The sequence below is a fragment of the Shewanella sp. MF08487 genome, from assembly GCF_050848685.1.
GTDB lineage: Bacteria > Pseudomonadota > Gammaproteobacteria > Enterobacterales > Shewanellaceae > Shewanella > Shewanella glacialipiscicola.
On record NZ_JBOZPB010000020.1, the window covers coordinates 1 to 57,671 of the forward strand.

The 57,671-nt window shown below is 44.7% G+C and carries 54 protein-coding genes, 1 rRNA gene and 1 other RNA gene (1 of these 56 running past the window's edge); 33 read left to right on the forward strand and 23 right to left on the reverse strand.

The features are described from left to right. A 5S ribosomal RNA gene (gene rrf / locus ACRN9H_RS13745) occupies positions 1-114 on the forward strand; the annotation flags it as partial. A 292-nt stretch (positions 115-406) separates the two neighbouring features. After that, entirely contained in the window at positions 407-1,681 is a 1,275-nt protein-coding gene (locus ACRN9H_RS13750; protein WP_432314483.1) for a CinA family nicotinamide mononucleotide deamidase-related protein, read from the forward strand. A gap of 111 nt (positions 1,682-1,792) precedes the next feature. Here the strand turns inward: ACRN9H_RS13750 and ACRN9H_RS13755 are convergent, their stop codons facing one another. Further along, positions 1,793-2,335 (reverse strand): DUF1439 domain-containing protein, encoded by a 543-nt coding sequence (locus ACRN9H_RS13755; protein WP_220774908.1) that lies wholly within the window; start codon positions 2,333-2,335, stop codon positions 1,793-1,795. Next, on the reverse strand, positions 2,335-5,004 hold the full coding sequence (gene ppc, locus ACRN9H_RS13760) for a phosphoenolpyruvate carboxylase (protein ID WP_432314485.1): 2,670 nt from the start codon (positions 5,002-5,004) through the stop codon (positions 2,335-2,337). Before ppc ends, ACRN9H_RS13755 begins: the two co-directional genes overlap by 1 nt. 615 nt (positions 5,005-5,619) lie before the next feature. Between ppc and argC the strand changes: the two genes are divergently transcribed. The 5 genes from argC to argH all read left to right on the forward strand — a co-directional run bounded on the left by argC (position 5,620) and on the right by argH (position 11,108). Further along, positions 5,620-6,600: an N-acetyl-gamma-glutamyl-phosphate reductase gene (gene argC / locus ACRN9H_RS13765; protein ID WP_432314487.1), complete on the forward strand. Its 981-nt coding sequence runs from the start codon at positions 5,620-5,622 to the stop codon at positions 6,598-6,600. A gap of 31 nt (positions 6,601-6,631) precedes the next feature. Further along, the gene (argB, locus tag ACRN9H_RS13770; protein ID WP_432314489.1) at positions 6,632-7,414 is read left to right on the forward strand and encodes an acetylglutamate kinase; all 783 of its coding nucleotides are present in this window, start codon (positions 6,632-6,634) and stop codon (positions 7,412-7,414) included. Positions 7,415-7,426: 12 nt separating this feature from the next. Then, complete coding sequence (locus tag ACRN9H_RS13775; RefSeq protein ID WP_432314491.1) at positions 7,427-8,332, forward strand: ornithine carbamoyltransferase; 906 nt, start codon at positions 7,427-7,429, stop codon at positions 8,330-8,332. A gap of 60 nt (positions 8,333-8,392) precedes the next feature. Continuing rightward, positions 8,393-9,631, forward strand: a complete 1,239-nt coding sequence (locus tag ACRN9H_RS13780; RefSeq protein WP_006083550.1) for an argininosuccinate synthase — start codon at positions 8,393-8,395, stop codon at positions 9,629-9,631. Positions 9,632-9,740: 109 nt separating this feature from the next. After that, a complete protein-coding gene (argH, locus tag ACRN9H_RS13785) occupies positions 9,741-11,108 on the forward strand; it encodes an argininosuccinate lyase (protein ID WP_432314493.1) in 1,368 nt (455 codons plus the stop codon). A gap of 111 nt (positions 11,109-11,219) precedes the next feature. Here argH and ACRN9H_RS13790 read toward each other — a convergent pair whose 3' ends face one another. Continuing rightward, entirely contained in the window at positions 11,220-13,745 is a 2,526-nt protein-coding gene (locus ACRN9H_RS13790; protein WP_432314495.1) for a penicillin-binding protein 1A, read from the reverse strand. Between the two features lie 188 nt (positions 13,746-13,933). Between ACRN9H_RS13790 and ACRN9H_RS13795 the strand changes: the two genes are divergently transcribed. The 9 genes from ACRN9H_RS13795 to ACRN9H_RS13835 all read left to right on the forward strand — a co-directional run bounded on the left by ACRN9H_RS13795 (position 13,934) and on the right by ACRN9H_RS13835 (position 22,968). Next, positions 13,934-15,013 (forward strand): pilus assembly protein PilM, encoded by a 1,080-nt coding sequence (locus ACRN9H_RS13795; protein WP_432314497.1) that lies wholly within the window; start codon positions 13,934-13,936, stop codon positions 15,011-15,013. Beyond that, positions 15,001-15,585: a PilN domain-containing protein gene (locus tag ACRN9H_RS13800; protein WP_432314499.1), complete on the forward strand. Its 585-nt coding sequence runs from the start codon at positions 15,001-15,003 to the stop codon at positions 15,583-15,585. The genes ACRN9H_RS13795 and ACRN9H_RS13800 overlap by 13 nt, the downstream gene beginning before the upstream one ends. After that, positions 15,582-16,205 (forward strand): type 4a pilus biogenesis protein PilO, encoded by a 624-nt coding sequence (locus ACRN9H_RS13805; RefSeq protein WP_432314501.1) that lies wholly within the window; start codon positions 15,582-15,584, stop codon positions 16,203-16,205. The genes ACRN9H_RS13800 and ACRN9H_RS13805 overlap by 4 nt, the downstream gene beginning before the upstream one ends. After that, the gene (locus ACRN9H_RS13810) at positions 16,205-16,732 is read left to right on the forward strand and encodes a pilus assembly protein PilP (protein WP_432314502.1); all 528 of its coding nucleotides are present in this window, start codon (positions 16,205-16,207) and stop codon (positions 16,730-16,732) included. The genes ACRN9H_RS13805 and ACRN9H_RS13810 overlap by 1 nt, the downstream gene beginning before the upstream one ends. Positions 16,733-16,753: 21 nt before the next feature. Further along, complete coding sequence (locus ACRN9H_RS13815) at positions 16,754-18,805, forward strand: type IV pilus secretin PilQ (protein WP_432314504.1); 2,052 nt, start codon at positions 16,754-16,756, stop codon at positions 18,803-18,805. Between the two features lie 216 nt (positions 18,806-19,021). Beyond that, positions 19,022-19,537 (forward strand): shikimate kinase AroK, encoded by a 516-nt coding sequence (gene aroK / locus ACRN9H_RS13820; RefSeq protein ID WP_076500830.1) that lies wholly within the window; start codon positions 19,022-19,024, stop codon positions 19,535-19,537. 8 nt (positions 19,538-19,545) lie between these two features. Beyond that, positions 19,546-20,622 (forward strand): 3-dehydroquinate synthase, encoded by a 1,077-nt coding sequence (aroB, locus tag ACRN9H_RS13825; protein ID WP_220773311.1) that lies wholly within the window; start codon positions 19,546-19,548, stop codon positions 20,620-20,622. Between the two features lie 18 nt (positions 20,623-20,640). Continuing rightward, positions 20,641-22,080: an AAA family ATPase gene (locus tag ACRN9H_RS13830; protein ID WP_220773298.1), complete on the forward strand. Its 1,440-nt coding sequence runs from the start codon at positions 20,641-20,643 to the stop codon at positions 22,078-22,080. Positions 22,081-22,128: 48 nt separating this feature from the next. Further along, on the forward strand, positions 22,129-22,968 hold the full coding sequence (locus ACRN9H_RS13835) for a Dam family site-specific DNA-(adenine-N6)-methyltransferase (RefSeq protein WP_220773299.1): 840 nt from the start codon (positions 22,129-22,131) through the stop codon (positions 22,966-22,968). A 17-nt stretch (positions 22,969-22,985) separates the two neighbouring features. Here the strand turns inward: ACRN9H_RS13835 and ACRN9H_RS13840 are convergent, their stop codons facing one another. After that, positions 22,986-23,171: a DUF2970 domain-containing protein gene (locus ACRN9H_RS13840; RefSeq protein WP_220773300.1), complete on the reverse strand. Its 186-nt coding sequence runs from the start codon at positions 23,169-23,171 to the stop codon at positions 22,986-22,988. Next, complete coding sequence (locus ACRN9H_RS13845; RefSeq protein ID WP_220773301.1) at positions 23,171-23,536, reverse strand: hypothetical protein; 366 nt, start codon at positions 23,534-23,536, stop codon at positions 23,171-23,173. The genes ACRN9H_RS13840 and ACRN9H_RS13845 overlap by 1 nt, the downstream gene beginning before the upstream one ends. A gap of 270 nt (positions 23,537-23,806) precedes the next feature. Here ACRN9H_RS13845 and rpe point away from each other — a divergent pair, with 270 nt between their 5' ends. The 3 genes from rpe (at position 23,807) to trpS (ending at position 26,235) form a co-directional block, all read left to right on the forward strand. After that, the gene (gene rpe / locus ACRN9H_RS13850; RefSeq protein ID WP_432314506.1) at positions 23,807-24,481 is read left to right on the forward strand and encodes a ribulose-phosphate 3-epimerase; all 675 of its coding nucleotides are present in this window, start codon (positions 23,807-23,809) and stop codon (positions 24,479-24,481) included. A gap of 2 nt (positions 24,482-24,483) precedes the next feature. After that, positions 24,484-25,164: a phosphoglycolate phosphatase gene (locus tag ACRN9H_RS13855; protein WP_432314508.1), complete on the forward strand. Its 681-nt coding sequence runs from the start codon at positions 24,484-24,486 to the stop codon at positions 25,162-25,164. 72 nt (positions 25,165-25,236) lie between these two features. Beyond that, positions 25,237-26,235: a tryptophan--tRNA ligase gene (gene trpS / locus ACRN9H_RS13860; protein ID WP_432314509.1), complete on the forward strand. Its 999-nt coding sequence runs from the start codon at positions 25,237-25,239 to the stop codon at positions 26,233-26,235. A gap of 56 nt (positions 26,236-26,291) precedes the next feature. On the opposite strand, the gene ACRN9H_RS13865 is transcribed toward trpS, so the two are convergent. Further along, positions 26,292-27,164 (reverse strand): LysR substrate-binding domain-containing protein, encoded by an 873-nt coding sequence (locus ACRN9H_RS13865; protein WP_432314511.1) that lies wholly within the window; start codon positions 27,162-27,164, stop codon positions 26,292-26,294. Positions 27,165-27,284: 120 nt separating this feature from the next. On the opposite strand from ACRN9H_RS13865, the gene ACRN9H_RS13870 reads away from it, so the two are divergent. Beyond that, on the forward strand, positions 27,285-28,190 hold the full coding sequence (locus ACRN9H_RS13870) for a DMT family transporter (protein ID WP_432314513.1): 906 nt from the start codon (positions 27,285-27,287) through the stop codon (positions 28,188-28,190). A gap of 76 nt (positions 28,191-28,266) precedes the next feature. Here the strand turns inward: ACRN9H_RS13870 and dolP are convergent, their stop codons facing one another. From dolP to ACRN9H_RS13890, 4 genes are all read right to left on the reverse strand, one after another. Continuing rightward, positions 28,267-28,833, reverse strand: a complete 567-nt coding sequence (gene dolP, locus ACRN9H_RS13875; protein WP_432314515.1) for a division/outer membrane stress-associated lipid-binding lipoprotein — start codon at positions 28,831-28,833, stop codon at positions 28,267-28,269. Continuing rightward, on the reverse strand, positions 28,830-29,423 hold the full coding sequence (locus ACRN9H_RS13880) for a phosphoheptose isomerase (protein ID WP_220773307.1): 594 nt from the start codon (positions 29,421-29,423) through the stop codon (positions 28,830-28,832). Before ACRN9H_RS13880 ends, dolP begins: the two co-directional genes overlap by 4 nt. 109 nt (positions 29,424-29,532) lie before the next feature. Further along, a complete protein-coding gene (locus ACRN9H_RS13885) occupies positions 29,533-29,859 on the reverse strand; it encodes a YraN family protein (protein WP_432314517.1) in 327 nt (108 codons plus the stop codon). Beyond that, positions 29,856-31,763 carry a penicillin-binding protein activator gene (locus ACRN9H_RS13890; protein WP_432314519.1) on the reverse strand — a complete coding sequence of 636 codons (1,908 nt, stop codon included), beginning with the start codon at positions 31,761-31,763 and terminating at the stop codon, positions 29,856-29,858. Before ACRN9H_RS13890 ends, ACRN9H_RS13885 begins: the two co-directional genes overlap by 4 nt. 87 nt (positions 31,764-31,850) lie before the next feature. On the opposite strand from ACRN9H_RS13890, the gene rsmI reads away from it, so the two are divergent. Both rsmI and rnpB read left to right on the forward strand, forming a co-directional pair. Then, complete coding sequence (gene rsmI / locus ACRN9H_RS13895; protein ID WP_220773310.1) at positions 31,851-32,693, forward strand: 16S rRNA (cytidine(1402)-2'-O)-methyltransferase; 843 nt, start codon at positions 31,851-31,853, stop codon at positions 32,691-32,693. A 65-nt stretch (positions 32,694-32,758) separates the two neighbouring features. Then, positions 32,759-33,110: RNase P RNA component class A (gene rnpB, locus ACRN9H_RS13900), an RNA gene on the forward strand. A gap of 228 nt (positions 33,111-33,338) precedes the next feature. On the opposite strand, the gene ACRN9H_RS13905 is transcribed toward rnpB, so the two are convergent. From ACRN9H_RS13905 to ACRN9H_RS13925, 5 genes are all read right to left on the reverse strand, one after another. After that, positions 33,339-33,587 carry a hypothetical protein gene (locus tag ACRN9H_RS13905; RefSeq protein ID WP_432314521.1) on the reverse strand — a complete coding sequence of 83 codons (249 nt, stop codon included), beginning with the start codon at positions 33,585-33,587 and terminating at the stop codon, positions 33,339-33,341. 2 nt (positions 33,588-33,589) lie between these two features. Next, a complete protein-coding gene (locus ACRN9H_RS13910) occupies positions 33,590-34,090 on the reverse strand; it encodes a hypothetical protein (protein ID WP_432314522.1) in 501 nt (166 codons plus the stop codon). 9 nt (positions 34,091-34,099) lie between these two features. Then, complete coding sequence (locus ACRN9H_RS13915) at positions 34,100-34,423, reverse strand: DUF883 domain-containing protein (protein ID WP_432314524.1); 324 nt, start codon at positions 34,421-34,423, stop codon at positions 34,100-34,102. Positions 34,424-34,911: 488 nt separating this feature from the next. Next, entirely contained in the window at positions 34,912-36,549 is a 1,638-nt protein-coding gene (locus ACRN9H_RS13920; RefSeq protein ID WP_432314526.1) for a hypothetical protein, read from the reverse strand. Positions 36,550-36,730: 181 nt separating this feature from the next. Further along, on the reverse strand, positions 36,731-37,951 hold the full coding sequence (locus ACRN9H_RS13925; RefSeq protein WP_432314528.1) for a threonine/serine ThrE exporter family protein: 1,221 nt from the start codon (positions 37,949-37,951) through the stop codon (positions 36,731-36,733). Between the two features lie 157 nt (positions 37,952-38,108). Here ACRN9H_RS13925 and ACRN9H_RS13930 point away from each other — a divergent pair, with 157 nt between their 5' ends. From ACRN9H_RS13930 to gntR, 3 genes are all read left to right on the forward strand, one after another. Beyond that, positions 38,109-38,519 (forward strand): MAPEG family protein, encoded by a 411-nt coding sequence (locus tag ACRN9H_RS13930; protein WP_432314530.1) that lies wholly within the window; start codon positions 38,109-38,111, stop codon positions 38,517-38,519. Between the two features lie 214 nt (positions 38,520-38,733). After that, positions 38,734-41,172: a YgiQ family radical SAM protein gene (locus ACRN9H_RS13935; RefSeq protein ID WP_432314532.1), complete on the forward strand. Its 2,439-nt coding sequence runs from the start codon at positions 38,734-38,736 to the stop codon at positions 41,170-41,172. Between the two features lie 402 nt (positions 41,173-41,574). Further along, the gene (gene gntR, locus ACRN9H_RS13940) at positions 41,575-42,573 is read left to right on the forward strand and encodes a gluconate operon transcriptional repressor GntR (RefSeq protein WP_432314534.1); all 999 of its coding nucleotides are present in this window, start codon (positions 41,575-41,577) and stop codon (positions 42,571-42,573) included. A 60-nt stretch (positions 42,574-42,633) separates the two neighbouring features. Here gntR and gntU read toward each other — a convergent pair whose 3' ends face one another. Continuing rightward, entirely contained in the window at positions 42,634-43,977 is a 1,344-nt protein-coding gene (gntU, locus tag ACRN9H_RS13945) for a gluconate transporter (protein ID WP_006083518.1), read from the reverse strand. Positions 43,978-44,062: 85 nt separating this feature from the next. Between gntU and ACRN9H_RS13950 the strand changes: the two genes are divergently transcribed. Then, positions 44,063-44,623, forward strand: coding sequence for a gluconokinase (locus tag ACRN9H_RS13950; RefSeq protein ID WP_432314536.1), 561 nt, complete (start codon positions 44,063-44,065; stop codon positions 44,621-44,623). A 179-nt stretch (positions 44,624-44,802) separates the two neighbouring features. Here the strand turns inward: ACRN9H_RS13950 and potE are convergent, their stop codons facing one another. The 3 genes from potE to speFL all read right to left on the reverse strand — a co-directional run bounded on the left by potE (position 44,803) and on the right by speFL (position 48,807). Then, a complete protein-coding gene (gene potE, locus ACRN9H_RS13955; RefSeq protein ID WP_432314538.1) occupies positions 44,803-46,122 on the reverse strand; it encodes a putrescine-ornithine antiporter in 1,320 nt (439 codons plus the stop codon). Positions 46,123-46,208: 86 nt separating this feature from the next. Next, entirely contained in the window at positions 46,209-48,371 is a 2,163-nt protein-coding gene (gene speF, locus ACRN9H_RS13960; protein ID WP_432314540.1) for an ornithine decarboxylase SpeF, read from the reverse strand. Positions 48,372-48,690: 319 nt separating this feature from the next. Beyond that, entirely contained in the window at positions 48,691-48,807 is a 117-nt protein-coding gene (speFL, locus tag ACRN9H_RS13965; protein ID WP_100199882.1) for a leader peptide SpeFL, read from the reverse strand. Positions 48,808-49,276: 469 nt separating this feature from the next. Here speFL and ACRN9H_RS13970 point away from each other — a divergent pair, with 469 nt between their 5' ends. The 6 genes from ACRN9H_RS13970 to ACRN9H_RS13995 all read left to right on the forward strand — a co-directional run bounded on the left by ACRN9H_RS13970 (position 49,277) and on the right by ACRN9H_RS13995 (position 54,341). Further along, positions 49,277-49,816 carry a YbhB/YbcL family Raf kinase inhibitor-like protein gene (locus ACRN9H_RS13970; protein WP_432314542.1) on the forward strand — a complete coding sequence of 180 codons (540 nt, stop codon included), beginning with the start codon at positions 49,277-49,279 and terminating at the stop codon, positions 49,814-49,816. Between the two features lie 24 nt (positions 49,817-49,840). After that, positions 49,841-50,599, forward strand: coding sequence for a helix-turn-helix transcriptional regulator (locus ACRN9H_RS13975; protein WP_432314544.1), 759 nt, complete (start codon positions 49,841-49,843; stop codon positions 50,597-50,599). A 50-nt stretch (positions 50,600-50,649) separates the two neighbouring features. After that, the gene (locus ACRN9H_RS13980) at positions 50,650-51,000 is read left to right on the forward strand and encodes a YkvA family protein (RefSeq protein ID WP_432314600.1); all 351 of its coding nucleotides are present in this window, start codon (positions 50,650-50,652) and stop codon (positions 50,998-51,000) included. Between the two features lie 193 nt (positions 51,001-51,193). Continuing rightward, positions 51,194-52,591 carry a hypothetical protein gene (locus ACRN9H_RS13985; protein WP_432314546.1) on the forward strand — a complete coding sequence of 466 codons (1,398 nt, stop codon included), beginning with the start codon at positions 51,194-51,196 and terminating at the stop codon, positions 52,589-52,591. Between the two features lie 2 nt (positions 52,592-52,593). Further along, the gene (locus tag ACRN9H_RS13990; protein WP_432314548.1) at positions 52,594-53,631 is read left to right on the forward strand and encodes an acyltransferase family protein; all 1,038 of its coding nucleotides are present in this window, start codon (positions 52,594-52,596) and stop codon (positions 53,629-53,631) included. 104 nt (positions 53,632-53,735) lie between these two features. After that, positions 53,736-54,341 carry a hypothetical protein gene (locus ACRN9H_RS13995; protein WP_432314550.1) on the forward strand — a complete coding sequence of 202 codons (606 nt, stop codon included), beginning with the start codon at positions 53,736-53,738 and terminating at the stop codon, positions 54,339-54,341. Between the two features lie 112 nt (positions 54,342-54,453). On the opposite strand, the gene ACRN9H_RS14000 is transcribed toward ACRN9H_RS13995, so the two are convergent. The 4 genes from ACRN9H_RS14000 to ACRN9H_RS14015 form a co-directional block, all read right to left on the reverse strand. Then, a complete protein-coding gene (locus ACRN9H_RS14000; protein ID WP_432314552.1) occupies positions 54,454-55,038 on the reverse strand; it encodes a YSC84-related protein in 585 nt (194 codons plus the stop codon). A gap of 177 nt (positions 55,039-55,215) precedes the next feature. After that, positions 55,216-56,100 carry a hypothetical protein gene (locus tag ACRN9H_RS14005; protein ID WP_432314553.1) on the reverse strand — a complete coding sequence of 295 codons (885 nt, stop codon included), beginning with the start codon at positions 56,098-56,100 and terminating at the stop codon, positions 55,216-55,218. Between the two features lie 360 nt (positions 56,101-56,460). Beyond that, positions 56,461-56,859, reverse strand: a complete 399-nt coding sequence (locus tag ACRN9H_RS14010) for a nitrous oxide-stimulated promoter family protein (RefSeq protein ID WP_220772136.1) — start codon at positions 56,857-56,859, stop codon at positions 56,461-56,463. Positions 56,860-56,997: 138 nt separating this feature from the next. After that, positions 56,998-57,357 (reverse strand): DsrE/DsrF/TusD sulfur relay family protein, encoded by a 360-nt coding sequence (locus ACRN9H_RS14015; protein WP_432314555.1) that lies wholly within the window; start codon positions 57,355-57,357, stop codon positions 56,998-57,000. 273 nt (positions 57,358-57,630) lie between these two features. On the opposite strand from ACRN9H_RS14015, the gene ACRN9H_RS14020 reads away from it, so the two are divergent. Further along, on the forward strand, positions 57,631-57,671 hold the 5' portion of the coding sequence (locus ACRN9H_RS14020; RefSeq protein WP_432314557.1) for a hypothetical protein. It continues 808 nt past the right edge of the window; 41 of the gene's 849 nt are visible here — the first part of the coding sequence; the start codon lies at positions 57,631-57,633; its stop codon lies beyond the right edge, outside the window.

Here is a 57,671-nt window from a genome sequence, read left to right on the forward strand (position 1 = left end):
TGGTGACAATAGCCTTGTGGAACCACCTGATCCCATCCCGAACTCAGAAGTGAAACGCAAACGCGCCGATGGTAGTGTGGGGTCTCCCCATGTGAGAGTAGGTCATCGCCAAGCGCCTAATTATCTCGATGAGATGTAACGAAGCCAGCTGAATAAGCTGGCTTTTTTGCGTCTGCAATTTGGCAGAAATAGTGGATTTATCCGCCAATATCGATGCTTTATCCTTCCCTCTTCCTCCCCCATAATGCTCATCATGCATATCGTCTAGCTTTTATGTTTGGCTTACCTCGAATTATGCCCCGATTTCTCTACAGCGATCTGAACTTTGGATCAAGCTTGGCTATTGCTATTAGTTAAGCGGTTACTTACCTTATGGTTAATTTGTTGCTATAAACAAGGATCTAAAATGAAGTTAGAGATGATTTGTACTGGGGAAGAAGTGTTAGCGGGTCAAATCGTTGATACCAACGCCGCCTGGTTCGCCAGTACTATGATGGAGTATGGGGTAGAGATGCAGCGTCGGGTCACGGTTGGCGATCGTCTCGAGGATTTGATTGCGGTATTCCAAGAGCGTAGTTTACATGCCGATGTGATTTTGGTTAATGGTGGTTTAGGACCTACGAGTGATGATATGTCTGCTTTAGCTATGGCTAAGGCTAAAGGCGAGTCTTTGGTTGAGAATGCAGAGTGGCGTGAACGTTTAGAAGAGTGGTTTACGCGCAATAACCGCGAAATGCCACTCAGTAATCTGAAACAAGCCATGTTGCCAGCATCTGCTGTAATGGTTGATAATCCTGTGGGAACTGCCTGTGGTTTTAGGGTTAAGCTTAACCGCGCGTGGTTATTCTTTACGCCCGGCGTGCCTTTTGAGCTTAAGCATATGGTGACTGAGCAGTTTGTGCCTTTTGTCCGTGAAGAGTTTAATCTTGATTCCAAGGTCGGCTTAAAGAAACTCTTGACCATAGGACAAGGCGAGTCGGCGTTGGCGGATAAGCTAGAGCCCTTAGAGCTGCCAGAAGGTATTACGATTGGTTACCGCTCTTCTATGCCGCATATTGAAATTAAGATTTTTGCCCGTGGCGAGGAAGCTATTGCGGTATTACCTCGTATTGCTGGGCATATCAAGATGGTGTTGGGTACTGCTGTTGTTGCCGAAGATAAGGCCACGCTTGCAGAAGAGATTCATTATAAGTTACTGAACTCTGGGTTAACGTTAAGCATTGCAGAATCGTGCACGGGTGGAATGTTGACGAGCCAGTTAGTGGATTTTGCCGGTAGTTCATCTTACCTACACCATGGATTAGTGACTTACAGTAACGAATCCAAGGTGCGTGTATTAGGTGTTCATCCATCAACGTTAGATGATCACGGTGCGGTTTCCATTGCGACAGTAGAAGAAATGGCTAAGGGTGCAAGGCAAATCCTAGACAGTGATTATGCACTGGCCACTAGTGGAATAGCAGGACCAGACGGCGGGACTGATGAGAAACCCGTCGGGACGGTAGCGATAGCTTTAGCTACCCGTAACGGGGTGTATAGTCAGATGATAAAATTGCCCAGACGTTCGCGAGATCTGGTACGTAGCCTTAGTGCGGCAGTCGCTTACGACATGTTGAGGCGTGAACTTCTTGGTGAAGTCGTTATTGTTGATTACCCTTCGATAGGGCGATTCAGCAAGTAACTTTTTAAAGGCTTAAAGAGTTACTGGTTTACATCAGTTTAAACGTATTAACAAATAATGCTCCCGAGGGAGCATTTTTATTGAGACTCGATTGCTTAGTTTAAACGCGCCTTACTTAAATTTAAGCACTAACTTACCCGGAGCAACTTGAAGGCTTTCAGCCATTTTGGCCATCAGTGCTTGATTGCTATCTTGCGTATCAAGTACATAAACCGGCTGATTTTCTAAGAACTGTCTTAGATAGCCCATCACCTGCGGTGTTGCTGAGCTCATCGCTCTTTCAATGTCCTTTGGCGTTGACTCCACTTTGACTAATTCGAGCTGGCGTAGATAGATGCTGTGCGTTGCACTGTCATACCAAGGCTTAGCCTCGAAAGTCGTGGTGAGTTTTGCGTTCAATGGAAATATCGGATTATTGATCGATACTTTTGTTGAAGCACTTACGCTCATTGTGTCAGGCTTCTGACCCAGTTTGACGCTGATATCATTAATACGCACATCAATGCCAACGAGTTGATTGCCTTGTTTTACCTCAAAATGGATCTCTTTACTGAGATACTGTTCCATTTCTTGCTCGGTGATACTGTACTGAGAGACGCAGCCGCCAAGCAGTACAGTCAGTCCTAAGCAAATCGTGCGGGAAAGTTTTTTCATTAACCAGTGTTTCTCATACCCGCCGCCACACCAGCAATAGTTAGCATTAGCGCTAATTGCACATGTTCGGATGCGGGTGTTTCAGTTGTTTCCTTACGTGTTCGTGCTAAAAGCTCGGTTTGTAAGAAGTTTAAGGGATCGATATACGGATTTCGCAGTTTAACTGACTCGCGATTCCATGGTGTATGCGCCATTAAACTATCTGATTTTGTCAGTTCGAGCACGACTTTAATGCCAAGATCTAACCGTTGGCGCAAGGTTTCACCTAAGTGATGCAACTCTTTCGGTACTAAACAGGTTTCATAGTAGCGCGCTAAGTTAGGTTCTGCTTTGGCGTAGACCATTTCGAGCATTGAAATTCGCGTGCTGAAGAAGGGCCATTCTTGTTCCATTTCTTGCAGTAACCCCATTTCTCCGCGTTCACTGGCGGCTTGCAACGCTTCACCAGCGCCGAGCCATGCCGGTAGCATTAATCGGTTTTGTGACCATGCAAATATCCATGGTATAGCGCGCAGGCTTTCAATGCCGCCATCAACACGACGTTTGGCTGGGCGACTACCCAATGGTAGTTTTCCTAACTCCACTTCTGGTGTTGCCGCGCGGAAATAAGCGACGAAATCAGGTTCGTCGCGCACTATACCACGGTAAGCACTCACGGATTCTTCTGCTAGGCGTTCCAAACAGTCGCGCCATTGTTGCTTTGGCTCAGGTGGGGGTAGCAGTGTCGCCTCTAATACGGCAGAGGTATATAAGGCCAGACTTTGCACCGCGACTTTTGGTAAACCAAATTTAAAGCGGATCATTTCGCCCTGTTCCGTTACGCGAATACGCCCATCAACGGATCCCGGTGGTTGCGATAGAATCGCTTTGTGCGCAGGACCGCCTCCGCGACCAATACTGCCACCACGACCATGGAACAAAGTAAGCTTAACGCCCGCTTGTTTACAGACTGCGACCAATTGCTCTTGAGCGCGATACTGTGCCCAGGCTGCGGCCATAACGCCGGCATCTTTGGCTGAGTCAGAGTAACCGATCATCACCTCTTGCGTGCCCTTGGTATAACCACGATACCAATCGATATTGAGTAAATCGGTGATGCATTTAGCGGCATTATTTAAGTCGCTTAAAGTTTCAAATAGTGGCACTACGCGCATCGGGTGCGAGCAGCCCGTTTCTTTAAGTAGCAGTAAAACCGTTAATACGTCTGAGGGTTTCCCCGCCATTGAAATAACATAAGAACCGAGAGCCTTAGCAGGGTGCTTAGCAATTAAGCGGCAGGTATTAAGTACTTCGGCCACGTCATCCGAAGGTTGCCAATTACTTGGCAGCAGTGGACGACGATTACTGAGTTCACGTAATAAGAATGCTTGTTTTTCGGCTTCGTCCCAATGATTAAAGTCACCCATACCGAGATAGCGAGTTAACTCGGCGAGAACATCGCTGTGGCGGCTGGCATCTTGACGAATATCGAGTCTGAGCATGTGAATGCCAAAACAGGCGAGGCGACGGAGGATATCGAGCAATAAGCCATTGGCAATTAGGCGCATACCGCAGTCGGTCAAACTCTTGTAGAGCATTTCTAGCGGCGCTTTAAGATCACTCTCTTGCCAGATCAGGCTGGATTTATCGACCTCCGGATTATGGCCTTCAATACGTGCATTTAAATAATCTATGGTATTGCGCAGTTTTTGGCGTAAATCGCGCAGTACGTAACGATAGGGTTCGCAGCAGTTGTTGGCGTAAGCGGTGAGCTCTGCGTTGGCTTTTTCCATTGATAACTCGCCCACTAATAGGATTATATCTTTTAAGAATAATCTGGCGGCTGCATGGCGGTTGCGGTCGAGTACCTCTTGGGTGACTTTTGCGGTGACAAACGGATTACCGTCGCGATCGCCGCCCATCCAACTTGAAAAACGTACCGGTGCGATATCAATCGGTAATTGCTGACCGGTACGCTGTTGTACTTGATCGTTGAGCTGCCTTAAAAAGTCGGGTACCGCTTGCCAGAGTGACTCTTCAATCGTAGATAATCCCCAACGGGCCTCATCTACTGGTGTTGGGCGTTCGCGGCGGATCTCATTGGTATGCCAGATTTGAGCAATCAATTGTCGTAAGCGTAAATTAACTTGCTGACGCTCTCTATCCAATAATTGGTCGTTCTCTTGCTCTGCGAGGCAGTCGACTATTGCTGCATATTTTTGGATTAGAGTGCGACGGGAAATCTCAGTTGGGTGTGCTGTTAATACCAGATCAATATCCAGTGTTTTAAGGCAATCAAGCATTTTACTTTGGTCAACGCTGCCATTGAGCATACGACCTAGTAGTTGCTCTACGGGATCGGGTACGCAAACGAGTTCGTCACAATTGCGACTAATAGTATGAAATTGCTCTGATAAGTTAGCTAAATTGAGGAACTGATTAAAGGCTTTTGCAAATGGAACGAGTTCTTCATCGGGTAATGCTGTGAGTAACTCAAGCATTTGTTCTCTGGCAGCTTGATCTCCTCGGCGTGAATCTTTGGCAAGTTTCCGGATCTGCTCGACCTTCTCGAGAAAGGAGTCTCCTAGGTGGGTACGCATCGTATCACCGAGAATTTGTCCTAACATACTCACGTTTGATTTTAATGACGCATACATATCGGTCATATTGCCAGCCTTAGTTACAACCATAGTTACTCCGAATAAAAAAACATTGAAATTCCGCATTACATTTAGCCCGTTAGCACAATACCTATCACTTAGGCCCGCGGTCAACAGGAGAACTTATAACTTATACGACTGATTTATCTGATATGCAACTAATCGGTACAATTGTTGAATAATATTCAATATAAATGCGAAGTAACGCAATATTTTGTGATAATTAGCGTAAGTGAATATGAAGTGCATTATTTGTAACTTTATTACATTCTTTCTTTTTGTTAAGGGAATGGGTTTTAATTGAAATTTATTTGCTATGGATAACTTTATTATTAACGAGTTAAGCTAATTGACGCGCTAATGTCAGGTGAGATAATTCGCGGTAAATCATAAAATAAATTAAAAATATATATTCACATATATTGCATAATTAGATATCCGTGGTAGTCTAGCCAGCAGTAGAGATGAGTCATCTTCTGTGACCTGTAGAGTAAATATCATGATTCAGAGTAAATACCAGACAGTGAATAAAATAACGACCTATAGCAATTTCCTGCGACGATAATCTTGTCATCATAGATATGCGCTGCTGCGTGTAGGCTACTTACCTATTGTTTAATATCCTTTGATTTGGTTAAAAAACACATGAAAAATATCGCCATTATTGGTGCCAGTGGTTACACAGGCGCACAGCTCACCGCGTTAATCCATGCAGAATCCGCGCTGACGATTCAGGGTTTGTACGTGTCTGAAAACAGTTTAGACAAAGGTAAGCCTTTAGCAGATTTGTATCCTAGCTATAGCCATATTGCATTAACGCTGTCGCCATTGTCCGATGAAGCTAAGGCAAAAATCGTTGCCGAAGCCGATGCCGTGGTGCTAGCGACAGAGCATTCAGTGAGCCTGCATTTAGCGGCTTGGTTTTATAGCCAAGGGTTAGCGGTATTCGATTTAAGCGGTGCCTATCGTTTCAGTGATGTGGCGCAATATCCTAAGTGGTATGGCTTTGAGCATGAATATCCTGAAGTTTTAGCCAAAGCCGTGTATGGCCTTGCCGAATGGAATGCTAAAGACATCGCTGCGACTAAGATGATTGCCGTGCCAGGTTGTTACCCGACCGCATCATTGACAGCGTTAAAACCGCTAGCGAGTTTACTGACATCGGCTTATCCGGTAATCAATGCCGTGAGCGGCGTAACAGGTGCAGGCCGTAAAGCGCAGTTACACACCAGTTTTTGCGAAGTGAGCCTGACACCCTACGGCGTATTAGGCCACAGACATCAACCCGAGATCGCCACTCAGCTTGGCCAAGAAGTGATATTTACCCCGCATCTTGGCAACTTTAAGCGTGGCATTTTAGCGACTATTACCGTACAGCTAAAACCAGGCACTACAACTGCCGATGTGGCAGCGGCCTATAGCGTGTATGACAAGGCCCCATTGGTCACTGTGAAGCACAATCAGTTCCCGAAAGTGGACGATGTGGTGCTGACACCTAATTGCCACTTAGGTTGGAAGTTTGATGAGAATAGTGGTTACTTAGTGGTAGCCAGTGCAATCGATAATTTGATGAAAGGTGCTGCCAGCCAAGCGCTGCAATGCATAAAGATTCATTTTAACCTTTAATTGTTCATCCTTATTTAAGAGAGTCGTCAAGATGTCTACAAACAACTCAGTATTAGTGCTTAAAGTGGGCGGCGCGCTGCTGCAGTGTGAAATGGGGATGGCGCGGTTAATGGATACGGCTGCGGCTATGTTAGCCAATGGTCAGCAAGTGTTGATGGTGCATGGCGGCGGCTGTTTAGTGGATGAACAGTTAGCGGCAAACGGCATGGAAACCGTCAAGTTAGAAGGTTTACGTGTGACTCCGCCTGAGCAAATGCCGATTATTGCCGGCGCACTTGCGGGTACTTCGAACAAGATCCTCCAAGGCGCAGCGACTAAAGCTGGGATTGTGAGTGTGGGCATGAGCCTCGCCGATGGCAATACTGTATCGGCAAAGATTAAAGATGAACGTTTAGGCCTCGTGGGCGAAGTCACGCCAAATGATGGCACTTATCTTAAGTTTATCCTTGCGCAGGGTTGGATGCCGATTTGTAGTTCCATTGCGATGATGGACGATGGCCAAATGCTTAACGTCAATGCTGATCAAGCTGCGACGGCCTTAGCCAAATTAGTAGGCGGTAAGTTAGTGCTGCTGTCGGATGTGTCTGGCGTGCTCGATGGTAAAGGTCAGCTCATCCGCACTTTAAACGGCAAGCAAATTGCTGATCTTGTTAAGCAAGGTGTGATCGAAAAGGGAATGAAGGTCAAAGTTGAAGCTGCACTCGAAGTAGCACAATGGATGGGGCAAGCAGTACAAGTTGCCTCGTGGCGTGATGCAAGCCAATTAATCGCATTAGCAAAAGGTGAAGCCGTAGGAACACAAATTCAACCATAAGTGGAGTAGGTTATGAAGCATTTACTATCGATAAAAGAGTTAACCCAGCAGCAGTTACTCGATCTGATTGCCTTGGCAAAAACGATCAAAGCCAATCCGGCTGAGTATCGCCACGCGCTGGATGGCAAGAGTGTGGTGATGTTATTTGAAAAGCCCTCACTCAGAACACGCGTTAGCTTTGATATCGGTATTAATAAGCTTGGTGGCCACTGTTTATATTTAGACCAGCAAAATGGCGAGTTAGGTCAACGGGAATCGGTAGCTGATTTTGCTGCTAACCTGTCTTGCTGGGCCGATGCGATTGTGGCGAGAACCTATTCACACACCACTATCGAACAATTAGCCGAGTTTGGCACTGTGCCTGTGATTAATGCTTTGTCAGATCTTTATCATCCTTGCCAAGCCTTAGCTGATTTTTTAACGCTGGCAGAGCAATTTGAGGATGTCAGCAAAGCCAAATTAGCTTATGTTGGTGATGGTAATAATGTTACCCATTCGCTGATGTACTGTGCGGCTATTCTCGGTGCCACCATGACAGTGATCTGCCCTGCGGGTCACTTTCCTGATGGCTACGTAGTGGCAGAAGTGCAAGAGCTTGCTAAGCGATATGGCGGTAAGCTGGTACTGACTTCAGATATCGATGCGATTGAAGGTCACGACGCTATTTATACTGATACTTGGATTTCAATGGGCGATCCAACGCCTTTGTCGGATATCAAAGCGAAGTTTGCACCATACCAAGTAAACAAAGCCTTGATGGCGAAAGCGGGCGCTAACTTCTTTATGCATTGTTTGCCCGCCCACCGTGGTGTAGAAGTAACAGATGAAGTGATGGACGGTGCAGGCTCCTTAATTCTGCAACAAGCCGAAAATCGGATGCATGCCCAAAATGCGGTACTGGTAACCTTATTTAGTTAAATTAACCCTGTTTAGCAGCCTGTTTTCTCCTAGGTGAGAAACGAGTCATAGGAATTTAAGATGTCTATCGAGATAAAAAATACTGGCGTGAAAAAAGTGGTTTTAGCCTATTCAGGTGGTCTAGATACCTCGGCCATTATTCCTTGGTTAAAAGAAAACTACGATAACTGTGAAATCATCGCATTCTGCGCCGACGTTGGCCAAGGCGAAGAAGAGCTGGTTGGCTTGACTGAAAAAGCCTTAGCTTCGGGTGCGTCTGAGTGTCATATCGTCGACCTGAAAGAAGAATTCGTTAAAGAATATATCTACCCAACGATTGCGAGCGGGGCGATTTACGAAGGCACTTATTTACTCGGTACGTCAATGGCGCGTCCTATCATTGCCAAAGCGCAGGTTGAAGTGGCCCGTAAAGTGGGCGCCGATGCTCTGTGCCACGGTTGTACCGGTAAAGGGAACGATCAAGTACGTTTCGAAGGTTGTTTCGCCGCATTAGCCCCTGATTTAAAAGTGATTGCACCATGGCGTGAATGGACTATGCAAAGCCGTGAAGATCTACTGGCCTATTTAGCCGAACGTGACATTAAGACGTCAGCGTCAGCGACTAAAATCTATAGCCGTGATGCCAACGCTTTCCATATTTCCCATGAAGGTGGTGAGTTAGAAGATCCATGGAACGAGCCAAGCAAAGGCGTATGGACTCTGACAGCCGATCCTGAAGATGCACCGAACAAGCCTGAATATGTGTCGCTAGAAGTAGAACATGGCCGTATCACGAAAGTGAATGGAGAAGCCCTAACGCCTTATGCTGCGCTGATGACATTAAACGCGATTGCTGCGCCACACGGTGTGGGTCGTATCGACATCACAGAAAACCGTTTAGTCGGCATGAAGTCTCGTGGCTGTTACGAAACACCCGGCGGCACTGTGATGTTCGCAGCACTGCGTGCGATTGAAGAACTTGTACTCGACAAAACCAGCCGTAACTGGCGTGAGCAAGTTGCCGCACAAATGGCGCATTTAGTGTATGACGGTCGTTGGTTCACGCCACTTTGTAAGTCACTGCTGGCAGCATCTGAGTCACTGGCAGAATCAGTTAACGGTGAAGTAGTGGTTAAACTCTACAAAGGCCAAGCAACGGCAGTGAAGAAACGTTCACCTAATAGCTTGTACTCCGAAGCGTTTGCCACCTTTGGTGAAGATCAAGTGTACGATCAAAAACATGCAGAAGGCTTTATCCGCCTGTACTCATTAGCGAGCCGCATCCGCGCCCTCAACGCTAATGACGTTAAGTCTAAGTAATAGGTCGTTTAAAAGGGCGCCTAGCGCCCTTTTTTGTTTCTAGGTTTTGATCAAGTTTTTTGATTCAGATGAGTCGATTTCAAATCAGCAGTGAGTAAGGGGAGTTAGCATGGCTTTATGGGGTGGAAGATTTCAGGGCGAAACGAGCGCGCTATTCAAATTATTCAACGATTCGCTACCCGTGGATTATCGCCTGTTCGAACAGGATGTGGTCGGCTCTATCGCTTGGGCTGATGCGATTGCTAGCGTGGGTATTATCACAGCCACTGAATGCAGCGACTTGAAAAAAGCACTCAATGACTTGCTGGTGGAAGTGAATGGCGATCCAGCGATTATTCTCGCGTCGGGCGCTGAAGATATTCACAGTTTCGTCGAGTCGGCCTTGATTGCCAAAGTAGGCGATCTCGGTAAGAAATTGCACACCGGCCGGAGCCGTAACGATCAAGTCGCCACCGATTTAAAGCTTTGGTGTCAATCCGAAGGGGCTGCATTACTCGCGCGCCTTCAAAGCTTACATGCTGAATTGCTGGCGTTGGCTGAACGTGAGTTTGATGCGGTAATGCCTGGTTACACTCACTTGCAGCGCGCCCAGCCTGTGACATTTGGTCACTGGTGTTTAGCTTATGTGGAAATGACTGAGCGTGATATCAGCCGTTTAGCCGATGCGTTAACCCGCGCTAACACCTGTCCATTAGGTTCGGGTGCCCTTGCTGGCACTGCTTATAAAATGGATAGATATGCGTTAGCAACGGCGCTAAACTTTGCCTCGCCGACGCTCAATAGTTTAGACAGTGTGTCAGATAGAGATCACGTAGTAGAGCTTTGTTCTACAGCATCGATCAGCATGATGCATTTAAGCCGTATGGCCGAAGATTTGATTTTCTTTAACTCGGGCGAAGCCAACTTTATCTCTCTGAGTGATGAAGTGACCTCGGGTTCATCCCTGATGCCACAGAAGAAAAATCCTGATGCATTAGAGCTTATCCGTGGTAAAACGGGTCGGGTTTATGGCAGTTTAGTGGGTATTCTCACCACCATGAAAGCACTGCCTTTGGCGTATAACAAAGATATGCAGGAAGATAAAGAAGGCCTGTTTGATGTGGTCGATAGCTGGGCAATTTGCCTCGATATGGCGGCGTTAGTGTTGTCAGGTTTGAAGGTCAATCGCCCTAATGCGCTGTTAGCTGCACAGCAAGGTTATGCAAATTCTACTGAGCTTGCGGATTATCTCGTGTCTAAAGGTATGCCTTTCCGTGAAGCGCACCATGTTGTGGGTGAAGTCGTGGTTGCTGCGATAGCGAAGCAAATTCCGCTCGAGGATTTCTCTTTGGCCAAGTTAAAAACCTTTGCCGCCATCATTGAAGATGACGTTTATCCTAACCTCACCATTGAAGCTTGTTTAGCAAAACGCGACGTGCTCGGTGGTACTGCACTGTCGCAAATTCAGCAGGCTATTGCTGCCAAGAAAGTGCGTTAAAATAAACCATTAAAAATAAAGTAAACTTAATAAAAAACGCGACCAATGGTCGCGTTTTTTATGAGTTTTTATCAATGTTGTTTAAACCATCAAATTTAAACCAATAGTTATTTATTGAAATAAATCATCGGCAGGGGCATCAATGAACAGGCTATTTTCATCCTGCGTTTCACTGGTATATTCTTTAGGTTCTGTGCCCGAGATAAAGTATTCAAATGCACTGGTATAGTCAGTTTTACGGGTCAATTTACCCGTGGCTAAATCAATACGAACTGAAACAATACCCTCAGGTGGAGCGGAGATAATTTCAGGTGTGCCTTTTAACACACTATTCATAAACTCGTTCCAACCAGGACCTGCTGTTTTAGCGCCAGCCTCAGCACCGGTGATTTGATCTGGTTCGCCGTTGGCATTCCATGCGGTTCGGCCAAGTTGACGACCGTGATCGTCAAAGCCGACCCAGAAAGTACTGGTGATAATAGGGCTAAAACCACTAAACCAAGTATCGCGAGATTCGTTGGTTGTACCAGTTTTACCTGCAATATCATGGCGTTTAATCAGTTTTGCCGCGCGCCAAGCTGTGCCTTGCCAACCGGTTCCGTGGCTCCAATCACCGCCGCCCCAGATTACACTTTTAAGTGCTTCGGTGATTAGAAAGGCTGTTTGTTCTGAAATAATCTGCGGTGCGTAGCGACCTGTTTGCCCAAAACACTGGGCGATTGGTTCGCTAGGCAGTGTACTTGTTTCGCCAAATGTCATTGGATTGCTTGATACCAGCGCCTGATTAACGTTTTGACTAGGTTTACAGGCTAAGGTTGGATTGGCTTTTTCAATCACATTGGCGTAGGCATCTTCAACTCGGTCAATGTAGAAAGGCTCGATTAAAAAACCACCATTGGCAAATACGTTAAATGCGGTTGCCACTTGCAATGGTGTGACAGAAGATGAACCTAACGCGATGGATTCATTGCGAGGTAAATCGTTCGGGTCAAAACCAAATTTAATTAACTCTGCAATAGTGGCGTCGAGTCCGACATGGCGCATGGCTCGCACCGACATCACGTTAATCGATTGGGCTAAGCCGACACGTAAACGGGTTGGGCCGCCGTAGATGTCAGGCGAGTTTTTAGGACGCCATGCCGTGCCTTGGCTGATATCGGGTTGATTAATCGGGGCGTTATTGATCAGCGTCGCTAAGGTAAAGCCTTTTTCTAATGCAGCAGCATAGATAAACGGTTTGATGTTTGAACCTAATTGACGTTTTGCTTGCGTCACACGATTGTACTGACTTTGGCTAAAGCTATATCCGCCGACTAAGGAGCGAATCGCCCCATTTTGTGGATCAAGTGACACAGTTGCACTCGCAACTTCAGGCACCTGTGATAGCTGTGAATATTGGCCGTTATCACGGATCCAAATACGCTCACCCACTTTGAGTATATCTGCGGCAGATTTAGGTACGCTACCTTGACGCTTATCGGTAATAAATTTACGTGCCCACTTCAAGCCATCCCAAGTAAGCACTTTTGTCTCGCCGTTGGCAGTGATTACGTTGGCTTGTTGGCCTGTAATGCTGATGACTGCTGCTGGGTTTAATTCTTGTACTGAAGCGACCTTAGCAAGTTCGTTTTTTATTTCAATTAGATCAAGTTTTTCATTAGTCCACAATACCGCGGCAGGCCCGCGATAACCATGGCGCTCGTCATAGGCGTATACGTTATTACGTAGCGCTTGCTGAGCTTTCAGTTGTATATCCGATGAAATGGTGGTGTAGACGTTATAGCCATTAGTATAGGCTTCTTCTTCACCGTACTTTTGTACCATATAATCGCGTGCCATCTCAGAAATATAGGGAGCATAGAGATCGATTTCAGCACCATGGTATTTGGCTATTAGAGGTTCTTGTAATGCAGCTTGATATTCTGTTTGGCTGATATATCCCACTTCATTCATTCGCATCAGTACCAGATTACGACGGGCTAATGCACGCGAGGGTGACGTGATTGGATTGAGTGTTGAAGGTGCTTTAGGTAAGCCTGCGATCATGCTCATTTCTGATAATGTGAGATCTTTTACATCTTTGCCAAAATATACTTGAGCAGCGGCTCCTACACCATAAGCGCGTTGGCCTAAGTAAATGCGGTTGACGTAGAGCTCTAAAATCTCATCTTTAGTGAGCAATTCTTCGATATGGTAGGAGATAAAGATCTCCTTCACTTTACGAATAATTGTTTTATCGCGGGTTAAAAAGAAGTTACGCGCAACCTGCATAGTAATGGTACTTGCACCTTGCTTTTTCTCACCAGTGGTTAACATGACTAATGCGGCGCGAAGTACACCGACTGGATCGATGCCACCATGCTCATAAAAACGCGCATCTTCAGTCGCAATAAAGGCTTGTAGCAGTGGTTTTGGGACTTCATCCAATTTTAATGGAATACGACGTTTTTCACCAAATTGAGAAATCAGCTTACCGTCACTGCTGTATATGCGTAGTGGTGTTTGTAACTGTACATTCTTAAGCGTTGAAACATCAGGAAGATCTGGCAAAACATAAAAGTATGCTGCCACAATGGCGCCTATTCCCAGAAGGGCTAGACTGAATAGTGCTATTACAATACGTTTTAACCACTTCACCAAAATTTGATCCTAATGTTCCGTTAAGTGCGACAGTATATAAGGCACTCACGTCTTGGTGAAGTAAAAACGTTCGACTTATGAAATAGCATTTGTAAAATGACGAAACATTCTATACAAGTACGTATAACAAGTTGATTTTGTGCTAATCTCTTTAACTGAAATATAAATTACAAGTGACAATGGATATGCTTTCAAATTTATGGAAGCGTCAGGCTCCGCAGATGGTAGGAATTGATATTGGTTCCCATGAAGTTAAAGCCATTTTGCTCAGTAAGACTGCTGATGGATACAAAATATTGAGTCATGCGGCGGTGCCTATTAAAAAGGGTGCCGTTAACGATCACGATATTCGTGATGCGGATTCTGTTGTTGAATGCCTTAGGCATATAAAACGTAATCTGCCTAAATCAGTTAAATATGCCGCAGTGTCTGTTTCAGGCTCAGCGGTAATGACGAAAGTTATTTATATGGACGCCTCTCTTAGTGAGGAAGAGATGGAAGCACAAATAGAAATTGAAGCAGATAATCTTATTCCTTATTCTCTCGATGAAGTCAGTATTGATTTTGAAACTCTCAGTGTGAATGGTACAGATCCTACTAAAGTCGATGTATTATTGAGTGCATGTCGTACTGACAATATTGATGTCAGAGTCGATGCACTAGATAGTGTAGAACTTGAGGCAAAGGTCGTTGACGTCGAAGGTTATGCTTTGGGGCGTGCTGCCGAATTAATTCTTGCCCAACTGCCCGAAGGAGCGAAGTATAAAGCTGTTGCCATGGTGGATATTGGCGCCAATATGACGACATTCTCGGTGGTTGAGTCGGGCGAAACAACCTTTATACGGGAACAAGCCTTTGGCGGTGAACAATTTACGCAGTCAATATTGTCTTTCTATGGCATGACTTACGAGCAAGCTGAAAAAGCAAAAGTAGAAGGTGACTTACCGCGAAACTATATGTTTGAAGTCTTGTCACCTTTCCAAGCTCAGCTATTACAACAAATAAAGCGTACTTTACAAATTTATTGCACCTCAAGCGGTAAAGATAAAGTCGACTATCTCGTATTATGCGGTGGAACCTCTAAATTAGAGGGGATGGCTAATTTACTGGCCAATGAATTAGGTATTCATACAATTATCGCCGATCCCTTTCAAGGGTGTTTACATGCTGAGGAATCGGTTAAAAATGCCCTGCAGCCTACCATAAGTAAATATATGATCGCATGTGGTCTAGCCTTAAGGAGTTACGGTCAATGGCGAACATAAACCTACTCCCTTGGCGCGAAGAAGCCCGAGAAAAACAAAAGCGCGATTATATTGGTATTTTAGCGGCAGTTTTCTTAGCGTCGGCAATTTTAGTCTACGTTGCAGTCTCTTTGTTGGAAATAATGACGGATGAGCAACAAGCGCGTAATGCTTATTTGCAATCGGAAATTAGTTTGCTCGATACACAAATAGCCGAAATTAAAAAAATTAATGAACGTAAAAAAGATATTGAACGGCGCACAGATATTATTTTGAATTTACAACAATCTCGTAATTTACCGACTCATGTATTAGATGAACTTGTTCGCATAGTTCCCCCTGGTATATACCTTTCTAGCCTTGAGAAAAAAGGCAGTTTGTTGCTGATTGAGGGGCGCAGTGAGTCAAACAATAACGTCGCTAATATGATGCGTAAGGTTAAAGCTTCTGAATGGCTAACCGATCCAAATATGCAGTCAATTGTGACCAAAAATGAAGAGTTACGCCAATTACAGCAATTTAGTTTAAGAGTCACGATTAAAGGCGCAAATGTGGATGAGCCTGAAAAAATGACAAAAGGAGCGAGTAAATGAAGCTCGATCTCAGTCAGTTTAATGACATCGATTTTGAAAATATTGGTGGCTGGCCTAAACAAGTTAAAGTCTTTTTCGCAATTTTATTAATGTTGTGTGTTTTTATTGCGGGTTATTTTCTCGTTGTTTCTGATGCGATAGATGTTTATGTTGCGGAGCAAGATAAAGAGCTTCAACTTCGAGATGATTTCCAGAGTAAATACCAACTCGCCGCAAATTTAAAATTGTATCGAGAGCAATTAGCAACGATGGAGGTCCAATTTGCGGAACTACTAAAAATGTTGCCCTCTGAGAATGAAATGCCAGGGTTGCTTGATGATTTGACTTTCGTTGCAACCGATGCTGGCCTTAGAATACAAAGTTTAGATTGGGAGCCTGAGATCCCGCGGGATTTTTATATTGAGTTTCCAATTAAGATGTCGGTAACTGGGGATTATCATCAAATTGGTAATATGGTGAGTGGTGTTGCTAAGTTGCCGCGCATTGTTAGTCTCCATGATTTCACCATTAAGCGAGATGACGCGGGTAACTTAGCGACGGATATTCTCGCTAAAACTTATCGTTTTAAAGAAGGTGCTGAATTACCGCCCGAAAAACCTGTTAATCAGGGGGCGCAATAATGAAATATCTACTTAAGTATTTATCCATACTAACCTTAAGTCTTTTTTTAATGGGGTGTGTTGGCGATCGTAGTGATTTAGAGCTATTTGTTACTACAACTAAGGCACAGCATGTTGCTCATATCAAACCCTTAAAAGAACCACCAAGATTTGAGCACTTTATTTATCAAGCCGAGCTATTGCGTAGCCCATTTGTACCACCTTCTCGTGAGTTAACTGAAGAAGTCGTCGATACCAGTAAGGATTGTTTACAGCCAGATTTAAAACGTCGCAAAGGACGGTTAGAGACCTATCCATTAGATAATTTAAAAATGCGGGGCACTTTAAGCGAAGGCGATACAACGTGGGCGTTAGTTGAAACTAATGACGGTAGCGTTTATCGGATGGGAGCGGGTGAATATTTAGGTTTTTTCAATGGACGGATCTCTAAGGTTACTTCACTTAATGTTGAAGTAGTAGAACTAATTCCGGATGGTTCAGGTTGTTGGTCTGAAAGGACAAGCAATTTAGAACTCTCTGGAGAATAACAAGCGAAGGATGAGGAAATAATGAGATCTTCTGCCGCGATAAAAATACCATTAATAGCTTCAGGTTTAATTAAGTCTATTATTGGCTTCGCACTGGTATTTGGAGTTTTGCCGTCAAGCTTTGCGGCAAATCGATTAATGGATGTCAAATATCATGCCTTGGTCGACCACCAACTGGAGCTAGAACTAGTCTTTGAAGATGTAGTCACAGCACCTAGTATTGATTCACACGCTGCGCCTGCGGAGTTAGTACTGACATTTGATAACAGTATTTCGAGCCTATCTAAGGATCGCTTACCGATTAATCAAGTCGGGGTTAATGACATCACTACAGAGCAACAAGATACTCGGCTACAAGTGACTTTAGGTTTATCCAAAGTGAAACCTTACCAAGGTTCAGTCATTGGCAATATTTATCGACTCACCATTAATGATGAAGTCGTCGGTGCTCAAACTCAAGCCGAAAATCCATTTGTTAATAGTATTAAAAATATTGATTTTCGCCGTAATGACAAAGGTGGCGGCGAGTTATTAATCTATTTAAATAATCGCTCTGTAGCGGCTAACGTTGAGCAAGTCGGTGCTAAGCTCGAAGTGAAACTCTATAACACGGATATTAATGACGATCTGCTATATGTGATGGATGTAAAAGATTTTTCAACACCCGTAAAAAGTTTTGAGACATATAAAGAAGGCTTAACTGCACGCATTTTAGTCGATATTACCGGTGAATATGAATTCAGCTATAAGCAAGAGGACAGCCTATTTAGGCTTTCAATGAATAAAGTGGAGAGAGTCGCCGCCAAAAAAGATGTCAAAATATACAATGGCCGTACTTTATCGCTTAATTTTCAAAATATTCCAGTACGTACTGTATTGCAGATTATTGCCGACTATAACAACTTTAACTTAGTCACCAGTGATACGGTAGAAGGCAATATTACCCTAAGATTAGATGATGTGCCTTGGGATCAAGCATTAGACTTGATTCTTAAAACGAAAGGTTTAGACAAGCGCATCGAAGGGAACATTTTAATGGTTGCGCCTAGTGAAGAGTTGGCTATCCGTGAGAGTCAAAACCTAAAGAATAGGCAAGATGTTAAAGAATTAGCACCGCTATATTCTGAATATCTCCAAATTAACTATGCTAAAGCCGTTGATATTGCCGAATTACTTAAAAGTGCTGACTCTAGCCTACTGTCACCGCGAGGTTCTGTCGCTGTCGATGAACGCACTAATACAGTATTGGTGAAAGATACCGCAGAAACGATTGAGAATATCCACCGTTTAGTCGAAGTGCTCGATATCCCAATTCGCCAAGTACTGATTGAATCGCGCATGGTAACAGTGAAAGATGACGTTTCGGAAGACTTGGGTATCCGTTGGGGCGTAACCGATCAACAGGGTAGTAAGGGAACTTCAGGGACGTTGGAAGGGGCACAGAATATTGCCAATGGTATTATTCCCACACCGGATCAACGTTTGAACGTAAACTTACCTGCGGCAGTTACCAATCCTGCAAGTATCGCTTTTCATGTGGCTAAGCTCGCTGACGGCACTATCCTTGACTTGGAGCTGAGTGCGCTTGAACAAGAAAATAAAGGCGAAATTATCGCCAGCCCTCGTATTACTACGTCTAACCAGAAGTCGGCCTATATTGAGCAAGGTGTTGAAATTCCTTATGTAGAATCAACATCAAGCGGTGCGACCTCGGTTACCTTCAAGAAAGCCGTGTTATCACTGCGAGTCACGCCGCAAATTACACCCGACAATCGCGTCATTTTAGATCTCGAAATTACGCAAGATTCTCAAGGGAAAACGGTCGATACACCAACGGGTCCTGCAGTTGCAATTGATACGCAACGTATCGGCACTCAAGTGCTGGTGGACAATGGTGAGACAATCGTCCTTGGTGGTATTTATCAGCAAAACCTGATTAGCCGCGTGAGTAAAGTACCTATTCTGGGTGATATTCCATTGGTCGGTTTCCTGTTTCGCAATACAACTGATAAAAATGAGCGCCAGGAGCTACTTATTTTTGTTACCCCAAAAATAGTCGGGGAGAAGATCTAAGCACTTGCTCTATATTGAATAAAGCCAGCAATTCATGCTGGCTTTATTATTGAAGTTATACAATTCTTTGTATAAATAGCGCACATGACTTGCCATAGTAGACCCTAAACTGAGATAATCCACGGTCTAGTCTCAGAAGAGCAAGGTAACATATAGGTCGGCTTGATATTGAGTCGATATAGGCATACTTTTCAATAAGATTCCGACGTACAAGAAATGGCTGAAAAACGTAATATTTTTCTGGTAGGCCCTATGGGCGCAGGTAAAAGCACAATTGGTCGCCATCTGGCGCAAATGCTGCATTTAGAATTCCACGATTCAGATCAAGAGATTGAACAACGCACAGGCGCTGATATTGCTTGGGTGTTTGACGTCGAAGGTGAAGAAGGCTTCCGTGTTCGTGAAGCTCAGGTTATTGCTGATTTGTCTGAAAAACAAGGTATTGTCCTTGCCACCGGTGGTGGTTCAGTACAAAGCAAAGATATCCGTAATCATCTGTCTGCACGTGGCATTGTGGTTTATCTGGAAACGACTATCGACAAACAGGTTGCTCGTACTCAAAGAGACAAGCGACGCCCATTATTGCAAGTGGATGATCCTCGAGAAGTGTTGGAGAATCTTGCAGAGATCCGTAATCCATTGTACGAAGAAATTGCTGATGTGATTGTCAAAACCGATGATCAAAGCGCAAAGATTGTCGCTAACCAAATCATTGAGCAATTAGGTTTTTAGGCAGGATGATGAAGCAAATTCAGGTTGATTTAGGTGTACGTAGTTATCCCATTTATATTGGCCAGAATTTGATGAGTGATGGCGAGACCTTGTCTCGCTACCTGCTTAAAAAACGTATTCTTATCGTCACCAATGAAACTGTCGCGCCTTTGTATCTAAAACAGATACAAGAGACGATGGTTTCGTTTGGTGAGGTAGAGAGTGTAATCCTTCCCGATGGCGAACAATTCAAAGACTTAGCACATTTAGATACTATTTTTACTGCATTGCTGCAGCAAAACTATGGTCGAGATTCTGTGCTGGTGGCTTTGGGGGGCGGCGTGATTGGTGATATGACTGGCTTTGCTGCGGCATGTTATCAGCGTGGGATCGATTTTATTCAAATACCAACAACCTTATTGTCGCAGGTGGATTCTTCCGTCGGCGGTAAAACGGCGGTTAATCATCCTCTTGGTAAAAACATGATTGGGGCTTTTTATCAGCCACAAATCGTGCTTATCGATATTCAATGCTTACATACGTTACCAGCGCGTGAATTCGCGGCGGGAATGGCAGAAGTCATTAAGTATGGGATCATGTGGGATGCTGATTTTTTTCAATGGCTTGAAGATAATGTATCGGCACTAAAAGCGTTAGATACCGAAGTATTAATTTATGCTATTTCTCGTTGCTGTGAAATTAAAGCCGATGTGGTTAGCCAAGATGAAACAGAGCAGGGAGTACGTGCTTTATTGAATCTGGGCCATACCTTTGGTCATGCGATTGAAGCAGAAATGGGCTACGGTAATTGGTTGCATGGTGAAGCCGTGTCTGCTGGCACAGTCCTTGCTGCTCAAACAGCTAAGGCACTGGGATATATCGATGAGTCAATTGTTTGTCGTATCATAAAGTTACTACAAGCTTTTGATCTTCCAGTGAGTGCGCCGGAATCTATGGATTTCGACAGTTTCATTCAACATATGCGACGCGATAAAAAAGTTTTAGGCGGTCAGATTCGACTGGTGCTCCCTACGGCAATAGGCCGCGCGGATGTTTTTAGTCATGTCACAGAATCTACCCTTGAACAGGTTATTCGCAGCGCATAAAAACTGTGTGGTGGGCGAGTGACGTTTCAGGGTTCTGTCTTGCTTCCTTCTCAGGAAGCCCTCATACAAAGAATGCATCATGTTGCCAGTTATAGCGATCAGCTGCTGGTGCTTTCTGGTGTCAGCGGTTCAGGTAAAACCACTTTAGTTACAGGATTAGCGACTGATTTTGACGAGTCAAACGCGGCATTTGTGATTTGTCCTATGCATGCGGATAGCGCTGAGATCCGCCGTAAAATTCTGGTCCAGCTGATATCATCCCCCATTTTTGACGATGACATTCCCCTTGCCGATACCCTGTTGCGGCTTGCGAGCACGCAAACCAAACCCTTACATATCATTATCGATGATGCGCATTTATTGCCTAAGGCCCTGTGGGCTGAGTGTATTATTCTTAATCAAATTCAGTGTGCGGGTAAGAATATTGCGGTGACGCTTACGGTTCCACCGAGTTTTTTAACCGACTTGCTAGCACAACTACCCGAGCAATTACGGCGCCAAATATTACCAATCAGTATTGAGCCGTTAACCATGCCTGAGCGTGAGGCTTTGTATCAAACTTTGCTCAGGTGCAGCGACCAAAATCCTTTTACTCCAAGGGAAATCGTACGCAGTCAGCTTGAAAAGCAAGCTGGGACGCCGCAAGAAGTGGTCACTCTTTTAGAGAAAGCGTTGCATACTCCACCGGAGAAGGTGTCTTCCTGGAAGAAATATAAGACTACAGTTATTGCCGCAGTGAGTGTGTTATTGGCTCTTGCGATATGGCTTGGTGTGGTTCAGCCCTTCCCTAAGGGGCCAGCGCTAGAAGCGGTGACTTTCCCCGCAATAGATTCACCCGCTTTCTTATCTTACGGGCAGCAATTGTTAGCGCCCTATTTTACCCTGCGTGCTGAGCGACTAAAGACGGTTGATATTGAGAAGGTTATCAATAGCGCCGAAGTCAAAATAGAACAAGCTGTAGACCCTCTAAGCCAGTTCCACGGTGAAGCGCCACATCCAGAGCCTGATGCCGCTGCCTTAGCGAACATAGGTGAAGTGAGTAGCAAGTCTTTTACTGAAGATAAGCTGGTTATTGATGCCTCATCGCAAGCAAGAATGGTTGATGTGCAGTCTTCAACTACAAGTGCTGCAAAGGCTGACAGACCGATAGCTAAAGCTATTTTTGATACGCAAAAGCCACTTAAAGGTTACACCATACAGATTGCCAGTGTTGATCAGCTTGAAACTTTGCGCGCCACATTACAGGGTATTGAAAATGTTGATGGCGTTCGAATTGCAAAATATAAACAACGTTGGGTTGTCCTTGTGGGTAATTATAGCAGCAGTAAGTTAGCGTCGAATGTGGCTGCTCAGCTGGTTAAAAAGTATCGTCTTGATCAGCCTTGGGTCCGAAAATGGGCCGATTTGAAAGATTATCGATTACAAGAAAGCCTTCCAAGTCGTGAAATTTCAGAATAAACAGAGTACAATCATGGCCTTTATTTTTGTCGGCATTCATCAAGTTAAATGAGAAAAAAACACAGAGCCTTCCTTAAGTGGGCGGGCGGTAAATTTAAATTGGTGGATGAGTTGGCCAATTATTTACCCGCTGGAGACCGTTTGGTTGAGCCATTTGTGGGCGCTGGGTCGGTTTTCTTAAATACGGATTACCCTAGCTACCTACTCTGTGACATTAATCAGGACTTGATCGAGCTATACCAAATTGTGAAGCATCAACCAGACGTTTACATTGCCGCAGCTAAGGCTTTGTTTGTGGATGCGATGAATCAAAAGGAAGCTTACTATCAAGTGCGTACCGACTTTAATCAATGTCGTGATCCATTTTTGCGCTCCGTGTATTTCCTCTATTTAAATCGTCATGGCTTTAATGGTTTATGTCGCTATAACCGTAAAGGCGGCTTCAACGTACCCTTCGGTTCCTATAAAAAACCTTATTTTCCTGAAAAGGAAATTTGGGCTTTTGCTGAAAAAGCGCAACGTGCTGAGTTTAAATGCATTGGTTACGAAAAAGCCTTTGAACAGACCCGTAGCGGTGATGTCGTTTATTGCGATCCACCTTATGCGCCATTATCGACCACATCCAGTTTTACGACTTATGTCGGCGCGGGTTTTAGCTTAGATGATCAAGCATTGCTGGCGCGTCATTCTCGTCATACCGCCCTAGAGCGTGGTATTCCGGTATTGATCAGCAACCATGATATTCCATTGACCCGTGAGTTATATCGCGGTGCTCATTTAGCTAAAATTCAGGTGCAGCGCAATATCAGTCAAAATGGCAGTGGTCGTCATAAAGTAGATGAGTTGATGGCGTTGTATGATGAAAATTACGATGCTAAAGAAGAATAACTACTGTCGATTAACCGTTAGCTAAGTACTTGTCCTACGAGGAACATTAGGCTTGCGACTAAAATAACTGCCAATATAATACCCATAATAATGTAAGGTATTGGTGACCCAGCTTGAAAATCTTTCTGGCGATTATTGTGAGTTTGCACCCCGAAAAAGGCGGCAAGGGTACTGTGAAATACTCGCCAAATACGGCTAAGCATTAATAGGAAAGATGCGAGGTGGTGGGCTTGAGATCATCCATAGGTTTATCTTGATGACCATATAATAACTCAAGTAAATCAACAAAGTGGAATTGACTCGAACGGTTTTTACCCGTAAACCACGTTTTCCAGCTTAAGGTTTGTGCCTGATCTGAACAACGATTATTGGGGTGGCTACTGGGTAAAGTTGTATTATAGCGCGTACCAAAATTGCAAGCGCAAGATGCAGTTTCAGTATTTTCAGTAATTTTTTCAACACCAAAGGCTAACGTAGCGACGACGGCTACAGTAAAGGCTACCATCATCGATGACTTAAATGTCACTGACTTAACATAGCGTAAAAACTGACTAAACTGCCCCTTCATAACATTTCCTTTGAAATTAACTTCCACCGCGCCACGAGTATAACAAACTCGCTTAGTTTATGAACAAAAATTTAGCAATACTCTCCCAAATGCTATGAAGCATTAGCCTATATATCCTCATTGAGATCCCTAACTGCTGTCATAGTGGCAGAATGTGCTGCTGTATTGATATAACGCATCAATTACTCGAAATGTGGCTTTAGCTATAGAGGCTTAGCTTAGCTCAGGGTAAAATAAGGAACTTTTTATCCAAATAGCTGCGAGTGTCTTATGCGTCCATTCTTGATTGCTCCATCAATTTTATCCGCCGATTTTGCCCGTTTGGGTGAAGATGTAAAAGCCGTGTTAGATGCGGGAACCGACGTAGTGCATTTTGATGTGATGGATAACCACTATGTTCCTAACTTAACGATTGGCCCTATGGTGTGCCAAGCGTTACGTAATTACGGTATTACTGCTGATATCGATGTGCATTTAATGGTGAAACCGGTTGACCGTATCGTGCCCGATTTTGCTAAAGCCGGTGCCTCTATTATTACTTTTCATCCAGAAGCCTCAGAACATGTTGATCGTACTTTACAGTTAATTAAAGAGTGTGGCTGTAAGGCGGGTCTGGTATTTAATCCTGCGACCCCGCTACATTACCTCGATCATGTAATGGATAAGCTTGATGTTATTTTGTTGATGTCAGTCAATCCTGGTTTTGGCGGTCAATTCTTTATCCCATCAACTTTAGATAAATTACGCCAAGTGCGGGCGCGTATCGATGCCAGTGGTTTTGATATTCGTTTAGAAGTCGATGGCGGCGTTAAGGTCGACAATATCGCCGAAATCGCTGCGGCGGGTGCGGACATGTTTGTTGCGGGCTCGGCTATTTTCGGTAAGCCAGATTATAAGGCCGTTGTTGATGAGATGCGTGCCGAACTTGCTAAAGTTGGGGCGTAAATATGTGGGATCAAATTAAAGCGATTGCGTTTGATCTTGATGGCACGTTGATTGACAGCGTGCCCGATCTAGCTGTGGCAACTCAAGCCGCTTTGGCTGAGTTGGGGTTAAGTAGTTGCACAGAAACTCAGGTACGGACATGGGTGGGTAACGGCGCCGAAATGTTAATGCGCCGTGCCATGACCCATGCGTTGGGATTGGATGTTAAGCAAACCGCTCTCGACGCTGCGATGCCAACTTTTATGCATCATTACCAAGAGAATCTTGAAAAGCACAGTGCGCTTTATGCTGATGTACACTCAGTACTACAAACTTTGTTCGATGCTGGTTATAAGCTGGCGGTGGTGACGAACAAGCCCTACCGTTTTACCTTGCCGTTACTTAATGCCTTTGGTATTAACGACTTTTTCAGTTTAGTGTTAGGTGGCGATACGCTCGCTAAAATGAAACCAGATCCTTTGCCGCTACAGCATGTATTACGTGAATGGCAATTAGAGAAAAGTCAGTTATTGATGGTAGGCGACTCTAAAAATGATATTTTAGCGGCGAAAGCGGCGGGGATAGCATCAATCGGCTTGACCTATGGCTACAACTACGGTGAAGATATTGGGCTCAGTGGCCCAGACGCCGTATGTGAGCAGTTTAGCGACATTTTGAACTGGGTAAATCCTACCAAGCAATAAGTGTTGACCCGTTTTTAGTCTTTTTTAAAGCCTTTTTCTTTATCATTTATAAAATAGTGGAGCAACGACGTAATGACCAAACCCATAGTATTTAGCGGTGCGCAGCCGTCCGGCGAATTAACCATAGGTAACTACATGGGTGCATTGCGTCAATGGGTTGCGATGCAAGATAGTCACGACTGTCTGTATTGTGTGGTCGACTTACATGCCATTACCGTGCGCCAAGATCCTAAAGTACTGCGCGAGGCGTGTTTAGATACCTTAACCCTCTATTTGGCCTGTGGAGTTGACCCTAAAAAAAGCACAGTATTTATTCAGTCACAGGTGCCGCAACACACTCAATTAGCTTGGGCATTAAACTGTTACACCCAAATGGGTGAGTTGAGCCGTATGACTCAATTTAAAGATAAATCACAAAAGCACGCAAGCAACATTAATGTGGGGTTGTTTGACTATCCGGTACTGATGGCGGCAGATATTTTGCTTTATCAAGCCAACGAAATCCCCGTAGGCCAAGATCAAAAGCAACATCTTGAGTTAACCCGCGATATCGCCACCCGTTTCAATAATGCCTATGGTGATACTTTCACTATCCCTGAGCCATTTATTCCAGAGCATGGCGCTAAAGTGATGTCACTCCAGGAGCCGCTGAAAAAGATGTCGAAGTCAGACGAGAACCGTAACAACGTTATCGGCTTGCTGGAAGATCCTAAATCTGTGCTGAAGAAGCTGAAAAAAGCCATGACAGATAGCGAAGAACCGCCAGTAGTACGTTTTGATATGGACAATAAGCCAGGAGTATCTAACCTGCTCAGTTTAATGTCAGGTGTCACTGGCCAGAGTATTGCAAGTTTAGAAGCCGAATTTGAAGGCAAGATGTATGGCCATTTAAAAGGCGCTGCGGGCGAAGCAGTTGTTAGCATGTTAGAGCCATTGCAAGAGCGTTACCGCGCTATTCGTAGCGACGGAGCTTACTTAGACCAAGTGATGAGGGCGGGTGCCGAAAATGCTCAAGCACGCGCTGAAGTGACACTGAAAAAGGTTTATGAAAAAATTGGTTTATTGATTTAGTTTATATCAATTATTTAGCCGACGTCTGCGTCGGCTTTTTTATACTCAAAATTCCCTTAAGCCTGTGATTTAAGCCAAGAGGAAAAGGCCGCAATTGCAGGTTCCGATAAACGGCGCTGTTTACAAAAGAAAGTAAATTCAAATCCGGTATGTACATCGGGGAGATTTAAGGCGACTAAACGTCCGGTGGCGATATCGCCAGTCACCATAAAATCTGGCGCTAGGGCTAAGCCTTGACCTGCAATCGCCGCTTCAATTGCCATCACAATATGGCTAAACACATGTTGTTGTTCATTATCAAGTGGGATCTGGTGCGCCGATGACCATTTGTGCCAGTCGAGCCCTAACGGCCCTTCATCGACAACGAGCAGAGCTTGTTGCTGGAAATTACTCAGGCTTATGTCGCGCCATTTAAGGTAAAAACTGGGGCTGCATACAGGAATTAAACGCTCTTTGTGCAGTAACTGTTGCCAATAACCACGTTGATTTAGCTTACCAGCGATGAAGATATCCGCGGTGCTGGTGCTTAGATCAGGATCTTGGGTGATCATCTCGAGGCGGATTTTCACGCTCGGATATTGGCGGCGAAAATCGGCGAGTCTTGGGATTAACCATTTTACTGAAAATGAGCTGTAAACGGCCAAGCAGAGTTGTTGATTTGGCGTATCGCGTACTTTCAAGTTGAGGTCGCTTAACTCGTTGAATATCCGCTCTAACTCTAGAAATAGTCCGTGCCCCTTAGGCGTTAACTGCAGTTTACGCCCCTGACGGTCGAACAGTTGCTCGCCAAAATACTCTTCTAATACTCGCACTTGGTGAGACACTGCACTTTGGGTAATGCACAGTTCATCGGCGGCCTTAGAAAAATGTTGCTGTCTGGCGGCAGCTTCAAACACTTGTAGAGCGCGTAATGGCGGGAGCTTTCTCATGATTTTCAATATCTAAAGGCTTTAGTATGAGTTTAATTCATCTAGCATTAGAAAGCATCATTTTAGCTTAAGTTTTGCGAGGATTATCATGCCACCATTGAGATTTATGGATGTTAAAAAATGCAACGCCCAGTTGTTATTGGTTTGATTTTATTGATAGTAGGTAACCTATTCAGTGCCTTCTATGACGTATCGATCAAGTGGTTACCGAGTGATACTAGTGCCTCAACTTTCCTCCTTGTTAGGCAAATTTCTTCAGTGTTTATGTTGTTACCTGTGTGGCTATATTCACAGCGGCCGATGACGACACATATTTCAGTTCACCTTTGGCGTGCCAACATAGGCTCAGTTGGTGCGCTTTTTTTAATTATTGGCTTGATGGCATTGCCACTCGCGACGGTTAGCTCATTGTTTTACTCTGCACCTTTGATGATCATCTTGATGGGATATTTTTTCCTGAGAGAGCGGATCACTGCCGCCCAAACTATCTGTACTGGCTTAGGTTTTGTGGGTATTTTGATTATCCTGCGTCCGAGCGAAATGAACTGGTATGGCGTCGCGGTACTATTTTCTGCTTTTACTTTTGCGGTGAATCAGTTAGCCCTAAAAAAGGTTCCTCATACCGAGCATCCCGTATTAACACTAATGCTGTATAACTTGCTGGGTATTCCGGCAACATTACTGATTGTGGCATTTCAAGGCGTTGCGGGTTTAAGTTGGGAGCTGGTGGGCGTGGCCTTGCTGAGCAACGCATTTTTATTGGTTTATCACTGGTTTTGTGTGCTGGCTTATCGCAAGGCACAGGCGAGTGATATCGCGATTGCGGAATACACAGGCTTGTTGTTTATTGTCTTTTTAGGCTGGTTGTTGTTCGATGAATGGTTGGATACTTTAAGTTGGCTCGGTGCCGCCTTAATCGTATTACCTTCGTTGTTTCTACCTTGGCTAGGATCACTATTTCTAAAATCGACGCCTAAAGTATTAACCTCGGTACCTAAAGTGGCAGATACGGTTACGCTAAAATGATGACTAGCGCATTGAGCCTAAGTACGTGAGCAAGCTCACCACTTAGGCTTAAGTTTAAAAGTATCAAGTTATTAAATCACTCTGCGTATTCAAATACTTTAATCACTTTACGTACACCAGCGGTATTACGGGCGATATCAACGGCTAAGTCTGCTTGCGAACGATGAATAACACCCAGCAAGAAAACTTCACCGTTTTCAGTGATGACTTTAATCCGCGTAACATCTAATCCCTTTTCATTTAGCATGCGGCCTTTCACTTTGGTCGTCACCCAAGTGTCATTGCTGCGCGTGGTAAATGATGTTGGATTGCCAATACGGATCTGATTGTGGATTTTGCCGCCTAGTTTTAGATCTTGTACGACTCTAACGGCTTTATCTCTTAACGTAGAGTTAGGCGCTTGGCCTATCAGCAGCACATTACCATTGACTGACACACCAGTGATATTGGTTTGTTTTTTAAGATCTTCTTGTTCTAGTAATGCACTAGTGATCCTAAAATCAGTATTAGTATCATCGAGCTGAGTCTTAACTGTACGTTCGTCGTTGGCCATCATAGCGCCACTCACTGCGCCCACCATAACAGCACCGGCGCAACCTTGTAGCAGCAAGCAAACTATTAACAGTGGGGCAGCGTGTCTCATTGCTGCTCGTCCTGTGGGAAGAGTGTACGGTCAATATTGTCACATAGGCAGTGGATAACCAGTAAGTGCACTTCTTGAATACGTGCAGTGACGTTCGAAGGCACGCGGATTTCTACATCACCCACACTCAGCAGACCTGCCATCGCGCCACCATCTTTACCCGTTAGCGCAACAATAGTCATGTCGCGGCTTAATGCGGCTTCCATGGCTTTGATTATGTTACCTGAGTTGCCGCTGGTAGAAATTGCCAGCAGAATGTCACCCGGTTGACCTAAGGCTAAGATTTGTTTTGAGAAAATCTCATCATAGCTATAGTCGTTGGCGATGGCAGTAATGGTCGACGTGTCGGTAGACAGGGCGATAGCCGGTAATGGTGGACGCTCAATCTCGTAGCGGTTGAGTAGCTCAGCAGAGAAGTGTTGCGCATCTCCAGCACTACCACCGTTACCACATGCGAGGATTTTATGGCCACCCAAAAGACAGTGCACCATCATCTCTGCCGCTTTGGCGATAGATTCTGGCAGTGCTTCGGCTGCATCGATTTTTGTCTGGATAGATTCAGTAAAGCTGTCTTTAATGCGTTCTAACATGGGTAAATCCTTTCAGGATAAAGTGTTGCTATCATGCCATATTTCCGCGCGGGAGTTGAGGCACAGACGTTAAAAATAATTTGTATTATAACTCTTTGGCTTTTGGTGCTTAAAAAGCATCAATCAGCCAATGAATTTGCTCAGTTTCTATCGCTATAACATCGAAACGACAGGGCACATCGAGCCTATGAAGTTGTAAATAATGGCTGGCCGCTTTACGAATTCGTGTGATTTGCGCGCGGCTTAGTGCTTGTAATGCGCCGCCATACAAATTTGCCGAGCGATACTTCACTTCGACAAATACCCAATGATTCTTATGGCGCATGATGAGATCAATTTCGCCAAACGGATAGCGGACATTGCGTTCGACAAACGTTAAACCTTGTTGTTCAAGGTAATCTTGCGCGCGCGACTCTGCCTGCTGTCCGAGTGTCATAACTGGCGGAAGCTGCCTGCTTGGTAACGTCCCCAGCTTAATTGACGGTTAACTATGCCATCGGAGCTCACCGATAACGCGCCACTACGGCCATTGTATTGGTAACCGGTGAAAGAGCGCATTTGTGCTAAGCGGCCGATCAAATCCATTGCATCATAACCCATTACAAACAAACGCTTCTGGCTGTTATTCCAGCTAGGAAATAAGGTCTTGACCATTAGGTTTTCTTCGCCGTTTTGCATCAACCACGGCGCATCACTTAAGGTTAAGTTATTTAAATCTTGCGCAGTTTGGGTACTTTCATTCTCAACTCGACTGCGGCTTGACGTGTATAGCGGTACAGGTTGAGTGAACACGCTAAAGTTAACGTCAATAAAAGCCTTTAGTAAGGTAAGGTCCTGTGGGGTTGAAATCATATAAATGGCATCGATATCTTGGCGCGAGCGGAAGTCTGCTTGCACAGAATTACCTACCAGCTCTTTGATACGAGCAATACGCGCTTGGCTATCTCGAACACCGAGGGCATCTTGCACTGTGGTTTTCATTTGGTCGCCGCCATCGTAGTAATAGACTTCGACAGCATTGTCGCTTTTCTTTTTCCACGCTTGAATAAAGCTCTCGGCCATACGCTTGCCCAGTGCATCATTGCTGGCGAGCAGTAATGGCATAGTGATGCCATCTTGATATAAATGCTCCGCTGCATCGGCCGCCTCTTGTGCGGGGGATAGTGCAAAGTAAAACTTATTTGGGTCCGGTGTAAACTGATCAACTTGATTTAAAAATAGTTGTGGCACCGATTGGGCGACTGCAACGGTATTGGCTATTTTTTCTGGGTTGGTAGCATTAGCTGCATTGGCCGCTGCATTAGTGGCGGCAGTGTTCGCTGCATTCATTACTTGCAGTTGTTCAATTTCAGTTGGTAGTAATGGGCCAATAATAAACTCGGCTCCTGCAGCTACGGCTTGCTGATAGGCTTTGGCTGCATCGTCGGCGGTATCAAAAAAGTTAACGGCGACTTGATCGTTTTGTTTAGCCATATAGCTGGCGAGTATACCTTGACGTATTGCATTGGCGGCGTTAGCTCTTGTGCCTGTGAGCGGTAACAGCACTGCAATGTTTTTCGGTGTAAACGGCTTAGCATTTAAGGTTCTATCCAAATCGGCGGGTAGCTTGGCTGCGGCAGGATGATAAGGATTTTGCTTCTGCCATTCGCCCAAATAGCGTACTAATTGAGAGGGATCAACGGCATAGTGCTTAGCGATATAAGCCAGTTGTAGCCAACCGGTAAATACTGGGTTTTTAGCATCTTGGGTAAAGGCCTTTAGTGTTTGTTCGTGCATCGGCTGCAGCACTTGCCAAATGGTGTTATTTACTTCGTTGGCTTGGGCGGGGGGTAAGTAAGTGGCCAGTAAACTCAACTCGCGTACTTGCTCAATTGGTTGTTTGTTCAATTGATATAAATGCGCTTTAAACTGATGATAGGCCGTCATTTGCCAGCTTGGTAAGTTCCAATCACTTGGATAATTTAGAATTTTGAGGGCATCACTATAAGTAGAGGTGTGTTCAAGCGCGCGCGCCGTTAAGTATTTATGTTCGGCAAGTAGTGTTGGGCTTTGCGTTAAGCTTGGCTGTATTGATTTAAGTAGCTTTTGCGCCGCAGCGTAGTCATTGGCATTAATATAGGCATGAGCCGCCTGCAGCAAGTTAGTATCGCGTTGCTGCGGATCTTTACTATTAGCCGCTTGGGCTAAATAGACATTTGCCGCCAAGGGGGCGGATGCTAATGAGGTCGCAACCGTCGCGGTCGTTCCAGTGGGATTGGGCGATGAAACACCACAACCCGCCAAGATTAACGATAAAATGGCCACGGAAACGAACTTAGTTGTATTCAGGCTTTTTAACACTGGGCTTCACTCTGGTAAGATGCGACCTCTAGTTTAACCTTCTCTCGCGCTTGACGAAAGTCTTGGCATGTCATTACAGAGGTATATATGGACCAAAGTGTCGCACTCTACATAGTTCCTACTCCCATAGGTAATTTGGGCGATATGAGCTCACGGGCAATAGAGGTGCTGAATCAGGTTTCATTAATCGCCTGTGAAGATACCCGCCACAGTGGTAAGTTATTGAGTCATTTCGGAATTACCACAAAAACTACGGCGTTGCATGATCATAACGAGCGCGCACGTGCCCAGTGGATAGTGGACCAATTAGCTGCGGGTCAATCGATTGCCCTAATTTCAGATGCGGGTACGCCATTGATTTCCGATCCTGGGTACCATTTAGTCTCCCATGTGCGTCAATCAGGCTTTAATGTGATCCCTTTGCCGGGCCCTTGTGCGGCGATTACCGCCTTAAGTGCCTCTGGTTTGCCATCAGACCGTTTTACTTTTGAAGGATTTCTACCATCAAAAGAAAAAGCTCGCGCCGATAAGTTATTGGCACTGAAAGAAGATCCGCGCACGCTGATTTTTTATGAGTCACCACACCGCATCGAGCATAGCTTAACGACTATGGTTGAAGTGCTGGGCGCTGATCGTCATGTCGTGATGGCGCGTGAAGTGACTAAAACCTTTGAAACTTTTTTATCTGGCCCTGTTTCTGAGGTGCTCGCTAAAGTGAGCACAGATCCTAACCAGCAAAAGGGCGAAATCGTGCTGATGGTCCATGGTCACCATGTGAGTGATGACGAAGGCATCCCCACGGTGGCGATTAATACGCTTAAACTCTTGTGCGAAGAATTGCCTCTGAAGAAAGCTGCTGCAATTGCAGCGCAAATTCATGGGCTTAAAAAGAATGCTTTGTATAAATACGGCCTAGAGTCTGATTTATAAGCGCTAAAACTACCACGAGCGGATTATCTATGGTGCATCAGGGTAGCTTAGGCTATAATCCGCGCCGAGTTGGCCAGACAGTCGCCGCGTTCAATAGAACGGGGAGGAAAGTCCGGGCTCCAAAGAGCGGGGTGCCAGGTAACGCCTGGGCGGTGCGAACCGACGACAAGTGCAACAGAGAGTAGACCGCCTGCCTGATTTATCAGGTCGGTAAGGGTGAAAGGGTGCGGTAAGAGCGCACCGTGCGGCTAGCAATAGTTCGTAGCAAGGTAAACTCCACCCGGAGCAAGACCAAATAGGGTTCCGTATGGCGTGGCTCGCGTTGGAACCGGGTAGGTCGCTTGAGCCTGTGAGCGATTGCAGGCCTAGATGAATGACTGTCCTAGACAGGACCCGGCTTATCGGCCAACTCACCTCATTCAATAAAAAGCCCGTTTGTCTCTAGAGACAAACGGGCTTTTTATTATTTAAATATTTATCCATATCTTAGCCGTTTCACTCAAGCCTGTTGTTCATCTCTATCGTTACAGTCATACAGTTTGTATTTATGCTTTGCTGCATACTCATTTTAATACTGAGCTACTGCACTCGCTTCACCCGAAGCCTTTCTAAAATATTTTGTTAAATACTTATTTTGTTAGATAGTTAGAGTTTGGTTATCCATCGCAAACCAAACAGACTACGCACTAATTTGACGGTACTGTTATGGCGCAGTTGAAATAAGCAACCAAGACCGAAACTCATCATTAAGCCAGGCGTTGACCCCATAAAAATACGAATATGTTGTCCCAATAATTGGCTATTTACCTGTAATTGTTCATTTTGAATTCGGCTTTGCTCCGTTAGTTCAGCGAGCCTTACCTGCTTTTTTTTCAGTAATCGTTGAATGAGCATGTTTAGTTTCCTGTTCTTGTTGTGCCGTTAAAGAACAAAAGGCGTATCTGTTGCCAAGTATTTGAAAAACCGGCTTGTGAAAGCACATAACTAAGACTGCGCCAGCACCAAAACAATAGAATAAATTGCAATATCACTAAAGTAGATGCGGTGATCAACACTGAGTGACTCAGTTGAAATAGCAAATAACCTAGTACTAATAAAATACTACCCCAAAATAGGATTATACCAGCGCCAAAGCAAACCACTAACGCCGCAGCAATGATTAGGCTGCGCCCAGTTAACTGCCATTCTGCGTTAGCTATTTTCTCAACCAGCATTAACTGATTAATATAGTTTTGCTTTGCTGAATGACCCAGCGCAGCTATCAATGACAGCTGTTCTATAGCTTGCTCTACCGCGCTATTTGGGGGCGACTGCGTAGGTGCAGCCTGCCCCGTACCCGTATCAACAGGTTGAGTTGGTTTTTGCGCAGGAGCGTCAGAACTTTCACGGCTCTGCATAACGTTACCTTAGCGACGACGTAGTAAAGCCGTGAACAGTGCACCCGCTGCAAACGCGATCCCCGCAGTGGCGAGTGGGTTTTGTACGGCAAACTCACGTGTTTTACTGTATGAGTTGTGCAGCTGCTGTTTGACTTCTTCTTGCTTGTGGGCAAGGGTTTCTTGCGAACTAGCGGCTGTTTTCCGTAATGTATCTTCAGCGGCAGCAGCTTTTACTGCTACAGCATCAACGGCATGATGAGTTGCCTCAGCCGCTTTTGCTGTAACGGGTGCTGCAACGAGTGAATCTACAGTGGCAGTAGCGTTATCTGTTGTACTTTTTGAGCTGGCCATAGGGAGCCTCCTTGGAAAACACTGCAAAATACAGCAACATACTGTACTTAATACTATGGTAGCAATCGATGTGCCATATAGTATAAGTGTTATAAAACAGTTGCTTAATCTGGTTTCCTCTTAAATGGTGTAGTCCTGTTGCTGTAGAAGTTACCTATTTTGAGTAATTTTTACCTATCGAGTGATAAGTAAAGGACGTCATTAATAATGGTTGTACTTTGTACTGTAACTAAGGCATGGCGACAACATACTCAAGTTTTTGCTTAAGGCATGCTTATACATTGGGTCAGTTTCAGTATTTCGTCTGCGATCACCATTTATCGTGAAAAATGTCAGCAATGTTTTGCTTTATTAATTTAAGTGAATCGGTCGTGCCTCTGGCATAGTGTGCTAATGCAGTGCTTTTATTTGCAGTTAATTTAATTCTTTAAAAGTAGTTATTAATATGCAGGTTTTATCAGCCTGATTAAGGCTGAGCGCGTTAATACTTAAAAACTTTGCTTTACTAAGAATCGCCATTCCCAGCTATTGGTTGCATCGCCGCCAGTGTAAGGGACTGAGAAATCAATATGCGCAACGTTGCCATAGCTAGAGCGTGAGGAGTAAATCCGCGCACCAATGCCTATGCTACCCAGTGGGCCGCTGACTTCGTTATTATCGGCGAGTTGACCACCAGAGGCTTGGCCCAAATCGGTAAATACTGCCCAGCCGAGTTCAGCCAGTTGGTATAAATTAATATTGGGGTAGTTGCGTATCTCTGCGGTGAGCAACCATTGATTATCCCCTTGTTGATATTCGTTGGGGTAACCGCGCACGCCAGTTTCATCCCCTAGTCCTTCGGTGAGATCCAGATAAGTGTTTTGTGAAAGGCTAGCCCAAGCTTTACCATAAGCCGTCCACTTAGGGTGAATTTGATAGAAATATTCAGCTTGAATATCCACTGTGTAAGTGTCTTTTTGGCTGGTAGCGATGGTACTTGTACCGCCCATTTCCAATAGCCATAGCTGATTATCAAACTTATAGCCGCCTGCACTTTGCCATTTAACGTGGTAGCCAATAGGGCTGTTGTCGTCTACGTCATTGGTTTCTAGGCCGAGTTGCATGTAGTGGTGCCAACCTAGATTAAAGTCCTCATTATTAGTAATGAGATGCACGTTATTGAGTACATAGAAATCATCTTGGATAAACTCATAGCCAACCCAAGGATACATAAAGTCCCTATTTGGGGGGAGCATTGATGTAGGATAGAGCTCAGTGTTGACGAATTCGTGTTTATCTTGAGTCACGCCGGTAATAAAGCGAGAAAGATGTTCACTGTTTTTATTGATTAACCAGCCATATTGTAGATTGAGGTAATCAATGGTGTGCTCGAATTCATTCACATCCTCCCCATTTTGTCTCAGCGTATCTATACGGTTCTCATCTAAAAACTCTGCTGAATACATGGTATTAGTATTAAGTGAATAGAATGGCTTACTGACATAAACGTGTTTGGCTTGGCCGTCGCTATTATCATAAAACTCGGCCGCAAGGATACCGTGTTCGATAATGCTGATCGGGGCTTCAAAGGCAAAGGCATAACCATTACGGGATTCATTAGATTGGTATTTGAGGCGGGTGCGGATACCTGTTCCAAACAAGTTGTCTTCTTTAACGCCAAAAGAATAGCGGGTGTCGCCGCCTGAGCTACTTAAGCTTGCAGTCGGGAGTAAGGACCAGTTATCCCAGGTTTCGACGACGACAGATTCAAGTGCTGGATCGGTATCGGCTTCGGGATCTTTTTCGGCAACATAAACCTTGGCGTCGCGAATGTAGGGCACCGCGCGGAGGAGTCGCTGGGATTCGTCGAGATCTTTTTGGCTAATACTATCAGTTTCGTTAAACGTCAGATTATCGAGGACCACATATTCTTTAGTATTAATATGTAGGGCGTTAGCCCAGCGGTGGATAAAAAAAGCATCCGGAGCGGATTCATCAAAAATGGGGTTGTTAACCACTACTATCTTGCTGATTTTTTTGGTTTGTTTAACCTTATGTTCAGCTTTAACATCTTCTGCTTGGGCAACATGGAGGCAGCTGCTAATGCAGCAAGGTAGGATGCATGCATACTGGACGAATTTCTGCATAAAAGGCCACTCCGATGAAATTGGCGACTGCAGTAAAAATAATTTTACGCTGCAATTTACAATTTAATAACACACGGAAACGGGCTGCTCGTCAAGGAAATAGTAAAATAAGTTTCTTATTTTACTTAATGTTAGCTTAAGAATGTCGCTGGGCAATACGCTGTAGCTAGATTTGAACTTGTTACAAGGTTCGTCTAGGTGGTACGGCGACATTAGCAAAGATGAGTCCTGCAATGAGTGACATAAAAATCAGGAAAATTTGCGATCCAATGTGTGATTGATTCAGCATGGTCTCACCAGAGATCAACGCATTGAGTCCAATATAGGTTTTACTGCCAGGCACTAAGATGACGATACCTTGCAGCAGTGCAATGGAGGCGGGTGCTTTCATCCAGCGGGCAAAGAGGTTGGAGTAAATCCCTACGGCTAAAGCACCGAAAAAAATCCCCACTGAATCACCAAAATAATGTCCACCCAGCATGGCCGAGAAAAACGCAACAATTCCCGCTAATACACCCCAAGGCGAATCTTGCATCCGTGCTTTGAAGATAAACACTAATGCCATAGATAAAATCGGCACCGCTGACCAAATTGCCCAACGTGGCAAGCCTTCTGGTTCTGTATGAATCGCTTCACCAAATGCGGCGATACCGATTGCCATGCCGAGCACTGCACCGAAGTACAGCTTAAACAACTGCATTGTCGCATCCATAATGCGCGCAGTTCCCGAAATTAAATCACGAGCGGCGAGTTCGGCTAAGCCTAGCGTTAACGCCAAGCCAGGAATAAAAATAATGATGGAGGAGAGGATCACCACTGGGATATTAATATTGGGATCGATTCGCGCTATACCACAGGCAGCAATGGCACAAAGAATAGTTGCGAAGGGTTCGAGTACCTCGGCCATACGCGCTGAACGCTCGGCGCGGTATACCAAGCCATAAACAAACAAACCTAAGAGCCCCGACCAAAATACATCGTTCCAGCCAGTGCCCATCAGCATAGCAAAGGCGGCGGCTGCCGTACCAAAGGAAAAGCAGGTTAATACTGGGCCATAGGGATTAGGTTTGTTAGCAATTTCTTCTAAGCGATCTAAGGCTTCGGCTAAGGTGCGTTTTCCTGACGTTAATTCATCAACTAATTCGTCGGTGCGGGCAAGTGAGCCTAGATCGAGCTCGCCAGGTTTGACTCGAGCCGCATGGTTATATTCTTGATCGGTATCGTGTTGCAATACAAAAGTCATCGAAGTGGGCGAAATCAAAAAATAGCCTTCGATACCTAAGGTGCGGGCGACGGTTTGTAAATGGGTTTCTAGCCGATAGGCGGGTGTGCCAAATTTATGTAAAGCCTTACCTAGCTTGATGATAAATCTGCGTTTTTCGATAAACTCGTCGTTATCCAATCGGGGTATTCACTGTATAAAAAGTTGTCGGGAATGACGCGCGCATATTAACCGATATTTTCGTTAAAAGGTTAATGCCTTTTAACGAAAATATAAATAAATTACTGAATTTTTACCGCTCGGGCTATAGTCAGTTTTTTGATACAAGGAGATATCTATGTCTATGATGGTGACGGGCCTTTACGCTAGCCTTACGGGATTACTCACCGTAGCTTTAGCTTATCGAGTCGTAAAATTAAGAAGAAGCCACAAGATTGGCCTTGGGGATAGTGGTAATAGCGCGCTTTCCCTGGCATGCAGAGTCCATGGTAACCTGATGGAAAATGCGCCTATCGTATTAATTTTAATGCTGGTGGCCGAAGCGGGAGGCTTGCCTGCATTTTATTTACACTGTTTTGGGACAGTGTGGATAGTGGCGCGCTTACTCCATGCTATTGGCTTAACTCAAGGCCAAGGTGGTTATCATTTTGGTCGTTTTTTGGGCGTATTGCTCACTTGGCTAGTGATTATCAGTTTGGCGCTGGTGGATTTGTTGTATTTTATCCAAGGGCTAGCAAAGGGATGGTAGGCTTGTTGGATGGGGCGGTCGATTTCGCCCTAAGCCATATCCATAGCGGATTTAAGGGTATTGCACTTAAGGCTTAAATACTCTCAAATATGCCTTGGTTGATGTTTTTTTAATCGTGCTTATCCTTCGTTGCCTGCTATACTCCGCGTCCCTAAATTGGCATCGCTGTTCCAGTGACGCCTTTATTTGATACTACGTTTTCGGGTCACAAACGATGCAAGTTGAATCCACACTCTTTAGTCATCCCAAGTATTGGGCCACGGGCGACAGTACTGCGCCTTTCTTACCTATGTCTCGCAAGGAGATGGATAAGCTTGGCTGGGATAGCTGTGACGTTATCATAGTCACGGGCGATGCTTATGTGGATCATCCAAGCTTTGGTATGGCGGTGATCGGCCGAATGCTAGAAGCTCAAGGTTATCGTGTGGGGATTATTTCTCAACCCGATTGGTCGAGTAAAGATGCCTTTATGCAACTGGGCCGACCCAACCTGTTTTTCGGCGTAACCGCTGGCAACATGGATTCAATGATCAACCGTTATACCGCTGACCGTCGTTTACGTTCTGACGATGCTTATACCGCCGGAGATATTGGCGGTAAGCGTCCCGATCGCGCGGTAACCGTATATACCCAACGTTGTAAAGAAGCCTTTAAAGATGTGCCAGTGATTATTGGCGGCATCGAAGCCAGTTTACGCCGTATCGCCCATTACGATTATTGGTCTGACAAAGTGCGCCGCAGTGTGATTTTTGACGCAAAGGCCGATTTGCTCATGTATGGCAATGCTGAGCGTCCCTTAGTGGAAGTGGCGCGTCGCTTAGCCGCTGGTGAACCGATTAGTTCATTGCACGATGTGCGTGGCACAGCCGTTATCCGTAAAGAGCCTCTGCCAGAATGGCGCGGTATGGACTCGCGCAAGATTGACCAACTGCACAAGATTGAACCCTTACCTAATCCTTACGGCGCCGATGATGTGGGTTGTGCTAACTTGTCTGGCCCGTCGGATGTGAAGATATTCGATAACGAAGCACCTAAGCCTATTAGCGTTCAACCGCCTAAACCTAAGCCATGGGATAAAACCTATGTGCTGCTGCCAGCGTTTGAAAAAGTCTCTGAAGACAAATATTTATATGCCCATGCTTCACGGATTTTGCACCAAGAGCAAAACCCAGGTTGTGCCCGTGCGTTATTTCAACCCCATGGCGACCGCGCCGTTTGGGTAAACCCTCCCGCATGGCCGCTTAATACCGATGAGATGGACGCGGTATTTGATTTAGCCTATCAACGTGTACCACATCCGATTTATGGCAAGGACAAAATCCCTGCCTACGACATGATTAAAACCTCAATTAACATTATGCGTGGCTGCTTTGGTGGCTGTTCTTTCTGTTCGATTACTGAGCATGAAGGTCGGATTATTCAAAGTCGCTCACAAGAGTCGATTGTTAAAGAAATCAAAGATATTCAACAAAAAATTCCGGGATTTAAAGGCGTTATTTCTGACTTAGGCGGCCCAACCGCCAACATGTACCGCTTAGGTTGTACTAGCGAGAAAGCCGAGAAAACCTGTCGTCGCTTATCTTGCGTGTTCCCATCCATTTGTGGGCACTTAGGCACAGATCATAAACACACCATCGATTTGTACCGTGCGGCGCGCGCTGTTCCAGGTATTAAGAAGGTGTTAATTGCATCGGGTGTGCGCTATGACCTGGCGATTGAAAGTCCAGAATATGTAAAAGAATTAGTGCAGCACCATGTCGGCGGCTACTTAAAAATCGCCCCTGAGCATACCGAAGAAGGGCCGCTCAGTAAGATGATGAAGCCCGGCATGGGCGCCTACGATAAGTTTAAAGAATTGTTCGACAAGTTTTCGAAGGAAGCGGGCAAAGAGCAGTTCCTGATCCCTTACTTTATTTCGGCGCATCCAGGCACGACCGACGAAGATATGGTGAATTTAGCGTTGTGGTTGAAGGAGCGTAAGTTCAAGCTCGACCAAGTGCAGAACTTTTATCCGTCACCAATGGCGAATGCGACCACGATTTATCATACCGAGTTAAACTCGCTGAAAAACGTCAAGCACACTAGCGAAGTGGTGTCTGTGCCGAAGAAAGGGCGTCAACGTCGCTTGCATAAAGCATTGCTGCGTTATCACGATCCTGCGGGTTGGCCATTGATCCGTGAAGGATTAACTGCCATGGGGCGTGAAGACTTGATCGGTAATAGTCCGCATCAGTTAGTGCCGCCAGAAGGTCGAAATGAGCGCGGACCTAAGTGGATGAAAGATGCCAACCAAGGCCAAAAAGCCTTTACTCGCTTCTCGGGTAATCAGTTTGATGACCGCAATGGCGATGGCAAATCTAAAGGTGCGGCTAAAGGCGGCGCGCAAGCTCAAGTTGATGCTGAATCAAAACCAGCCGCTAAAGGTGGAAAACCCGCAGCGAATGGCGCTAAGCCTGCTGGTTCTAAGCCAACGGGAACTAAACCAACCGGCTCTAAACCTAGCGGAGCCCATTCGAGCCGCCCTGGAGCGAAAGCGCCCTTCGGCCAGTCTGGTTTTAAGGCCGGAGGTGCTCAAGCTAAAGGCGGAAATCCATCAAAGAGTGGTGGTAAACCAGCAGGTAAGCCATCCCAAGGTCGCCAACAGGCTAAGTAATCACTTTTCGCTATCATAATAATGTACAAAGGCCGCTCCAGACGTGAGTTTGGAGCGGCCTAGCTAGCATGAATATCCCGCTATACTCTCTTTCTTTACAATCCTTTTTACTATCCTTTTTGATTTCGCCACAATTTTGCCAGTATGTTTACCTTAGCTCAGTCTGAAATAAGTTAATGCATATACGTGCTAGCACTTGAGCTTTTTGTTATCAGCCCCTCATCATCTTTACCGATAAATGCTTACAATGAGCGGCGCCGCGATAAAAGAGTCCTAACTGGTATCGCAGGGCGAACTATTATAAAATCTCGTCTGATGCTTATGTCTACTATTTGTTTATATTCGATATTTTAGCTATACATCTCACCCATATCAGCGGCTTGTTAACTAACATTAGATACTATGAATAAAAAGCGTAGACCCACTCTTCAAGACGTTGCCGATCAAGTTGGGATCACCAAAATGACGGTGAGCCGCTATTTAAAAAATCCAACAAGGGTGGCGAAAAGCACTCAAGAAAAGATAGCTATCGCGCTAGAAACATTAGGTTATATTCCTAATCGCGCGCCGGAAATTTTGGCGCAAGCGACCAGCCGCGCCATTGGTGTGTTAGTACCGTCGTTAACCAACCAAGTGTTTGCTGAAGTGCTGCGCGGTATCGAGAATGTGACCGGCAAACGCGGTTATCAAACCATGCTGGCTCACTACGGGTATCAGGCAGAATTAGAAGAGGAGCGGGTGGCATCACTGCTTTCTTACAATATTGATGGCTTACTCTTGTCCGAAAGTTACCACACACCGCGTACCGTGCGAATGATTGAAACGGCGGGCATTCCGGTCATCGAAATGATGGATAGTGTGTCCCCTTCGATTCAACAGTGTGTGGGGTTCGATAACACAGCTGCCGCATATGAAATGGTTAAGGCCATGATTGCAAAAGGCTATCGCCACATTGCTTACTTAGGCGCGCGCATGGATATTCGCACTCAGCTTAAGATGCGAGGCTACGAGTTAGCGATGCAGGAAGCCAAGCTCACACCTTTGGCGATGACCACCAATGAGGCTTCATCGTTTTCTTTGGGTGCGTCGTTATTGCAACAAACCGTAGCGAAATATCCCTATGTGGATAGCTTTTTCTGCACCAACGATGATTTGGCGGCGGGGGTGATTTTTGAGTGTCAAAGACAAGGCATCAAGATCCCAGAACAAATTGGCGTTGCAGGGTTTCATGGCCATGATATTGGGCAATCGATGACGCCAAAATTGGCGAGCATTATTACCCCGAGAAAGGAGATAGGTCGAATTGCTGCCACTGAGTTATTAGACAGGTTAAATGGCAAAGAGATAGCAGAATCGGTTATCGATCTGGGCTATCGTATTGATTTAGGGGAAACATTGTAGACTTCCCCTCTATTTTTCGCTTAACGGCTAATGCCTAATGTTTTTGATCACTGGCTAGCGTTAGAGAAACGCTGAGATGATGACTGCAACTATGCCGCCCGTCGTACCGATAATGGTCTCCATTACCGTCCAGGTTTGCAGCGTTTGTTTTTCTGACAATCCAAGAAAACGGTTTGCGAGCCAGAAGCCTGAGTCATTGACGTGCGAGAGCACAATCGAACCACCGCCAATGGCAATCGTAATCGCTGCCAATTGAGCACCATCTAAGTTCAATGGTTCAAGTATCGGGATGATAAGGCCGCAAGCCGTTAACATGGCCACGGTGGCCGACCCTTGAATAACGCGCACCGAAGCCGACAAAATAAATGCCAGTATTACAATCGGTAATCCTGAACCCGCCAACATATTGCCTAATGCATCGCCGACACCCGAATCAATCAGCACTTGCTTGAACACGCCGCCAGCACCGGTGACGAGAATAATAACCCCAGCAGGTTGGAGCGCACTGCTACAGATTTCCATGATGCGGTCATTGGGAATATTACGTCTCACGCCCAGTACATAAAATGCGATTAAACAGGCTAGCAAAATGGCGGTGAATGGATGACCAATCAAGGCGAGCCAATTATGCAGATCGGATTTTTCATCAATAAAGCGTGACACTACCGTCTTTAAACCAATAAGCAGCAGTGGAAAAATCACAATACTGATTGAGAGCGCGAATGAGGGGATAGGTCCACCTTCTCGTTCGCCTTTTTCCTGCTGTTCGTGGGCTGGCAGCTCAACATGGACTTTTTGGGAGATGAGGCTGGCAAAGAGTGGGCCGCCTAGAATCATTGCCGGAATCGATGCCAATAAACCGAAGACGATCATGTAGCCAAAGTCGGCATTGAGCTGTGAAGCGACCAAAATAGGCCCTGGTGCAGGGATGAGAAATGCCTGACAGGTGGCAATACCCGCGAGCAGTGAAATACCAATTTTAACGACGCTGCCGCCACCTTTACGAACCACGGCAAAGGCGATGCCAATCAGTAGTACCACAGCAACATCGAAGAAGAGAGGTAATGCACAGATAAAGCCAGTAAAGGTCATCGCCCAGTGGGCTTTGTCGTTACCAAATTTATTCAGCAGTGTATGGGCTATCTGATCGAGTGCACCAGTCTCTTCCATGACGCGACCAAACATCGCCCCCAAAGCGACCACCACCGCCACAAAGCCCAGTGTTCCCCCCATACCTTGTTGAATAGTATTAGTGATATCGGCTGGGTTCATGCCAGAGAAAAGACCAGCAATTATTGACACCAGTATCAGTGATACCACTGCATGTAATCTCACTTTCATCACTAAGAACAGTAGCAGGGCGATTGAACCCAGCGCTGTCAGAATCAATGACATATCAGACATAAGAGGACTTTTCCTTGTTAGTTAAGTTGTCCACATTTTTGTAGGTTACCGGTAACATGTTACCCGTAATATGGTAGAGTGGGAAGTGACTAAATTCGAGAATTGGCATGAGGTTAACAAAGTGGCAGAGAGAAAAAAAGGCAATAGCTATGTGTTCATGGGCGTCTCTAGTTGTGGCAAATCTTCGATTGGTGCCGCGGTGGCAAAGGCGTTAGAGACTAAATTTATTGATGGTGATGACCTGCACCCTAGAGCTAATATTATCAAGATGAAATCTGGCTCACCGCTCAATGATAGCGATCGTGCTCCTTGGCTTGAGCGCATCAATGACGCTGTGTATAGCATTGAGCAAAAGGGTGAACAGGGGGTGATTGTCTGCTCTGCACTGCGTCGCCAGTATCGTGACTTAATCCGTCAGAACAACAGCAAGCTAGTGTTCATTCATCTATACGGAGATTTTGAATTAGTCAAAGAACGCATGTTTGCGAGAAAAGCTCACTTCATGCCGATTGAGCTACTCAAGAGTCAGTTCGACACGCTGGAAATGCCCGCTACTGATGAAGCTGATGTTATCCAAGTGAGTATAGATGGATCTTTTGAAGACGTGGTGCAGCGCTGTATTCAGGCGATAAATGGCGAAAAATAGTAATGTCGAACATTGGAACAGAGCATAAGGCTTACTATTGGTGATAACTTTTGGGGATTGATCTTTGCTTTAAAAAGCGAGACGTGTCTTATTGATAAGCCATAAGCAGGTATTCTCTAGGGGTTATAGGCTAGCCTATGACCCCTAATTAATTGTTTTCGATAATGTATTAGCCGTATTTAGGCTGGACGCGTATCGGCAACGGGCGTTTGGTTTGAGATCACACCGAAGATAGTCCAACCGAAGAAGGTGGCTATGGCGCCAAGCATCACTGCGGTTTCGCCTGAGCTATACAGAGCATAGAAGCTATATAGCGCACCGATCACGGCAATCACGTTGGCAATACGGGCTTTATTAACGGGCACTTTTTGCTGTCTTTGCATTATGCCAAGCGCGGCCATCGATAGTATGTAAGGCACAATGTTGGTGACGACAGCGAGGTTAACGAGTGCTTCGAACTGTTTGCTCAGTGATGGGCTAATAGTCATCAGAGATAAAACGGTTTGAATACAAACGATAATGGTCATACCCCAAATTGGTGCGTCGGCTTTACTGACTTTAGAGAAGATTTTAGGGAAGAATCCTTCATCGGCAGAGGCTTTAAACACTTGGGCAATAGTGAACTGCCAACCTAACAGTGAGCCAGTACAAGAGATAATGGCGCAAGCCATCACGATTTTACCGACCACAGGGTTAAACATTTGCGCGAAGGCTAAACCGAAGGGCGCGTTTGACATGGCAAGTTCGGCGTTTGGCACAATACCGGCAATGACGTTGGTAGAGATGATATAAATTACTGCTGCACCTAAGGTACCGGCCATCACTGCGATAGGTACGTTTTTTTCTGGGTTATCGACGGCTTCTGAGTTTGCACAGGCCGATTCTAAACCAAGGAATGCCCACAAAGTCATCGCGATAGAACCGCCTAACGCTTTGAAGAATGGCATATCATGCGGATTCCATGCGCCTTTGTAGAGGTCGATGTCGAACCAGAACCAACCAATTAACGACACGCCAATCACGGGCAGAATAATCCCCCACACAGTCACGCTACTGACGCGACCTGTGATACGGGCACCACCGAAGTTAGCAATTGTTGCCAGCCAAAGCACACCAACGGTCGCAAGACAAATGGCCATCGGGCTTAAGTTAACTTCCAGCAACACGGCAGCGTAACCCACTGCAGAGATAGCAATCGCGACGTTGGCGATTAATAGTGAGACGGCATAGGTGTAGTTGGCCATAAAGTTTCCAGAACGGCCGAAGGCATATTCGGCATAACCGCCCATACCACCGGATTTTTTACTGAACATACCGCACTTGGCAAAAGCGTAGGCAAGGGCAGTTGAACCCGCCGCCGTGACTAACCAAGATAAAATTGAAATAGTACCGACTTGAGCTAATTGGGTTGGCAGCATAATAATGCCTGAACCCATCATGTTGACTATGGTGATAATAGTTAATTGGACGACGCCAATTTTATTTTCTGATTTACTCATACTAATAACCTAATTTAGGTGACTTATTATAGGAGGCATGAATTTGACTGCAGAGTGGGGTTAATAAACTCTGCAGTCAGTCTTCATTATTTATTTAGTACATAGCCCATTGCTTGAATTTTGCCGTCTGCGGTATTTTCGAGATAAACACCTTGCAGTTCTGGTGAGAATCCAGGTAATAAGTTGATACCTTCTTCGAGAGCTTGGAAATAACGCTGAACAGAGCCGCCCCATATTTCACCTGGCACCATACATAACACGCCTGGTGGGTAAGGAAGTGCGCCTTCTGCGGCAATTCTTCCCTCAATTTGTGATAGCGGAACTAATTCGACTTTGCCACGAATAAACTCTAGGTTTGCTTCCTGTGGGTCCATGATTTTGGTTGGGAAATGCGCTTTACGGAACATTTCTTTCTGCAGTTGTTTTACGTCATGGCTGACATAAAGATTGTGCATTTCTTGGCAGAGTTGGCGGATGGTATAGTCTTGATAACGGGCTTTATTGGCGTTATAAACGTTAGGTAATACTTCAGATAATGGCGCATCTTCATCGACTAATTTCTCGAAACGAGATATTTGCGAGACCAGATGTTGCATCTTGGCCATATCTTCCGCAGGTGTCATCAGGAATAAAATCGAATTCAAGTCGCACTTCTCTGGAATAATATTATTTTCCCGTAAGAAGTTAGCCAAAATAGTCGCTGGAATACCAAAGTCGGTATATTTACCGGTTTCTACATCTATGCCTGGTGTTGTTAATAGGAACTTACAAGGGTCAACGAAGTATTGGCCTTTTTCATAACCTTCGAATGAGTGCCATTTTTGACCAGGTTCGAATTCGAAGAAGCGTAAGTCATCGGCCATTTGTTCGGTTTCATAGTCTTGCCATAGGCGGCCATCTATCATTGTTGGCACGAATGGTTTGATATATTTACACTTTTTGAGCAATAGCTTACGTGCTTCGATACCCGCTTTTACCGCTTCGCGCCACAGATAACGACCGCTTGCGCCTTCATGCATTTTCGCGTTCACATCTAGCGCCGCAAATAAAGGATAGAAGGGACTGGTAGAGGCATGCATCATAAAGGCGTTGTTGAAGCGTTTATGGTTGCAATATCTATCTTGGCCTTTGATATGTTTATCTTTTTTATGGATTTGCGAGGTTTGTGAGAAACCAGCCTGTTGTTTATGCACCGACTGAGTCACGATAATGCCTGGATCTTCAGCAGTCAGTTCGAGCAAGAGTGGTGAGCAGTCATTCATCATAGGGATGAACTGTTCATAACCCACCCAAGCCGAGTCGAATAAGACGTAATCACAGAGATGGCCAATTTTATCAATCACTTGTCGAGCATTGTAGATAGTGCCGTCATAGGTGCCGAGTTGGATTATCGCTAAGCGGAATGGGCGTTTTTCATCAGCTCTTTCTGGCGCGACTTCGCGAATTTGCTCTCTTAAATAGGACTCTTGGAAACAGTGGGCATCAATGCCACCAATAAATCCGAAGGGATTACGCGCGGTTTCTAAATAAACAGGTGTAGCACCTGCTTGAATTAATGCGCCATGGTGATTTGATTTGTGGTTATTGCGGTCGAATAATACCAGGTCGCCTTTCGCTAACAGCGCATTAGTCGCGACTTTATTTGATGACGAAGTACCGTTAAGTACGAAATAGGTTTTATCGGCATTAAAGACTTTGGCAGCATATTTCTGCGCTGCCAGTGGCGCGCCTTCATGGATCAGTAAGTCACCTAATTTGACGTCGGCATTACACATATCCGCGCGGAAAATCGTTTCGCCAAAAAAGTCGAAGAATTGGCGGCCCACAGGGTGTTTACGGAAGAATTGTCCGCCTTGGTGACCTGGGCAAGCAAAGGTGGAATTACCCATTTCAACATACTTTTTCAAGGTGCCGAAGAAAGGCGGTAATAGCGCTTGCTCATATTTATCGACCGCAGTTTCGACCTGTTTTCCGTAGAAGTCAGTGTTATCACCGCAGAGTTCAAATACCCCTGTAATCGATGAGCAAACATCATCAGGGAAGGTTTCTTCACAGCAAACTGAAACGAAAATGGGCAGTTTCAATCCGGTGTTTTTAATCTTTTCAACAATACCATTTCTAACATCATCAACAGAGACGACAGCCGCGCCCACATCGCAAAAATCTGTGGTTAATACATTGACAACTTCTCTGTCGATATCGAAACAAGATCTGACAGATAAGCTAGCGGCTACTTTTAATGATTTCATAGTTAATTTCCCTTTTATTTTATAAAAATAGATACAAGTGTGCCTATACCTAATTAAAAACATTAATGGTATGAAAATTAGATATAGCTATTCCGTGCGCAGATTAAATGTGGTTATGCCAAAAGTTACGAAATAAATATAAGTAGAAATATATTTATTGAGCGTATGAATAGCTTAGCCGCAGTAAAACTGCACTGATAAAAAATGCTTTGATAGTGACGCAAGATAATAAATCAAAAAAAGACAGTACATTAGTGTTTGCAAAAATTAGAGCAATAGCACTTTAGACCTGTTCGTTGATCTACTACCTGCGCTGAGATTAGCGGAGGAAGATAAAGGAGTGATCGAAATAGTCACGTTGACTAGGCATCATGATATGCCGCGTGCGCCGGATATGCGCCATTATTTTAGATTTCCTCTTCATATACGACTCCATTATGACTTAGAGAAAATAGTTAGGTTTTTATTACGGAGTGAAGTTTATATGTGAGTTATAAATAAAATTATGACCTATGTCTTACTTTTTAATAATCAGCACTTAAATTTAACTTATTTAATCGATATTAAATAGAGTCAATCATACTTAAATGTCGTTATCTAAATTATGAAAGTAAATATTGTCAGTGTTATGTAAATAATATTTTTTGCATAAAACATCTTATTATTTTTTTTAATCTTAATTAAAGCGCTGTAGTAATAAGCATCTTGGTTTATACCGCATGACGCACTTGCATGGTTATGCATAAATTTGCTTTACAAAACTACCTGTATGCTGAGAAATTGCAAAAATGACAGTTTTTTTCTCACATTTGAGCATTTTGGGCAGAAAGTTGCCGTTTTAGGGCAGATGTGACCTTTTGGATTGACGTAGATTAGTCTGGTCGAAACATCAATGGGAGATAGACATGAATAAATGGTGGCTAGGAGCGAGTTTAGTATTGGGCTTATTTGGACAGGCACATGCTATGACGTTAACGAGCAAAGATATGAGCGAGGGCAATAAACTCACATCGCAATTAGTATTTAATGGTTTCGGTTGCCAAGGTGAAAACATTTCGCCGCAACTGACTTGGACTGAAGTACCTGCGGGGACGAAAGCGTTTGCAGTGACGGCTTATGATCCTGATGCGCCAACGGGCAGCGGTTGGTGGCACTGGGCGGTATATAACTTACCCGCAGCGCAAACATCACTGACGCAAGGCGCGGGCTCGCATGCCGATGCACTGCCCAAAGGTGCTATCGCCTTGAAAAATGACTTCGGCACCACTGACTTTGGTGGCGCTTGTCCGCCAGAAGGACATGGCGTGCACAGGTATGAATTCACTGTGTGGGCATTGCCTAGTACGTTAGAGCTGCCAAAGGACGCTAGCCCTGCATTATTGGGCTTTATGCTCAGGGCACAAGCGCTCGGCAACGCCAAGTTGACCGCGGTATATAACCGATAATCCACTGATGATTAGGCTGGTGTCATGATACGTTTGTTTGAATATGATTCGAAGCAGGCACAATCTTTATCTCAAGTACCTGTGCACCAGCCGTCGATTATTCGAGTTATTCATGGGGAAAAGTCTTTACTCTGGCAAGATGAATCCGTTTTGGTGGGTCAAGGTCAGTTACTGTTAATTCCTGCCGGATCGCATATTAGCTTTGTTAATCGACCTTTTCTTGGGCGTTATCGGGCGGTGCAGTTATTACTCCCCCACGATTTACCCCAAGGTATTTTATCAAGCGCTACCGATTGGCGTGACCCTATGCCAGTCCAAAACGTATCACGCGCGGTGGACTTAGCTTGGAATGCGCTATTACAGAGTTTGAGCTTGTCTCTGGCCGATCCTGTTCAACTGCATTATTTGGCCGCGTTACTGTTAAGTTTGCCGGATAAACGCAGTGTGAACTGGTTGTATGGACACACCCAACGCAGCGTGACTCAAGCGGCCTTGGCCTTAATGAGTGTGAGTCCTTCGGCATCATGGCAGCAGGAGGATATTGCCGACAAGTTACACATGAGTACAGCTAGCCTTAGGCGTAAATTGGCGCTAGAAGATACCAGTTTTAGGCAATTATTAGTTGAAGTCCGGCTGAGCCATGGTTTGGCCATGCTGCAAAACTCAGGCGAACCATTACTGCAAGTGGCTTTAGCTTGTGGTTATCAATCTGCGGAAAAGTTTTCCTTACGTTTTAAGCAACAATTTGGCCTGACCCCTGCGGCTTATCGTCGTACACTGTAAATAAGGAGTGGATTGAAACTTAAATAATCTTAAACTGCAGGAGAGATATGATGGCGAATGAGCAATTTACCGATAGCGGATTTTGGAACAAGATTAAACTCTTTAGTCGTCAGGCGGGTAGGGAAGTGATCGAGCGTGCCCTGTGGCTTTATTATGCGTCGCAGCAGCCGAATACGCCTAAATGGGCTAAATCTGTTATTTTTGGTGCTTTGGCATATTTTATTTCGCCCTTAGATGCTATTCCTGACTTGACGCCTCTAGTTGGCTTTACCGATGATTTAGGTGCCCTTGCCGCGGCGCTAACTATGGTGAGTTTATACATTGACGATGAGGTTAAATCTCGCGCGGCGGATAAACTCGCTCTGTGGTTTGGAGATAAACCGACTGAACCTAAGGTTTAAGCATCCTGCGTATGCCATGATTTAATTGTGGTGGAATAATGCTAAAAATATCATTTTATTCGGACTCCAAGCGCTGGCTTATACTTAAAATGACTTGAGTAAAAATATTTTTTGGCAAACGTTTCACTATTGCTTGATTGCGCTATATGCTAGCGCTGTTTTGTAAACCCCTTGTGTTGGTTTAGGCTGATAAATGAAAAATATTATGGTAGTGATCCTATGGTTCTTAGGTGTTTCTGCCACTACACCCGCGTTTGCCGATGAAGCATCTCCGGAACAACTCGCCCGTCTTTACCTCGATTTTATGGCACAAAATAGTCGCCAGAGTGAAGCCTTATGGCCGGGATTTCGTCTTGAAGATAAAGTACACCTTTTCAGTTATGGTGGTAACGTTTGGTTGCGCCAACCCGGAGGCGAGGTTGTTAAAGACAATAGTGTCTTAGAATCCGTAAACCTGCATTCGGGTCTATCAGTCAACTTTGGCTTTCCACAGTATCAAGGCCAGCCCGGTGTATTGATCCAGCTTGAGGCGCCGAATATTCAATTTAACGCCGACACTAAACCTACAGATCTCACTTTTCTAATCTGGGCGGGTAACGCCTTGCATGAAGCTTTTCATTTTTATGCACAATCCGAATGGCGGATATTAGAAGATAGCAGCCATTATGAAGGTGAAGTATTTCCTCTCAACTTCGATGCTCGTTATTACCGTCTACAGTTATTTGACGCCTTAATGGCGGCATTAGCAGAACCTGAGCAGCAGTCTTTGTTTTTGGGTCATGCAGCCTATTGGTTGCAGCAGTGGCGCCAAGTGGCGCCTAATGAAGACCGTGTAAGCTATATCAATGATTTAATAGAAGGTAGTGCCAAGTATGTCGAGTTAGTTGCTGGCGCCCGTTTATTAAGCCGAAATCAAACCTTACTCGGTTATCAGCAAATACTGACTCAATATGTGCATGACTATTATCAACAGCAGGTAATGTGGGGTGGTTGGACTGCTGAGGCGGGAAATATAGGCGCTCTGGCAGGCATATTGTTGGATAGCACTCAAGATCCTTACCGATGGAAAGAGTCAGTCATGTCTGGGATGTTGCCAGTGGATATATTATTAAATCGCATTAAACCGATACAAGCTCCAGAGAAAAAAGATAATAAACAGAAAAAATATTTACAGGACATGTTGGCTTACTATCCCGCCACGCAAGAGAAGTTATCTCAGCTGTTACTCAATGTGCAGGATCCCAAAGTGCCGTTATTGGTGATGCCGAGCGTGAGTGATAGCAGTAGTTTTATTGATATCGGCGCGGTGCGTTCTGGTTTTTATGTTGTGCCCTATCAAGATGAGATGACGCAAGCCTATTTAGGAATGAGTTCGCAATTTGGTAACTTGTCCGTGAGTGGTAGTCCGTTGCTCGATGTGCCGATGCAGAATTTTTGTGAGGGCATTGAGGCTGCAACTCTGTTACCTTTGGTATTCCCTTTTCAACGAGAGGGTCAGTATCTGGTATTTAATGAAGCAGAAGTCCATGGAACCATTAGGGTTTCTGCGAGTGTTGTTGATGGAAGAACCCTCTACTGTGCGATGAATTAATAATGAGAAAAAATCAGCTCGAATTTACCTACATGCGTGGCATTGCGATTATCTTTATCGTTCTTGGCCACAGCATTTACAACTCTGGGGAAGGTTTCCCGTTATTACTGGAGAACTTATTACGAGGAGGCACTGCATTATTCGTGTTTATCTCGGGGTACTTTTTCCATCGAATTTTTTATAAGGATTTTGATTACAAGAAGTTCATGAAAAATAAAGTACAAAATGTGCTTTATCCTTTTTTAGTTGTATCTTTTATCGGCCTAGTCTGTCTATGTTTACGCTGGATCTTTATGGAGCACCAGTCGCTCGAACAATTATTGTTGAGTGTTTTTTATACGGTGCGTAATGGTTATATCCTTTATCCACATTGGTATATTCCATTCATCATGGCGGTATTTTTATTTTCACCGATTTTCTTGTGGTTTATCCGTTGCTCGCAACAGATGCGCTGGACGCTATTTGTACTCAGCTGTGTGGCGGCTATTTTGTTGCATAGGCCGATAGGGAATATCAACTTTATCCACTCTGTGGTGTATTTTATGCCTTTCTATTTGATTGGTATTCTATATTCCCAAGATGAACATCTGCTGAGACGTTTTGGCTCTATTTTCAGTGCATTAGCGGTAATTTTTTTAATCACAAGCCTAGTCGAACAGAGTTACGTCGTGCAGCATATTGGTAATTACCATAAAGCACCGTTTGAATATAATGGTATTGATTGGCAGTTTATTCAAAAGCTAAGTTTATGCGTGTTGACACTTAATTTTTGTGAATGGTTATCAGAGCGCAGTCGTTTGCCTTGGTTAGTTGAAATAGCTGAGATGAGTTTTGCGATTTTCTTTATTCACCCGCTCTTCGACATGATGTTTAATGCGACTGCGACCTTAATGCGTTTCCGTTTACCACCTGGGTCTTGGATAACCAGTATACTATTCTCTGCGGCGATTTTTATCTTCTTGATGGTTGGCAGTATTATTACCGCTCGTTTTATCAAGAAGCGTCTCGGTAACCGTTCACGCACGTATATCGGTTGGTAATCTCGCACCTTAATTGCCGACATTTATCCTAACACTAGAGAAAATTCAGTTTGAATTTATTTCCTAGTGTTAGGGTGTTTTTCATCTAAAAAATGGAGAACATGATGAAGTCCAGAATTGCCCTACAGAGCCTCGTGCTCGCCAGTTTATCTTCAATTGCTTTACCATCCATAGCGGCTCAAACTGAGCCTTTATCCACTGAGACTCAAAATACTTTCTTTGCGCAAATCGCCGGCCATTGTGGTCAAGCCTTTGCGGGTAAAGTGGTCTCCGGTAACGCTGTAGACTCAGATTTTAGTGGTAAATCTTTAATGATGCATGTGCGCGAATGCAGCGACACTGAGCTTAAGATCCCGTTCCATGTGGGTGATGACCATTCACGTACTTGGGTGCTGACTAAGGCGCAACAAGGGCTTAAGTTGAAACATGATCATCGCCATCAAGATGGAAGCGAAGACGCTGTGACTATGTATGGCGGTGATACCATCAATGACGGGACAGTACAGAAGCAATCTTTTCCTATTGATAAAGACTCAATCGATAACTTTGTTAAAAATGGCTTAACTCAGTCGATCACCAATGTGTGGCATATTGCGATTACGCCAACGACGTTTAGCTACCAGCTCACGCGCGCAAACCGCAATTTTCAAGTCGATTTTGATCTCACTCAGCCAGTTGTCTTGCCGCCAGCACCTTGGGGGCACAAGTAAGTTTAAAGTGGTTTACTTAGGTCAAAAAAGCCTAATTCGATTTTTTATAAGATAGACATATAAAAATGGCGAGCCCTGCGGCTCGCCATTTTTTAACAGTTAATACCGTGTATTAGTTTGCTTTAGGCTCGAAACTAAAGGCTTGTCCTGCCAGTGCGGCTTCAAACATTAAGCCGCCTTTAGCTGCGGTAAATACGGCCATGCCATTGATATAAGAGCCTCTGGCTGAGCTATTGCTGCCGGCTTGGCCCGCAGTGGCGGAGTTACCCGTCGTTCCTGCCTGAGCGCTCGCGCCCATATTGATCGCCACCGCTGAAGCTTGGGCATCAAACTCGAAACTGCCACTGGTGAAGTTTTCATACGCTTTAGCATCTTTAAAGAAAATTATTTCGCTATAGGCTTGCCCACCTAGTTGCAAGCCGATAGATAATTGAGTCAGGCTGGAGTCACCCATATAAACGCCGCCTTTATAAACGCGACCTTTACCATAGGCTGCACCAATACCAATGCCGCCTTTCCCTACAGTAGGGAACAAAGCGTAGCCATAGGCGGTGTCGAAAAATTTACTGGTTTCTTTCGCTTTTTGAAAATTAACCACAGCCTGCTCGTAGCTTTCGTCTGCTTGTGCGATTGGTGCTGTAAATAAACTCACGATTAGGCATGTTGATGCCACAATGGCTGTTAAAAATGATTTCATGGTAGTGCCTCTTCAGTCTTTGGTTTTTTCCAGACTAGCCTTTATCGAAATAAATAACAGCCTAAACGACTTGAGTGTCAGCTGAGGTTCAGTATTCGAGTTGCTTGCCACAGAGTCATATTGATGGTGTGTATTGGAGTATAGTTGTACCGATAAGTTCTTAGATCATTAAGAATCTTATTTTTTTTCACAGTCGTCCTGTTGAACTTGGTGTAAAAACTCATACTCCTCAGGGGTGAGGACATTCTGAATCACGTGTGGCTGTAATGGTTGTTTGGCCATGCGACCTTTTAAATAGGCTGAACGGGTGATTTTCTTTAAACCGTATACGGCCAACATATACATGCTGAGCAGTAAAGTGAGCCTTGGTAGTGCATTGGATAGTAAAGATAAATTATCACCAAAATAAAAAGGCAGAATCACTACAAATACACGTATCAGCCAATTTAACAGCATGGCAAGCGTTAACCCTATTAACCAACGAAACCGAATGGTACCGAGTGTCTCTTGGGGTTGTGTGATATTTCTTTGTTTTTGTTTATGCAGGCGAAATAGCATCCACAACGCGATAAAGTAATAACAGGTTTGTATTGATAACAGTGCGGGGAGCAAGGCGCTCCACTGGTTGATATTCAGTTCTTTAAGGAGCAGGGCGATAGATTGCCATTCGCCTGTTTGATATCCCGTTAATTTTAAAACAATATCGATAATAGCGAAGAGTAAGGTGAGTAATGCTGGCCAGTAATGTTTTGAAAAACCAATAGGTTGACTTATTTGACTTAAACTACTTTTACAGTACAAATACAATAAAGGCATAAGTAAAAAGTAAATCGGACTAATAAGATTAAATAAGAGATGTATCGGGATCGGGGCATTATCGCGGTTAATTAAACCTGTAAGAAAATACAGTGCCACAAGGCTCAAGAAACTAGCCAGCAAACCTTGATGTGTTTCTGCCTGATATAAATAGCGAATATAAATAGCTAACGCGAGGCAATGTAAGCCTCCAAATAGCGATAACCACCAATAAGCTTGAGCGAAAAAGCTATTAAATTCGTTCATATTCTGTACCCAAACAATCTGAAGATGCAGTGGGAATTTAACGCACTTTAGGCTAGGCCATTTATTGCTCCTGCATAAATGGCCTTCGCGCTATCCAAGGCGATTGCGGTTATTTTTAACTTAGTGGGCTAAGTTAAAAATAGTCAACACCGCATAAAGTGCGTTAAAGCCTGCCAAGACGGAGCACTTAGGGAACTGTATTTGAGTGTCGTATCAATTAAAAAGGTGGCCGACACTCTGTTATTGACTCGTCTCGGATTTACGCACCCTAGGCGCTCTGAAACTCGTATCTTCAGATTGCTTAGGCATACACCTAGAGCCCTGTTATATCAGGGAACTCGGCGTGATAAAAGAATGAGGTTAGTTTTTTTGCTGGATGGCAATGCGCTGGTGGCGATTGGATGCTGCTTCTGGCACTACGCTCGGAACAGGCGTGCGTTCGGCAAGTAAGTGTTTGATTGCTCGAATAGGATGTGGCAATAGCATCCGAGGACCAGAGAAAATCATAATCTCTTTAACGATTTGCTTCTGCACAGGTTTGTAGCAATGTACTGGGCATTTATTGCAGGTTGGTTTGCTCTGACCGTAGGGGCAGCGATCTAGGCGAGTTGCGGCATAATCCAATAACTCAATACAATCAGTGCATAGACCGGTTATATTTTGGTTTTGGTGCTTTGCTTTGCAATGTATCTTCACCATCGCAGCTATGGTTTGGTGCTCGTAAAGCAGTTTGCCCGTTAGCAGTTGCGCAGCGTCCATTGGAATACCTTAGTCTATTACTCGGATATCCCATCATAAGCAGTGAAGCCAGTGCTGACAAAACAGAAGTATTAATTTATGAAGGTGCGCACAAAATGAGGCTTTAAATAACCTTAAGTGTTGCACCTAAAATAAGCTTTAGATATGCATCACTTTGTCTGCAGCGAGTGTCCAGCGGGTTAAGTCTTGCAGCGTACCAATGTGCGCACCTTCGATGATCATATCCGCAGTCACACCTCGAGCTTGAGCACAGGTCTTACACAATAAAATAGGGACTTGCTGCGCCAAGAGGATCTCAAACATCTGTTGTAGGTTGTAACTTAAGTCTGGCGTGGTTTGATTTTTTAACGCCCCAAACACCGCATCCGACATGAGAAACAGCTTAAGATCGACGGCTTGCTCATCTTGATCCTTCAGTGCTAATGCGATGCGTAAGCTATTAAATAGCTTTTCTGTTCCATAGGGTGTGGCGTGGGCGACGATAAGAATACTTTGCATCAGGGCTGTCCTTAATGTGTATTACACAGCGGAATTAGGTTAATAATCTAACCCGGATGTCGCAGTCTAGCGCAATTGGCTATAACTATTTGAGTGCAAGATCGTATAAAAAGGTATAAACACTTGATTTGCACCGACACAATGGACTTTAATAGCGGTTAATCTCTGCTCAATTCTAGGTGAGCACGGTTGTCATTGATACGATTTTAACGGACTTTGGCATACCCATTGGCATCGCTTATGTCGAGAAGCCAGCATCAAAGGTGAACAAGAATGAAAATTTTAATCGTATTCGTACTGATCGCAATCGGTGT

Bases quoted from the DNA above. Each gene is read 5' to 3' on its own strand.
- ACRN9H_RS13750 (WP_432314483.1), top strand. From the start codon at position 407: ATGAAGTTAGAGATGATTTGTACTGGGGAAGAAGTGTTAGCGGGTCAA.
- ACRN9H_RS13755 (WP_220774908.1), bottom strand. From the start codon at position 2,335: ATGAAAAAACTTTCCCGCACGATTTGCTTAGGACTGACTGTACTGCTT.
- ppc (WP_432314485.1), bottom strand. From the start codon at position 5,004: ATGGTTGTAACTAAGGCTGGCAATATGACCGATATGTATGCGTCATTA.
- argC (WP_432314487.1), top strand. From the start codon at position 5,620: ATGAAAAATATCGCCATTATTGGTGCCAGTGGTTACACAGGCGCACAG.
- argB (WP_432314489.1), top strand. From the start codon at position 6,632: ATGTCTACAAACAACTCAGTATTAGTGCTTAAAGTGGGCGGCGCGCTG.
- ACRN9H_RS13775 (WP_432314491.1), top strand. From the start codon at position 7,427: ATGAAGCATTTACTATCGATAAAAGAGTTAACCCAGCAGCAGTTACTC.
- ACRN9H_RS13780 (WP_006083550.1), top strand. From the start codon at position 8,393: ATGTCTATCGAGATAAAAAATACTGGCGTGAAAAAAGTGGTTTTAGCC.
- argH (WP_432314493.1), top strand. From the start codon at position 9,741: ATGGCTTTATGGGGTGGAAGATTTCAGGGCGAAACGAGCGCGCTATTC.
- ACRN9H_RS13795 (WP_432314497.1), top strand. From the start codon at position 13,934: ATGCTTTCAAATTTATGGAAGCGTCAGGCTCCGCAGATGGTAGGAATT.
- ACRN9H_RS13800 (WP_432314499.1), top strand. From the start codon at position 15,001: ATGGCGAACATAAACCTACTCCCTTGGCGCGAAGAAGCCCGAGAAAAA.
- ACRN9H_RS13805 (WP_432314501.1), top strand. From the start codon at position 15,582: ATGAAGCTCGATCTCAGTCAGTTTAATGACATCGATTTTGAAAATATT.
- ACRN9H_RS13810 (WP_432314502.1), top strand. From the start codon at position 16,205: ATGAAATATCTACTTAAGTATTTATCCATACTAACCTTAAGTCTTTTT.
- ACRN9H_RS13815 (WP_432314504.1), top strand. From the start codon at position 16,754: ATGAGATCTTCTGCCGCGATAAAAATACCATTAATAGCTTCAGGTTTA.
- aroK (WP_076500830.1), top strand. From the start codon at position 19,022: ATGGCTGAAAAACGTAATATTTTTCTGGTAGGCCCTATGGGCGCAGGT.
- aroB (WP_220773311.1), top strand. From the start codon at position 19,546: ATGAAGCAAATTCAGGTTGATTTAGGTGTACGTAGTTATCCCATTTAT.
- ACRN9H_RS13835 (WP_220773299.1), top strand. From the start codon at position 22,129: ATGAGAAAAAAACACAGAGCCTTCCTTAAGTGGGCGGGCGGTAAATTT.
- ACRN9H_RS13840 (WP_220773300.1), bottom strand. From the start codon at position 23,171: ATGCTTAGCCGTATTTGGCGAGTATTTCACAGTACCCTTGCCGCCTTT.
- ACRN9H_RS13845 (WP_220773301.1), bottom strand. From the start codon at position 23,536: ATGAAGGGGCAGTTTAGTCAGTTTTTACGCTATGTTAAGTCAGTGACA.
- rpe (WP_432314506.1), top strand. From the start codon at position 23,807: ATGCGTCCATTCTTGATTGCTCCATCAATTTTATCCGCCGATTTTGCC.
- ACRN9H_RS13855 (WP_432314508.1), top strand. From the start codon at position 24,484: ATGTGGGATCAAATTAAAGCGATTGCGTTTGATCTTGATGGCACGTTG.
- trpS (WP_432314509.1), top strand. From the start codon at position 25,237: ATGACCAAACCCATAGTATTTAGCGGTGCGCAGCCGTCCGGCGAATTA.
- ACRN9H_RS13865 (WP_432314511.1), bottom strand. From the start codon at position 27,164: ATGAGAAAGCTCCCGCCATTACGCGCTCTACAAGTGTTTGAAGCTGCC.
- ACRN9H_RS13870 (WP_432314513.1), top strand. From the start codon at position 27,285: ATGCAACGCCCAGTTGTTATTGGTTTGATTTTATTGATAGTAGGTAAC.
- dolP (WP_432314515.1), bottom strand. From the start codon at position 28,833: ATGAGACACGCTGCCCCACTGTTAATAGTTTGCTTGCTGCTACAAGGT.
- ACRN9H_RS13880 (WP_220773307.1), bottom strand. From the start codon at position 29,423: ATGTTAGAACGCATTAAAGACAGCTTTACTGAATCTATCCAGACAAAA.
- ACRN9H_RS13885 (WP_432314517.1), bottom strand. From the start codon at position 29,859: ATGACACTCGGACAGCAGGCAGAGTCGCGCGCGCAAGATTACCTTGAA.
- rsmI (WP_220773310.1), top strand. From the start codon at position 31,851: ATGGACCAAAGTGTCGCACTCTACATAGTTCCTACTCCCATAGGTAAT.
- ACRN9H_RS13905 (WP_432314521.1), bottom strand. From the start codon at position 33,587: ATGCTCATTCAACGATTACTGAAAAAAAAGCAGGTAAGGCTCGCTGAA.
- ACRN9H_RS13910 (WP_432314522.1), bottom strand. From the start codon at position 34,090: ATGCAGAGCCGTGAAAGTTCTGACGCTCCTGCGCAAAAACCAACTCAA.
- ACRN9H_RS13915 (WP_432314524.1), bottom strand. From the start codon at position 34,423: ATGGCCAGCTCAAAAAGTACAACAGATAACGCTACTGCCACTGTAGAT.
- ACRN9H_RS13920 (WP_432314526.1), bottom strand. From the start codon at position 36,549: ATGCAGAAATTCGTCCAGTATGCATGCATCCTACCTTGCTGCATTAGC.
- ACRN9H_RS13930 (WP_432314530.1), top strand. From the start codon at position 38,109: ATGTCTATGATGGTGACGGGCCTTTACGCTAGCCTTACGGGATTACTC.
- ACRN9H_RS13935 (WP_432314532.1), top strand. From the start codon at position 38,734: ATGCAAGTTGAATCCACACTCTTTAGTCATCCCAAGTATTGGGCCACG.
- gntR (WP_432314534.1), top strand. From the start codon at position 41,575: ATGAATAAAAAGCGTAGACCCACTCTTCAAGACGTTGCCGATCAAGTT.
- gntU (WP_006083518.1), bottom strand. From the start codon at position 43,977: ATGTCTGATATGTCATTGATTCTGACAGCGCTGGGTTCAATCGCCCTG.
- potE (WP_432314538.1), bottom strand. From the start codon at position 46,122: ATGAGTAAATCAGAAAATAAAATTGGCGTCGTCCAATTAACTATTATC.
- speF (WP_432314540.1), bottom strand. From the start codon at position 48,371: ATGAAATCATTAAAAGTAGCCGCTAGCTTATCTGTCAGATCTTGTTTC.
- speFL (WP_100199882.1), bottom strand. From the start codon at position 48,807: ATGGAGTCGTATATGAAGAGGAAATCTAAAATAATGGCGCATATCCGG.
- ACRN9H_RS13970 (WP_432314542.1), top strand. From the start codon at position 49,277: ATGAATAAATGGTGGCTAGGAGCGAGTTTAGTATTGGGCTTATTTGGA.
- ACRN9H_RS13975 (WP_432314544.1), top strand. From the start codon at position 49,841: ATGATACGTTTGTTTGAATATGATTCGAAGCAGGCACAATCTTTATCT.
- ACRN9H_RS13980 (WP_432314600.1), top strand. From the start codon at position 50,650: ATGGCGAATGAGCAATTTACCGATAGCGGATTTTGGAACAAGATTAAA.
- ACRN9H_RS13985 (WP_432314546.1), top strand. From the start codon at position 51,194: ATGAAAAATATTATGGTAGTGATCCTATGGTTCTTAGGTGTTTCTGCC.
- ACRN9H_RS13990 (WP_432314548.1), top strand. From the start codon at position 52,594: ATGAGAAAAAATCAGCTCGAATTTACCTACATGCGTGGCATTGCGATT.
- ACRN9H_RS13995 (WP_432314550.1), top strand. From the start codon at position 53,736: ATGAAGTCCAGAATTGCCCTACAGAGCCTCGTGCTCGCCAGTTTATCT.
- ACRN9H_RS14000 (WP_432314552.1), bottom strand. From the start codon at position 55,038: ATGAAATCATTTTTAACAGCCATTGTGGCATCAACATGCCTAATCGTG.
- ACRN9H_RS14005 (WP_432314553.1), bottom strand. From the start codon at position 56,100: ATGAACGAATTTAATAGCTTTTTCGCTCAAGCTTATTGGTGGTTATCG.
- ACRN9H_RS14010 (WP_220772136.1), bottom strand. From the start codon at position 56,859: ATGGACGCTGCGCAACTGCTAACGGGCAAACTGCTTTACGAGCACCAA.
- ACRN9H_RS14015 (WP_432314555.1), bottom strand. From the start codon at position 57,357: ATGCAAAGTATTCTTATCGTCGCCCACGCCACACCCTATGGAACAGAA.